At 62.6% G+C, this 56,785-nt stretch carries 49 protein-coding genes and 2 pseudogenes (2 of these 51 cut by a window edge); 23 read left to right on the forward strand and 28 right to left on the reverse strand.

What is annotated here, in order from left to right:
- From ubiD to trxA, 3 genes are all read right to left on the reverse strand, one after another.
- Positions 1–618: the beginning of a 4-hydroxy-3-polyprenylbenzoate decarboxylase gene (ubiD, locus tag AC2T3R_RS25280; RefSeq protein ID WP_013974733.1), read on the reverse strand. Its footprint begins 849 nt before the window's first position; 618 of the gene's 1,467 nt are visible here — the first part of the coding sequence; its start codon is at positions 616–618; its stop codon lies off the left edge, out of view.
- Between the two features lie 219 nt (positions 619–837).
- Entirely contained in the window at positions 838–2,097 is a 1,260-nt protein-coding gene (gene rho / locus AC2T3R_RS25285; RefSeq protein ID WP_003253661.1) for a transcription termination factor Rho, read from the reverse strand.
- 374 nt (positions 2,098–2,471) lie between these two features.
- The gene (gene trxA / locus AC2T3R_RS25290) at positions 2,472–2,798 is read right to left on the reverse strand and encodes a thioredoxin TrxA (protein ID WP_063424113.1); all 327 of its coding nucleotides are present in this window, start codon (positions 2,796–2,798) and stop codon (positions 2,472–2,474) included.
- Positions 2,799–3,053: 255 nt separating this feature from the next.
- Here trxA and ppx point away from each other — a divergent pair, with 255 nt between their 5' ends.
- Positions 3,054–4,556, forward strand: a complete 1,503-nt coding sequence (ppx, locus tag AC2T3R_RS25295; protein ID WP_004375529.1) for an exopolyphosphatase — start codon at positions 3,054–3,056, stop codon at positions 4,554–4,556.
- Here the strand turns inward: ppx and ppk1 are convergent.
- A complete protein-coding gene (gene ppk1 / locus AC2T3R_RS25300) occupies positions 4,543–6,783 on the reverse strand; it encodes a polyphosphate kinase 1 (protein WP_013974735.1) in 2,241 nt (746 codons plus the stop codon). The two genes, ppx and ppk1, sit on opposite strands and share 14 nt — an antisense overlap.
- A gap of 213 nt (positions 6,784–6,996) precedes the next feature.
- Here ppk1 and AC2T3R_RS25305 point away from each other — a divergent pair, with 213 nt between their 5' ends.
- Positions 6,997–7,641: a DedA family protein gene (locus AC2T3R_RS25305; protein WP_015272245.1), complete on the forward strand. Its 645-nt coding sequence runs from the start codon at positions 6,997–6,999 to the stop codon at positions 7,639–7,641.
- Positions 7,642–8,142: 501 nt separating this feature from the next.
- On the opposite strand, the pseudogene AC2T3R_RS25310 reads toward AC2T3R_RS25305, so the two are convergent.
- Positions 8,143–8,769, reverse strand: a pseudogene (locus AC2T3R_RS25310) (sterol desaturase family protein); the annotation flags it as partial.
- A gap of 112 nt (positions 8,770–8,881) precedes the next feature.
- Between AC2T3R_RS25310 and elbB the strand changes: the two are divergent.
- Positions 8,882–9,541: an isoprenoid biosynthesis glyoxalase ElbB gene (elbB, locus tag AC2T3R_RS25315; protein ID WP_004375530.1), complete on the forward strand. Its 660-nt coding sequence runs from the start codon at positions 8,882–8,884 to the stop codon at positions 9,539–9,541.
- 153 nt (positions 9,542–9,694) lie between these two features.
- Here elbB and AC2T3R_RS25320 read toward each other — a convergent pair whose 3' ends face one another.
- The gene (locus AC2T3R_RS25320; protein WP_013974739.1) at positions 9,695–10,147 is read right to left on the reverse strand and encodes a YaiI/YqxD family protein; all 453 of its coding nucleotides are present in this window, start codon (positions 10,145–10,147) and stop codon (positions 9,695–9,697) included.
- Positions 10,148–10,319: 172 nt separating this feature from the next.
- On the opposite strand from AC2T3R_RS25320, the gene AC2T3R_RS25325 reads away from it, so the two are divergent.
- Entirely contained in the window at positions 10,320–13,175 is a 2,856-nt protein-coding gene (locus AC2T3R_RS25325; RefSeq protein ID WP_486744413.1) for a class I adenylate cyclase, read from the forward strand.
- A 117-nt stretch (positions 13,176–13,292) separates the two neighbouring features.
- On the opposite strand, the gene rnk is transcribed toward AC2T3R_RS25325, so the two are convergent.
- The 3 genes from rnk to cyaY all read right to left on the reverse strand — a co-directional run bounded on the left by rnk (position 13,293) and on the right by cyaY (position 14,408).
- Positions 13,293–13,703, reverse strand: a complete 411-nt coding sequence (gene rnk, locus AC2T3R_RS25330; RefSeq protein ID WP_015272249.1) for a nucleoside diphosphate kinase regulator — start codon at positions 13,701–13,703, stop codon at positions 13,293–13,295.
- Positions 13,704–13,849: 146 nt separating this feature from the next.
- Positions 13,850–14,074 carry a DUF1289 domain-containing protein gene (locus tag AC2T3R_RS25335; RefSeq protein WP_013974742.1) on the reverse strand — a complete coding sequence of 75 codons (225 nt, stop codon included), beginning with the start codon at positions 14,072–14,074 and terminating at the stop codon, positions 13,850–13,852.
- A gap of 1 nt (position 14,075) precedes the next feature.
- Positions 14,076–14,408, reverse strand: coding sequence for an iron donor protein CyaY (gene cyaY, locus AC2T3R_RS25340; RefSeq protein ID WP_004375540.1), 333 nt, complete (start codon positions 14,406–14,408; stop codon positions 14,076–14,078).
- 333 nt (positions 14,409–14,741) lie between these two features.
- Here cyaY and lptM point away from each other — a divergent pair, with 333 nt between their 5' ends.
- The 6 genes from lptM to AC2T3R_RS25370 are packed head-to-tail and all read left to right on the forward strand — an operon-like array spanning position 14,742 to position 19,364.
- Positions 14,742–14,957: an LPS translocon maturation chaperone LptM gene (gene lptM / locus AC2T3R_RS25345; protein ID WP_004375542.1), complete on the forward strand. Its 216-nt coding sequence runs from the start codon at positions 14,742–14,744 to the stop codon at positions 14,955–14,957.
- A gap of 9 nt (positions 14,958–14,966) precedes the next feature.
- Complete coding sequence (gene lysA / locus AC2T3R_RS25350; RefSeq protein ID WP_015272250.1) at positions 14,967–16,214, forward strand: diaminopimelate decarboxylase; 1,248 nt, start codon at positions 14,967–14,969, stop codon at positions 16,212–16,214.
- 4 nt (positions 16,215–16,218) lie between these two features.
- A complete protein-coding gene (dapF, locus tag AC2T3R_RS25355) occupies positions 16,219–17,049 on the forward strand; it encodes a diaminopimelate epimerase (protein ID WP_013974744.1) in 831 nt (276 codons plus the stop codon).
- 13 nt (positions 17,050–17,062) lie between these two features.
- Entirely contained in the window at positions 17,063–17,773 is a 711-nt protein-coding gene (locus AC2T3R_RS25360) for a DUF484 family protein (protein WP_015272252.1), read from the forward strand.
- The gene (gene xerC / locus AC2T3R_RS25365; protein ID WP_015272253.1) at positions 17,773–18,672 is read left to right on the forward strand and encodes a tyrosine recombinase XerC; all 900 of its coding nucleotides are present in this window, start codon (positions 17,773–17,775) and stop codon (positions 18,670–18,672) included. The genes AC2T3R_RS25360 and xerC overlap by 1 nt, the downstream gene beginning before the upstream one ends.
- Positions 18,669–19,364, forward strand: a complete 696-nt coding sequence (locus AC2T3R_RS25370; RefSeq protein WP_486744414.1) for an HAD family hydrolase — start codon at positions 18,669–18,671, stop codon at positions 19,362–19,364. Before xerC ends, AC2T3R_RS25370 begins: the two co-directional genes overlap by 4 nt.
- A gap of 180 nt (positions 19,365–19,544) precedes the next feature.
- Here AC2T3R_RS25370 and sutA read toward each other — a convergent pair whose 3' ends face one another.
- From sutA to glnK, 3 genes are all read right to left on the reverse strand, one after another.
- On the reverse strand, positions 19,545–19,874 hold the full coding sequence (sutA, locus tag AC2T3R_RS25375; protein ID WP_013974748.1) for a transcriptional regulator SutA: 330 nt from the start codon (positions 19,872–19,874) through the stop codon (positions 19,545–19,547).
- 429 nt (positions 19,875–20,303) lie between these two features.
- Positions 20,304–21,635, reverse strand: a complete 1,332-nt coding sequence (locus AC2T3R_RS25380) for an ammonium transporter (protein ID WP_410951494.1) — start codon at positions 21,633–21,635, stop codon at positions 20,304–20,306.
- A gap of 46 nt (positions 21,636–21,681) precedes the next feature.
- Complete coding sequence (gene glnK / locus AC2T3R_RS25385; protein ID WP_002555808.1) at positions 21,682–22,020, reverse strand: P-II family nitrogen regulator; 339 nt, start codon at positions 22,018–22,020, stop codon at positions 21,682–21,684.
- A 515-nt stretch (positions 22,021–22,535) separates the two neighbouring features.
- On the opposite strand from glnK, the gene AC2T3R_RS25390 reads away from it, so the two are divergent.
- The 4 genes and pseudogenes from AC2T3R_RS25390 to AC2T3R_RS25405 all read left to right on the forward strand — a co-directional run bounded on the left by AC2T3R_RS25390 (position 22,536) and on the right by AC2T3R_RS25405 (position 25,717).
- Positions 22,536–22,802 (forward strand): accessory factor UbiK family protein, encoded by a 267-nt coding sequence (locus AC2T3R_RS25390; RefSeq protein ID WP_015272255.1) that lies wholly within the window; start codon positions 22,536–22,538, stop codon positions 22,800–22,802.
- Positions 22,803–23,156: a gamma-glutamylcyclotransferase family protein gene (locus tag AC2T3R_RS25395; protein ID WP_023662910.1), complete on the forward strand. Its 354-nt coding sequence runs from the start codon at positions 22,803–22,805 to the stop codon at positions 23,154–23,156. It begins immediately after the preceding gene.
- A 162-nt stretch (positions 23,157–23,318) separates the two neighbouring features.
- Positions 23,319–23,960, forward strand: a pseudogene (locus AC2T3R_RS25400) (magnesium chelatase domain-containing protein); the annotation flags it as partial.
- 44 nt (positions 23,961–24,004) lie between these two features.
- Positions 24,005–25,717: a recombinase family protein gene (locus tag AC2T3R_RS25405; protein WP_486744415.1), complete on the forward strand. Its 1,713-nt coding sequence runs from the start codon at positions 24,005–24,007 to the stop codon at positions 25,715–25,717.
- Positions 25,718–25,914: 197 nt separating this feature from the next.
- Here AC2T3R_RS25405 and AC2T3R_RS25410 read toward each other — a convergent pair whose 3' ends face one another.
- The 5 genes from AC2T3R_RS25410 to AC2T3R_RS25430 form a co-directional block, all read right to left on the reverse strand.
- Entirely contained in the window at positions 25,915–26,121 is a 207-nt protein-coding gene (locus AC2T3R_RS25410; RefSeq protein ID WP_486744416.1) for a hypothetical protein, read from the reverse strand.
- Between the two features lie 44 nt (positions 26,122–26,165).
- On the reverse strand, positions 26,166–26,711 hold the full coding sequence (locus AC2T3R_RS25415; RefSeq protein ID WP_486744417.1) for a recombinase family protein: 546 nt from the start codon (positions 26,709–26,711) through the stop codon (positions 26,166–26,168).
- Positions 26,712–27,172: 461 nt separating this feature from the next.
- Positions 27,173–28,702, reverse strand: a complete 1,530-nt coding sequence (locus AC2T3R_RS25420; protein ID WP_486744418.1) for a hypothetical protein — start codon at positions 28,700–28,702, stop codon at positions 27,173–27,175.
- Complete coding sequence (locus tag AC2T3R_RS25425; RefSeq protein WP_486744419.1) at positions 28,668–28,847, reverse strand: hypothetical protein; 180 nt, start codon at positions 28,845–28,847, stop codon at positions 28,668–28,670. The genes AC2T3R_RS25420 and AC2T3R_RS25425 overlap by 35 nt, the downstream gene beginning before the upstream one ends.
- A 327-nt stretch (positions 28,848–29,174) precedes the next feature.
- Positions 29,175–30,560, reverse strand: coding sequence for a hypothetical protein (locus AC2T3R_RS25430; protein WP_486744420.1), 1,386 nt, complete (start codon positions 30,558–30,560; stop codon positions 29,175–29,177).
- Positions 30,561–30,725: 165 nt separating this feature from the next.
- Here AC2T3R_RS25430 and AC2T3R_RS25435 point away from each other — a divergent pair, with 165 nt between their 5' ends.
- A complete protein-coding gene (locus AC2T3R_RS25435) occupies positions 30,726–31,634 on the forward strand; it encodes a YifB family Mg chelatase-like AAA ATPase (protein WP_486745308.1) in 909 nt (302 codons plus the stop codon).
- Between the two features lie 222 nt (positions 31,635–31,856).
- Here AC2T3R_RS25435 and AC2T3R_RS25440 read toward each other — a convergent pair whose 3' ends face one another.
- Positions 31,857–32,225 carry a response regulator transcription factor gene (locus AC2T3R_RS25440; RefSeq protein ID WP_023662911.1) on the reverse strand — a complete coding sequence of 123 codons (369 nt, stop codon included), beginning with the start codon at positions 32,223–32,225 and terminating at the stop codon, positions 31,857–31,859.
- Complete coding sequence (locus AC2T3R_RS25445; RefSeq protein ID WP_486744421.1) at positions 32,222–33,214, reverse strand: response regulator; 993 nt, start codon at positions 33,212–33,214, stop codon at positions 32,222–32,224. The genes AC2T3R_RS25440 and AC2T3R_RS25445 overlap by 4 nt, the downstream gene beginning before the upstream one ends.
- Positions 33,215–33,452: 238 nt before the next feature.
- On the opposite strand from AC2T3R_RS25445, the gene AC2T3R_RS25450 reads away from it, so the two are divergent.
- The gene (locus tag AC2T3R_RS25450) at positions 33,453–38,501 is read left to right on the forward strand and encodes a trifunctional serine/threonine-protein kinase/ATP-binding protein/sensor histidine kinase (RefSeq protein ID WP_486744422.1); all 5,049 of its coding nucleotides are present in this window, start codon (positions 33,453–33,455) and stop codon (positions 38,499–38,501) included.
- Between the two features lie 116 nt (positions 38,502–38,617).
- Here the strand turns inward: AC2T3R_RS25450 and ycaC (AC2T3R_RS25455) are convergent, their stop codons facing one another.
- Positions 38,618–39,244, reverse strand: a complete 627-nt coding sequence (gene ycaC / locus AC2T3R_RS25455; protein ID WP_004375560.1) for an isochorismate family cysteine hydrolase YcaC — start codon at positions 39,242–39,244, stop codon at positions 38,618–38,620.
- Positions 39,245–39,317: 73 nt separating this feature from the next.
- The gene (locus tag AC2T3R_RS25460) at positions 39,318–39,680 is read right to left on the reverse strand and encodes a helix-turn-helix domain-containing protein (protein ID WP_013974756.1); all 363 of its coding nucleotides are present in this window, start codon (positions 39,678–39,680) and stop codon (positions 39,318–39,320) included.
- Between the two features lie 180 nt (positions 39,681–39,860).
- Between AC2T3R_RS25460 and AC2T3R_RS25465 the strand changes: the two genes are divergently transcribed.
- The 3 genes from AC2T3R_RS25465 (at position 39,861) to AC2T3R_RS25475 (ending at position 43,668) form a co-directional block, all read left to right on the forward strand.
- On the forward strand, positions 39,861–40,838 hold the full coding sequence (locus AC2T3R_RS25465; RefSeq protein WP_410951502.1) for a GlxA family transcriptional regulator: 978 nt from the start codon (positions 39,861–39,863) through the stop codon (positions 40,836–40,838).
- A gap of 237 nt (positions 40,839–41,075) precedes the next feature.
- Complete coding sequence (locus AC2T3R_RS25470; protein ID WP_486744423.1) at positions 41,076–42,863, forward strand: monovalent cation:proton antiporter-2 (CPA2) family protein; 1,788 nt, start codon at positions 41,076–41,078, stop codon at positions 42,861–42,863.
- Positions 42,864–43,374: 511 nt separating this feature from the next.
- Complete coding sequence (locus AC2T3R_RS25475; RefSeq protein ID WP_031324361.1) at positions 43,375–43,668, forward strand: hypothetical protein; 294 nt, start codon at positions 43,375–43,377, stop codon at positions 43,666–43,668.
- A gap of 176 nt (positions 43,669–43,844) precedes the next feature.
- Here the strand turns inward: AC2T3R_RS25475 and ycaC (AC2T3R_RS25480) are convergent, their stop codons facing one another.
- Complete coding sequence (ycaC, locus tag AC2T3R_RS25480; protein WP_013974760.1) at positions 43,845–44,474, reverse strand: isochorismate family cysteine hydrolase YcaC; 630 nt, start codon at positions 44,472–44,474, stop codon at positions 43,845–43,847.
- Between the two features lie 280 nt (positions 44,475–44,754).
- Between ycaC (AC2T3R_RS25480) and AC2T3R_RS25485 the strand changes: the two genes are divergently transcribed.
- From AC2T3R_RS25485 to AC2T3R_RS25495, 3 genes are all read left to right on the forward strand, one after another.
- Positions 44,755–45,666 carry a LysR substrate-binding domain-containing protein gene (locus AC2T3R_RS25485; protein ID WP_264209701.1) on the forward strand — a complete coding sequence of 304 codons (912 nt, stop codon included), beginning with the start codon at positions 44,755–44,757 and terminating at the stop codon, positions 45,664–45,666.
- 203 nt (positions 45,667–45,869) lie between these two features.
- Entirely contained in the window at positions 45,870–47,132 is a 1,263-nt protein-coding gene (locus AC2T3R_RS25490; protein WP_486744424.1) for an OprD family porin, read from the forward strand.
- A 1-nt stretch (position 47,133) separates the two neighbouring features.
- Positions 47,134–48,732 (forward strand): MFS transporter, encoded by a 1,599-nt coding sequence (locus AC2T3R_RS25495; protein ID WP_085721332.1) that lies wholly within the window; start codon positions 47,134–47,136, stop codon positions 48,730–48,732.
- 169 nt (positions 48,733–48,901) lie between these two features.
- Here AC2T3R_RS25495 and AC2T3R_RS25500 read toward each other — a convergent pair whose 3' ends face one another.
- From AC2T3R_RS25500 to ycaC (AC2T3R_RS25515), 4 genes are all read right to left on the reverse strand, one after another.
- The gene (locus tag AC2T3R_RS25500; RefSeq protein ID WP_015272310.1) at positions 48,902–50,743 is read right to left on the reverse strand and encodes an amidohydrolase; all 1,842 of its coding nucleotides are present in this window, start codon (positions 50,741–50,743) and stop codon (positions 48,902–48,904) included.
- A 375-nt stretch (positions 50,744–51,118) separates the two neighbouring features.
- Positions 51,119–51,937, reverse strand: a complete 819-nt coding sequence (locus tag AC2T3R_RS25505) for an alpha/beta fold hydrolase (RefSeq protein ID WP_085721331.1) — start codon at positions 51,935–51,937, stop codon at positions 51,119–51,121.
- A 39-nt stretch (positions 51,938–51,976) separates the two neighbouring features.
- Positions 51,977–52,285 (reverse strand): putative antibiotic biosynthesis monooxygenase, encoded by a 309-nt coding sequence (locus tag AC2T3R_RS25510; protein WP_486744425.1) that lies wholly within the window; start codon positions 52,283–52,285, stop codon positions 51,977–51,979.
- Positions 52,286–52,399: 114 nt separating this feature from the next.
- Complete coding sequence (ycaC, locus tag AC2T3R_RS25515; protein WP_015272313.1) at positions 52,400–53,029, reverse strand: isochorismate family cysteine hydrolase YcaC; 630 nt, start codon at positions 53,027–53,029, stop codon at positions 52,400–52,402.
- 320 nt (positions 53,030–53,349) lie between these two features.
- Between ycaC (AC2T3R_RS25515) and AC2T3R_RS25520 the strand changes: the two genes are divergently transcribed.
- Entirely contained in the window at positions 53,350–54,777 is a 1,428-nt protein-coding gene (locus tag AC2T3R_RS25520; RefSeq protein WP_410951471.1) for a mechanosensitive ion channel domain-containing protein, read from the forward strand.
- A 93-nt stretch (positions 54,778–54,870) separates the two neighbouring features.
- Here the strand turns inward: AC2T3R_RS25520 and amaA are convergent, their stop codons facing one another.
- A complete protein-coding gene (gene amaA / locus AC2T3R_RS25525; protein WP_013974769.1) occupies positions 54,871–56,157 on the reverse strand; it encodes an L-pipecolate oxidase in 1,287 nt (428 codons plus the stop codon).
- A 134-nt stretch (positions 56,158–56,291) separates the two neighbouring features.
- Positions 56,292–56,785, reverse strand: partial view of an L-piperidine-6-carboxylate dehydrogenase gene (gene amaB / locus AC2T3R_RS25530; protein ID WP_486744426.1) — the end only. 997 nt of this gene lie beyond the right edge of the window; the window shows 494 of its 1,491 coding nt (coding positions 998–1,491); the start codon falls outside the window, past its right edge; the stop codon is at positions 56,292–56,294.

Here is a 56,785-nt window from a genome sequence, read left to right on the forward strand (position 1 = left end):
CTTCTCACACCATTCGCGGTAGTCCAGGGCGCCGCCACGGTGGCTGAGCCAGCGCATGATGACCTTGTTGCGGCCGATCACCTGCTGGCGGTAGATGCCCAGGTTCTGACGGTCCTTGTTCGGGCCGCGGGTGACGGTAAGGCCCCAGGTGATCAGCGGTGCCACGTCGCCCGGCCAGCAGTGCTGGATTGGCAGAGCGCCGAGGTCGACGTCATCGCCCTCGATGACCACTTCCTGACACACCGCGTCCTTGACCACTTTCGGCGCCATCGACACGACTTTCTTGAAGATCGGAAGCTTGGACCAGGCATCCTTCAGACCCTTCGGCGGCTCGGGCTCCTTGAGGAAGGCCAGCAGCTTGCCGATTTCCCGCAGTTCATCGACCGACTCGGCACCCATGCCCATGGCCACACGTTCCGGGGTGCCGAACAGGTTGCCCAGCACCGGGATGTCGAAGCCAGTGGGCTTTTCGAACAGCAATGCAGGGCCCTTGGCACGCAAGGTGCGGTCGCAGACCTCGGTCATTTCCAGGACGGGGGAGATCGGAACCTGGATGCGCTTGAGCTCGCCGCGCTGTTCCAGGCCACGGATGAAGTCGCGCAAGTCGCGATACTGCATGCAGAAGCCTCATGTTGGCCGTATCGGTCGGGGGTGCAGAGTGTAGCGCCGTTCAGTACCCAATGGCCAAAAATGACTTGGGGCCGCTTCGCGCCCCATCGCCGGCAAGCCAGCTCCCACAGAGTCCGCACAAGCTTCAAGAGCTGTACAGTACCTGTGGGAGCTGGCTTGCCGGCGATGGGCTGCGAAGCAGCCCCAATCAAATCCGGCCTGAAACGCTTACTTGCGCTTCATCGACAGGAAGAACTCGTCGTTGGTCTTGGTCTGCTTGAGCTTGTCGACCAGGAACTCAATGGCGGCGATTTCGTCCATCGGGTGCAGCAACTTGCGCAGGATCCACATGCGCTGCAGCTCGTCGTCGGCAGTCAGCAGCTCTTCGCGGCGGGTACCGGAGCGGTTGATGTTGATGGCCGGGAACACGCGCTTCTCGGCGATGCGGCGGTCCAGAGGCAGCTCCATGTTGCCGGTGCCCTTGAACTCTTCGTAGATCACTTCGTCCATCTTCGAGCCGGTTTCGACCAGCGCCGTAGCGATGATGGTCAGCGAACCGCCTTCCTCGATGTTACGCGCGGCGCCGAAGAAGCGCTTCGGCTTCTCCAGGGCGTGGGCGTCGACACCACCGGTCAGTACCTTGCCGGAGCTCGGGATCACGGTGTTGTAGGCACGCGCCAGACGGGTGATGGAGTCCAGCAGGATGACCACATCCTTCTTGTGCTCGACCAGGCGCTTGGCCTTCTCGATTACCATTTCGGCAACCTGCACGTGGCGGGTTGGCGGCTCGTCGAAGGTGGAGGCAACCACTTCGCCGCGCACGGTGCGCTGCATTTCGGTCACTTCTTCCGGGCGCTCGTCGATCAGCAGAACGATCAGGTGGCACTCGGGGTTGTTACGGGTGATGTTGGCCGCGATGTTCTGCAACATGATCGTTTTGCCCGCTTTCGGCGGAGCAACGATCAGGCCACGCTGGCCTTTGCCGATCGGGGCGCACAGGTCGATGACGCGGCCGGTCAGGTCTTCGGTGGAGCCGTTACCGGCTTCCATCTTCAGGCGCTTGTTCGGGAACAGCGGCGTCAGGTTTTCGAACAGGATCTTGTTCTTCGCGTTTTCCGGGCGGTCGAAGTTGATGGTGTCGACCTTCAGCAGGGCGAAGTAACGCTCCCCTTCCTTCGGCGGGCGGATCTTGCCGACGATGGTGTCGCCGGTACGCAGGTTGAAGCGGCGGATCTGGCTGGGCGAGACGTAGATATCGTCAGGGCCGGCCAGGTAGGACGCATCAGCCGAACGCAGGAAACCGAAACCATCCTGGAGAATCTCCAGCACGCCGTCACCCGAGATCTCTTCGCCGCTTTTCGCGTGCTTCTTCAGCAGGGCGAAAATCACGTCCTGTTTGCGCGAACGGGCCATGTTTTCGATGCCCATCTGTTCGGCCATTTCCAAAAGATCGGTAATCGGCTTTTGCTTGAGTTCAGTCAGGTTCATAAGGGGAATGACGTAATCATGTAAGAAGGGAGAATTAAGCTTCTGGCTTAATGAGGCCGCGCCGCTAGATGGCGACAAGATCGCGTACTGATTCGAATTAGGGATGCTTCGGCGACGGCGTGTAGAGGGCACTGGAGAAGCAGTGCGAGGCCGAATGTAACACTTGCTTTTTTCTGCGTCTAGTGGTTTTGCCCTGCCATTTTCAGCTGCAACACACCTGTCTGTAGGAGCGGCCTTGTGCTGCGAAGAGGCCATCAGCCGCAGCGACAACGTCAGCCTTACCGGCCCTTTCGCAGCACAAGGCTGCTCCTACATGGGCAAGACTGCCTTTGCAGAGGCAAAAAAAACCCCGCATCTGCGGGGCTTTTTTTACATCACAGGTGGGCGTCGAGGAACGCGGCCAGCTGCGATTTGGACAGGGCGCCGACCTTGGTGGCTTCGACGTTGCCGTTCTTGAACAGCATAAGCGTCGGGATACCACGCACGCCGTGCTTGGCCGGGGTTTCCTGGTTCTCGTCGATGTTCAGCTTGGCGACGGTCAGCTTGCCCTCGTAGGTGGTAGCGATGTCGTCCAGAACCGGAGCGATCATCTTGCATGGGCCGCACCATTCAGCCCAGTAGTCGACCAGCACCGGGCCTTGAGCCTGCAGTACGTCGGCTTCGAAGCTGGCGTCGGTGACGTGTTTGATTTTGTCGCTCATGGAAATCTCCAAGGTCGTAAGCAATAAAAACGTTGCCCATCATAGCCGCACCCGTCTCCTACAGGAAGCCGCGGACGATTGAGTGTAACTATAGTTGTGCAAGACGCCACGAATCGAAACTGTCATACAAACGTCATAGCATCGAATGGCACATTGCCTTGCATCAAGGCCAGCTCAACGGCTGTGTACCACGCGTTGGCGACAGCCTGCTATCGTGGCACGATTGCCGGGTTAACGACCGAGAAAAACCAGATCATGCCGCATACCATCGCGAAGAACCTGTCCCTGATCGCCGCCATCGACCTTGGCTCCAACAGCTTCCACATGGTCGTGGCCAAGGCCCACCATACCGAAATCCGCATTCTCGAGCGGCTCGGCGAGAAGGTTCAGCTGGCCGCTGGCATCGACGAAGAACGCATGCTCAGTGAAGAGGCAATGGAACGAGGCCTGGATTGCCTCAAGCGCTTTTCCCAACTGATCAACGGCATGCCGGCAGGCTCCGTGCGCATCGTCGGTACCAACGCCTTGCGCGAAGCGCGCAACCGCAACGAATTCATCCAGCGCGCCGAAGCCATCCTTGGCCACCCGGTCGAGGTGATCTCCGGCCGTGAAGAAGCGCGCCTGATCTACCTGGGCGTGTCGCACACCCTGGCCGATACCCCCGGCAAGCGCCTGGTGGCCGATATCGGTGGCGGCAGTACCGAGTTCATCATCGGCCAGCGCTTCGAGCCGCTGCTGCGCGAAAGCCTTCAGATGGGCTGTGTAAGCTTCACCCAGCGCTACTTCCGCGACGGCAAAATAACCCCGGCCCGCTACGCCCAGGCCTACACCGCCGCGCGCCTGGAGCTGATGAGCATCGAGAATGCCCTGCACCGCCTGACCTGGGACGAGGCCATCGGCTCGTCCGGTACCATTCGTGCCATCGGCGCCGCCATCAAGGCAGGCGGCCTGGGCAATGGCGAGGTCAACGCCGAAGGGCTGGCCTGGGTCAAGCGCAAGCTGTTCAAGCTGGGAGAGGTCGACAAGATCGACTTCGAAGGCGTCAAGCCGGACCGCCGCACCATCTTCCCGGCGGGCCTGGCGATTCTCGAAGCGATCTTCGATGCCCTGGAACTGCAGCGCATGGACCACTGCGACGGCGCCCTGCGCGAAGGCGTACTGTTCGACCTGCTGGGCCGCCACCACCACGAAGATGTGCGCGAACGCACCCTGAACTCGCTGATGGAGCGCTACCACGTGGATCAGGGCCAGGCTGCACGCGTCGAGCGCAAGGCATTGCACGCCTTCGACCAGGTGGCCGACGCGTGGGACCTCAAAGACGGGAACTGGCGCGATCTACTGGGCTGGGCGGCGAAAGTGCACGAAATCGGCCTGGATATCGCCCACTACCATTACCACAAGCACGGCGCCTACCTGATCGAGCACTCCGACCTGTCGGGCTTCTCCCGCGAGGACCAGCAGATGATGGCCTTGCTGGTACGCGGCCATCGCCGCAACATCCCAAAGGACAAGATCGCCGAACTGGGCGAGGAAGGAGTCAAGCTGCTGCGCCTGTGCGTGCTGCTGCGCTTCGCCATCCTGTTCCACCACATCCGTGGCAATCAGCAGATGCCGAAGGTCGAGCTCAAGGCTGCCGACAGCAGCCTCGATGTCGCCTTCCCGGAGGGCTGGCTGGAACAGAACCAGCTGACCCAGGCCGACTTCGCCAACGAGGCGGAGTGGCTGGCCCGGGTCGGCTTCGTCCTCAGCGTACGTTGAGGACCGGGTTGCTCAGGCGCTCCAGCAGGGTCGCCTGGGCACTGCGCGGGTTCTGGTTGCCGGTCGGCGTGCTGCGCACATAGCGCCCGTCCGGCTGCAGGGTCCAGGCGTGGGTGTTATCGGTCAGGTAGCCTTCCAGCTCCTTCTTCACCCGCAGCAACAGCTTCTTGCCTTCCACCGGGAAGCAGGTTTCGACGCGCTTGTCGAGGTTGCGCTCCATCCAGTCGGCACTGGACAGGTAGATCTGCTCTTCGCCGCCATTGAGGAAGTAGAACACCCGCGTGTGCTCGAGGAAGCGGCCGATGATCGAGCGCACCTGAATGTTGTGCGAAACCCCCGGAATGCCTGGGCGCAGGCAGCACATGCCACGCACCACCAGGTCGATCTTCACGCCCGACTGGCTGGCCTTGTACAGCGCCTTGATGACCTTCGCATCGGTCAGCGAGTTGAACTTGGCGATGATATGCGCCGGCTTGCCTTCGAGGGCGAACTGGGTTTCCCGCGCGATCATGTCGAGCATGCCCTTCTTCAGGGTGAACGGCGCGTGCAGCAGCTTCTTCATGCGCAGGGTCTTGCCCATGCCGATCAACTGGCTGAACAGCTTGCCGACGTCCTCGGTGAGGGCGTCGTCGGAGGTCAGCAGGCTGTAGTCGGTGTACAGACGGGCGTTGCCGGCGTGGTAGTTACCGGTGCCCAGGTGCGCATAACGCACAATCTCGCCGTGCTCTCGGCGCAGAATCAGCATCATCTTGGCGTGGGTCTTGAAGCCGACCACGCCGTAGATCACCACCGCACCGGCCGCTTGCAGGCGGCTGGCCATCTGCAGGTTGGACTCTTCGTCGAAGCGCGCCCGCAACTCGATCACCGCAGTGACCTCCTTGCCGTTACGCGCCGCGTCCACCAGCGCATCGACGATTTCCGAGTTGGCCCCGGAACGGTACAGGGTCTGGCGCACGGCAAGCACGTGCGGGTCCTTGGCGGCCTGGCGCAGCAGGTCGATCACCGGGGTGAAGGACTCGAACGGGTGCATCAGCAGGATGTCCTGCTTGCCGATCACGCTGAATATGTTGTCGGCGTTCTGCAGCAGCTTGGGGATCGCCGGGGTGAACGGCGTGTACTGCAACTCGGGGTGGCTGTCCAGGCCAGTGATGCTGAACAGGCGGGTAAGGTTGACCGGGCCGTTGACCTGGTAAAGCTCGCTTTCGCTGAGGCTGAACTGTTTGAGCAGGTAGTCCGACAGGTGTTTCGGGCAGGTGTCGGCCACCTCCAGGCGAACGGCGTCACCGTAGCGGCGCGAGAACAGCTCGCCGCGCAGGGCGCGGGCCAAGTCATCGACCTCTTCGGAGTCCAGCGCCAGGTCGGCGTTACGGGTCAGGCGGAACTGGTAGCAGCCCTTCACCTTCATGCCCTGGAACAAGTCGTCGGCGTGCGCGTGGATCATCGACGACAGGAACACGTAGTTGGCGCCCGGGCCACCCACCTCTTCCGGCACGCGGATGACCCGCGGCAGCAGGCGCGGGGCCGGGATGATCGCCAGGCCCGAATCGCGGCCGAAGGCGTCGACACCCTCGAGCTCGACGATGAAGTTGAGACTCTTGTTCACCAGCAGCGGGAACGGGTGGGTCGGGTCGAGGCCGATCGGGGTGATGATCGGGGCGATCTCGTCGCGGAAGTAGCGGCGCACCCAGGTCTTGAGCTTGGGCGTCCAGTAACGCCGGCGGATGAAGCGGATATGGTGCTTTTCCAGCTCGGGCAGCAGCACGTCGTTGAGGATCGCGTACTGGCGCTCCACTTCGCTGTGCACCAGGTCGCTGATACGCGCCAGCGCCTGGTGCGGCTGCAGGCCGTCGGCACCGGCCTGTTCACGGGCAAAGTTGATCTGCTTCTTCAGGCCGGCGACGCGGATCTCGAAGAATTCGTCGAGGTTGCTAGAGAAGATCAACAGGAACTTGAGGCGTTCGAGCAGCGGGTAGTTCTCGTCCAGCGCCTGCTCCAGCACACGGATATTGAACTGCAGCTGCGAGAGTTCGCGATGAATGTACAGGCTGCTGTCGTCCAGGCCTGGGATGACGATCGCCGGGGCCGGCGCAGGGGCCGGGGCCGCAGTCTCTGCCACCGGTTCGGCAGGCAGGGGCGCTGGCGGCAGGTCTGGCGGGGTCTGCACCATCTCTTCGGGGAGTTCCTGAGCATCCTTGATCGCGACAGGGGTTAGCACTTCATTATTCATCTGGCGTTCCTGAGGACGTTAACGCCCTATCATCTATTGAGCGGCAAGATAAGCGCCCATTATGACGCCTGTGTTACACGCCAGGGCAAGCCGTGGCGCGTGGCTTCTGGCATTCTCCAAGCAGGAATTGTTCATGTCGAGACACATCTGGACACTTTCACGAACGCGCGCGAAGGGGTAGGCTTCGCGTTCATTTCGCCAGCACCTCAGAAAATGCTTCAACAATTCCTGCAGGATTTCGGCTACTTCGCCCTTTTTCTAGGCACCTTCTTCGAAGGCGAGACCATCCTGGTGCTTGCAGGATTCCTTGCGTTCCGCGGTTACATGGACATCAACCTGGTGTGTCTGGTGGCATTTTTCGGCAGCTATGCCGGCGACCAGCTGTGGTACTTCATGGGCCGCCGCCACGGGCGCAGGATCCTGGCGCGCAAGCCACGCTGGCAGGCGATGGGTGACCGGGCGCTGGACCACATCCGTCGCCACCCCGACATCTGGGTACTGAGTTTCCGCTTCGTCTATGGCTTGCGCACGGTCATGCCGGTGGCCATTGGCCTGTCCGGCTACCCGCCACGCCGCTACCTGCTGCTGAATGGTATCGGCGCGGCCATCTGGGCAGTGGCCCTGGGCGCGGCCGCGTATCACTTCGGCGCCATCCTCGAAGGCCTGCTGGGCAACGTGAAGCGCTACGAGCTATGGGTGCTCGGTGGCCTGTTGGCGCTGGGCGGCCTGTTGTGGCTGCGCCGGCGCTTCCGCACGTTGCGCGCGGAGCGCAAGGCGGCGGGCAAAGCCCAGGCCCCAGAGGCTGAGCAGGCTGTAAGCCACGAGGAACAACCAGGTCGGCGGCACGACCACCGCTAGGCCCAGTGCGCCCGCCAGGTAAAGCGCCGGCGCATTTGCCAGCAACCGTACCAACTCCAGGCGTATGGCCCATGGTCGGTTCTCCAGCAGCGCGCCAAGTACGAACAAGCCAAACGCCATCTGCGCCCAGCCAAGTACCAGGGCGGCGGTTGGCACGCGCTCGGCCACCTCCATCAGATAGCTGCCTAGCGCCACGTAACCCACGAATTGCGCCGCCACATAGGCCTGCTGCGCACGGCCCAAGGCAACCTCGAACTTGCGAAACAACGCCAGGTCCTGCTTGGCCTGCGGGTAGCGTGCGGCCACATCGGCCGGGCGCCAGCCGGTGGGCATGAACCAGATGCGCAGCTTGTCCCACAGGCTGTCGGCGCGCCGGGCGTCGTGCCAGAGCTGGGCATAGAACTGCAGGTTGGCCCACAGCGGGTTCCAGCTGGCCAGCGGCGTGGTCACCCCGAACACCACCGGCTCGGCTGGGTCCTCCTCTTTGAAGGTGCCGAACAGACGATCCCAGAGAATGAACACGCCGCCGTAATTGCGATCCAAGTAAGCAGGATTTTGCGCATGGTGGACGCGATGGTTGGATGGCGTGATCAACACCCACTCAAGCCAGCCCAGCTTGGGAATGTGCCGGGTATGCACCCAGAACTGGTACAGCAGGTTGAGCGATGCCACCGTGATGAACACCAGCGGCGGCACACCGAGCAACGCCAGCGGCAGGTAGAACAGCCACGAGAAGATGAACCCACTGCTGGTCTGGCGCAGCGCCGTGGTGAGGTTGTACTCCTCGCTCTGATGATGCACCGAATGCGCAGCCCACAGCACGTTGCGCTCGTGGCCAAGACGATGCAGCCAGTAGTAGCAGAAGTCGTACAGGACAAAGGCCAGCAACCACACCCACCAGGCCTGCGGCGGCAGGCGCAGCAACGCCATGTGTTCGAACGCCAGGGCATAGGTCACCAGCCCCACCCCTTTGGTCAGCAACCCGGTACTGGTCGACAGCGCACCGGTGCTGAGGCTGTTGATCGAGTCGGCGAGGGTGAAGTTGCGCTGGCCACGCACACGGTCGGCCAGCAGTTCGACGGCGATCAGCACGAAGAAGAACGGCACGGCCAGCAGGATCAGGTCCATGGGTACGACCTCAGACGTTATCCGCCAAGATTAGGCCGCGCTTGCAGGAATCCCTATGGCTACATCTGCCAAACTAGAGGACATTTAGCGCCTCGACACTGGAGTAAAAAGCATGACAAAAAAAGTAGCGGTGATTCTTTCCGGCTGTGGCGTTTATGACGGCGCCGAAATCCACGAAAGCGTGATCACCCTGCTGCGCCTCGACCAGCGTGGTGCGCAGGTGCAGTGCTTCGCGCCGAACATTGCGCAGATGCATGTGATCAACCACCTGACCGGCGAGGAAATGCCCGAATCGCGCAATGTGCTGGTGGAGTCGGCGCGCATTGCCCGCGGCGAGGTCAAGGACATCCGCGAGGCCAAGGCCGAAGACTTCGATGCGCTGATCGTGCCGGGCGGTTTCGGGGCGGCGAAGAACCTGTCCAACTTTGCCGTGGAAGGCGCCAACTGCACCGTTAACCCGGATGTGCTGGCCCTGGCCGAAGCCTTTGCCGACGCCTGCAAGCCGGTCGGCCTGATCTGCATCTCGCCGGCGCTGGCGGCGAAGATCTACGGGCCAGGCGTGGTCTGCACCATCGGTACCGACGCTGGCACTGCGGCGGCCGTGCAGAAGATGGGTGGCACTCATGAAGAATGCGATGTGCACGATATTGTCGAGGACACCCAGCGCAAGCTGGTGACCACTCCGGCGTACATGGAGGCCAAGTCGATCAGTGAAGCGGCTGGCGGGATCTACAAGCTGGTGGATCGGGTGCTGGAGCTGACGCACGAATAGGTTCTTGCTGGCACGCGCGGTGTAGGAGCGGCCTTGTGTCGCGATCGGGCCGCGAAGCGGCCCCGGCAATTTATGCGGCGAAGCTGAAAACCTGGGGCCGCGCTGCGGCCCGATCGCGACACAAGGCCGCTCCTACAGGGACCGCGCCTGCCCTCAGGGTTTGGACAACCGGGCAATGATCCGGTCCAGCGCATTGGCAAACGCCTGTTTCTCGCGCTCGCCATAAGGCGCCTGCCCTCCCCCCACCTGGCCCTGCTCGCGCAGCTCGGTGAACAGGTTGCGCGCCGCCAGCCGATCACCCATGTTGCGCTCGTCGAACTCGCGCCCGCGCGGGTCCAGTGCCGCCACGCCCTTTTTCACCAGGCGGTCGGCCAACGGCACGTCACTGCAGATCACCAGCTCGCCAGGCACGGCGTGCTCCACCAGGTAATCATCGGCCGCGTCCATGCCGCTGGGCACCACGATCAGGCGCACGATCGCGAACGCCGGCTTGGCCACAGCCTGGCCCGCCACCATCACTACCTCGAACTTGCGCTTGAGGGCGAACTTGACGATCAGATCCTTGGCCGCCTTGGGGCAGGCGTCGGCATCGATCCACACACGCATCGGAAAACCTCGCAATCAGCTGGAGGCCCCCATCATGCCTCAAGCGCAACGAAAGCTGCAGCCGCCGCCCACGCGCGCTGGGAAAATGGCGCCAATATTTCAATTGCCGCTTATCCGACCCCGCCACTCAGGCTACACTCGCCACAGCTCCGCTGGCCTGCCCGAGTGCGCAATGAACCACCCCCACGAAATCCGCCCCGACCTGGACGAAGGCATCGACCGCAAGGTCCTGGCGACATTGCGTGCGCGCTTCCTGCGGCTCAACCAGGGCCGGCTGCAGCGGGCCCTGGAGGGCCTGTCGACGCGCCAGCAACAGGTGCTGACACTGCTGCCGCTGCTGTTTCATGTGAACCACCCGCTGCTGCCAGGCTATGTTTCCGGGAGCACTCCTGCCGGCGTATCGGGCTACGAGCCAGGCGCCGATCTTGTAGTCGAGGCACAGCGTCTTGCCCGCTCGTTCACCTACAAGGCCCGTCATGGCAATCCGCCGCGGCCGATCCACGGCCTGTTCCTGATGGGCAGCCTGGGCTCACTGGCCCAAGCCGAGCAAAGCGACATGGACCTGTGGGTTTGCCACGCCCCGGGCCTGGCCGATGAGCTGCTGGACGAACTGCGCCGCAAATGCCAGCTGCTTGAGGCATGGGCGGAAAGCCTGGGTGCCGAGGCGCACTTCTTCCTGATCGACACACAAGGTTTCGCCCAAGGCCAGCGCGAAGGCCAGCTCGGCTCCGACGATTGCGGCACCACCCAGCACTATCTGCTGCTGGACGAGTTCTACCGCACCACTATCTGGCTGGCCGGGCGCACGCCACTGTGGTGGCTGGTGCCGGTCTACCAGGAACACGATTACCACACCTATACCCAGACCCTGCTGTCCAAGCGTTTCATCCGCAGCCAGGACGCCCTCGATCTCGGCAACCTGGCGCACATCCCGCCCGGCGAGTTCGTCGGCGCCGGCTTGTGGCAGCTGTTCAAAGGCATCGACTCGCCCTACAAGTCGCTGCTCAAGCTGCTGCTGACCGAGGCCTATGCCAGCGAGCACCCCACCGTTCGCTGCCTGAGCCTGGACTACAAGCAGGCAGTGTTCGCCAACCAGCTAGACCTCGACGAGCTGGACCCCTACGTGATGGTGTACCGGCGCATCGAGCGCTACCTGCTGCAGCGTGGCGAACACGCGCGCCTGGAGCTGGTGCGGCGCAGCCTGTACCTGAAGGTGAACAAGAAGCTCAGCGACCCGACCCGGGCCAATGGCTGGCAACGCCGGCTGTTGCAGCGCCTGGCCGACGAGTGGGGCTGGGACGAGCGCCAGTTGGCCCTGCTGGACAGTCGCAACCAATGGAAAGTGCAGCAGGTTGCCGTCGAGCGCCGCGAGCTGGTGGCCGAACTGAACCACAGCTACCGCTTTCTCAGCCAGTTCGCCCGCACTCAGAACGCCAGCAGCCGCGCCGACCAGCGCGATCTCAATGTGCTGGGCCGGCGCCTTTACGCGGCCTTCGAGCGCCGCGCCGGCAAGGTCGAAGTGATCAACCCCGGTATCGCCCCGGACCTGGCCGAAGGCACCCTGACCCTGGTCCAGGCGCCTAACCGCAAAGAGCCCGGCAGCCACCACTGGGAGCTGTACACCGGCAACCTGAGCCCCCATGAGGTGGACCACTTCAGCCCGCTCAAGCGTTGCCGCGAACTACTCGAACTGCTGACCTGGGCCCATCGCAACGGGGTGATCGACAGCAGCACGCGTCTGGCGTTGCACCCGGGTGTCAGCGACCTCAGCGAATTCGAGCTGTTCAACCTGGTCGGCTGCCTGCAGCAGAGCATCCCCCTGCCCTTGCCGACCGTCAGCGAAGTGCGCCTGCTGCAACCCAGCGTTGCCGACGAGGTGCTGCTGCTGGTCAACGTCGCCATCGACCCACTGCGCCACCACCGCGACCTGAACATCCTGATGACCACCGAGCGTACCGACTCGTTGAGCTATGCAGGCGTGCGCGAAAACCTGGTCCTGACCCTGGACCAGGTCACCCTCAACAGCTGGAACGAGGTACTGGTCCAGCGCTATGACGGCGAGCACGCGCTGGTGCGCTGCCTGCGCGACTTCCTCAACAGCCCCGTGCTGCGCGGCCACCGGCCGAGGGTGCGGGTGCGCTGCTTCTGCCACAGCCGCGCCCAGGCCATAGGCCAACGCGTGGAGGAAATATTCGACACCGTACAACTGCTGCTGGACCAGGGACTGAACCACCGCTACCTGCTGCAGGTGGCCCAGCACACCCATGTGCTGGAGCTGATGGCCGGGCATGTCGGCCTCACTACCTTGGCCGAGCATGAGGCACTGCTGAACCACCTGGGCGAAGAACGCAGCGCCTACAGCCCACTGTACCTGGATGCCAACGCCCTGCAGGACCACGACCTGCACCTGGTGCTGGAGCAAGGCCGGCCGTCCTGCATCCAGGTGTTCTACCGCCTGCAGGGTGGCTGGGCCGAGTTGTACGTGCTGGATGAATACAATGCCCTGTGGCAGCAACGCCTGCCGCTGCACGACGAAGCTCACTTGCTGTTGCCGCTGCAGCGTTTTCTGCGCTCGGTGGTGATGCGCCGTGATGCCCGGCTGCCGCTGGACACCCAGCGCGCGGCCTCACTGGACATCCACTACGCGCAACTGTTGCCTTCCGGGCCAGGCAAGGCGCGCAGCATCGAGCCGCGCCAGGCCCCGCTCGAGGGTAGCGACCAGCCTTACTATGAGGTGCAGGCGATCATCCAGGCCGGAGTGGCGGGTGCGGCGCACGTGACGCTGTATTGCGACCAGCAGGAGTTTTCCGAACTGGAGCATGGTGAACAGCTGTATGCGGTAGCCGCCCGGCAGATCATCGGGCAGCGACATGGTGCAGGGCAGTACCGCTGCTACATCACTGACCTGGATTTGTCCGAGTTGCTGGATGACCAGCTGGGGTCGACGCAGCTGTACCTGCGCTACAAGCGGGAGCTGGAGCAGGCTTTGAACGAGGGGTTGGAGCAGGTTTTGGCGCAAGAAGCTTGAATTGCCGGGGGCGCGTTGCGCCCCTTTCGCGACACAAGGCCGCTCCTACAGGGGAATGCGTAATCCTGTAGGAGCGGCCTTGTGTCGCGATGGGCCGCAAAGCGGCCCCCCTGGCCCTTACAGGTCGAAATCGCCCGCCGCTTCTGGCTGGTATTCCACTTCCAGCAGCTTCAGCTTGAGGGTCTTGCCCCCAGGGGCCGGCCAGTCGATCTGCGCGCCCACCGACAACCCCAGCAAGGCGCAACCGATCGGCGCCAGGATCGAGACCTTGCCTTCCGGCCCGGCATCCTTCGGGTATACCAGGGTCAGGTGGTAGTCCTTGCCGCTGGCTTCCTCACGGCAGTGCACACGCGAGTTCATGGTCACCACGCCAGCCGGTACTTCCTCGTGACCGACCACCTGCTCGGCGCGGTCCAGCTCGCCCTGCAGGGCGAGCACACCCGGCGTACTCTCGTCGAGGCTGTCGATCAGACGCTCCAGACGTTGTACGTCCAATCGGGTGAGGATGAGGGAAGGCTTGGTGCTCATGATCCAGTCAGACTCCTTTGAACAGGCGGTTTTCATCGTGCAGATAAAGCAAAACCCCGCCCAAGGGCGGGGTTTGTGAAGGCTTTGGCGTCACCGACGCAGAACCCGACGTTACCACAGCCGGGTAAATACTCAAGCCCCTGCGATCAGTGTGCCTTAGCCTGGTCGCGCAGGGCCTGGGCCTCGCGGCAAATCTGCCGGCGCCGTTCGTCATCGGCCGAACGCCATTCACGGATATGCTCGACATGCCGGTGGCAACCTGTGCACACCCGCTGTTCGTCCAGCCGGCAAACGCTGATGCACGGCGACGGCACGGCGGGGCTGACGTTGCTGTAGAGCGGTTTGGGCGGCCGGGCCTGGGTACTGCTCATGTCAGATCTCGTCGAAGTCCAGCTTCTCGCCGGCCCGCTCCCAGACGATGCGCTCGAGCATTTCGCCCAGCAGCTCCTCGCTCTTCTCGCACACCCACTTGCCGCTTTCTTCGTCGTAGTCGAAGTGGAAACCGCCGGAACGGTCGGCCAGCCACAGCTGGCGCAGCGGCTCCTGGCGGCTGAAGATCAGCGTGCTGCCATTGTCGAACTTGATGGTCAGGACACCAGCGGAGTTCTCCATGTCCAGGTCCAGGCCGCTCTCGTCGAACAGGTCTTCCAGGGCCTGTTGGGTCGCGTCGACCAGATCATGGAAACGCGCTTCACTCAAACTCATTGCAGGAACCTCGAAATTGGCTGCGTTACAGGCAAGCCCGGCAAGATACGGGCGCTTGCCGCCGAATGCAAAGGTTTAGCCGCTACCTTCACTGGCATGAACTCAAAGCCAGCGCAGTACCTGTGGGAGCGGGCATGACCGCGAATCAGGTGCCGCGGTGTGTGGCACCGGCTCTGCCGGTGTTCGCGGGCACGCCCGCTCCCACAGGTACTGCGAAAGGGCCCTTGCAGGCGGTAAGAATAGCCCGCCCGGCGGGCCGGCCCTTGCATAGGCAAGCCGTCGGTCGCTCGGTATACTCGGGCGCAATACTGCATATTTCTAAGGATTTCACCCATGAAGCGCCTGATTTCCTCCCTCGCGGCGCTGGTCGCTGTTGCCTGCCTCGTTTCGGCCTGCGGCCAGAAAGGCCCGCTGTACCTGCCTGAAGATGGCAAGGACGGCAAAGCCAGCCACAAGTCGCACCAGTACCAGCCAAAAGCCAAGCCGGCCCCGACGCAGGAGCAGCAACCCGAGCTGCAGTCCGAGCCCGAGCAGTCGCCAGCGCAGTAAGGAAACCAGATGAACGCTTTCAACTACCGCGACGGCGAGCTGTTCGCGGAAGGCGTGGGCCTGTCGGCCATCGCCGAACGCTACGGCACCCCTACCTACGTGTATTCGCGCGCCCACATCGAGGCCCAGTACCGTAGCTACGCCGATGCACTGCAAGGCACCGAGCACCTGGTATGTTTCGCGGTCAAGGCCAACTCCAACCTTGGCGTGCTGAACGTGCTGGCACGCCTGGGCGCAGGCTTTGACATCGTCTCTGGCGGTGAGCTGGAGCGCGTGCTGGCCGCTGGCGGCCGTGCCGACCGCGTGGTGTTCTCCGGTGTCGGCAAGACCCGCGAGGACATGCGCCGTGCCCTGGAAGTCGGCGTGCACTGCTTCAACGTCGAATCCACCGACGAACTGGAGCGCCTGCAGGTAGTGGCCGCCGAGATGGGCAAGGTTGCCCCGGTCTCGCTGCGGGTCAACCCGGACGTCGACGCCGGTACCCACCCGTACATCTCCACCGGCCTGAAAGAGAACAAGTTCGGCATCGCCATCGCCGACGCCGAGGCCATCTACGTGCGGGCCGCGCAGTTGCCGAACCTGGAAGTGGTCGGCGTCGACTGCCACATCGGTTCGCAGCTGACCACCGTCGAGCCTTTCCTCGATGCCCTTGACCGCCTGCTGGTGCTGGTCGACCGCCTGGCCGAGTGCGGCATCCATCTGCGCCACCTGGACCTGGGTGGCGGCGTCGGCGTGCGTTACCGCGATGAGGAGCCGCCGCTGGTGGCCGACTACATCAAGGCGATCCGCGAGCGCGTCGGCGACCGCGACCTGGCCCTGGTGTTCGAGCCGGGCCGCTACATCGTGGCCAACGCCGGCGTCCTGCTGACCCGCGTGGAATACCTCAAGCACACCGAACACAAGGACTTCGCCATCATCGATGCGGCGATGAACGACCTGATCCGCCCGGCCCTGTACCAGGCCTGGATGGGTGTCAGCGCGGTCAAGCCACGCGCAGGCGAAGGCCGTGCCTACGACCTGGTCGGTCCTATCTGCGAGACTGGCGACTTCCTCGGCAAGGACCGCGTGCTGAACCTGGCCGAAGGTGACCTGCTGGCCGTACAGTCCGCAGGCGCCTATGGTTTTGTCATGAGCTCCAACTACAACACCCGTGGCCGTTGCGCTGAAATCCTGGTCGACGGCGACCAGGCCTTCGAAGTACGCCGCCGCGAGACCATCGCCGAATTGTACGCTGGCGAAAGCCTGCTGCCGGAGTAAGCCCATGCTGCTGCGTTTTACCAAGATGCATGGGCTGGGCAACGACTTCATGGTCCTCGACCTGGTCAGCCAGCACGCGCACATCCAGCCCAAGCACGCCAAGCAATGGGGTGACCGCCACACCGGCATCGGCTTCGACCAGTTGCTGATCGTCGAAGCGCCGAACAACCCGGAAGTGGACTTCCGCTACCGCATTTTCAATGCCGACGGCTCCGAGGTCGAGCAGTGCGGCAACGGTGCGCGCTGCTTCGCCCGCTTCGTGCTGGACAAGCGCCTGACCGCGAAAAAGCGCATCCGCGTGGAAACCAAGAGCGGCATCATCGAGCTGGACGTGCAGAACGACGGCCAGATCAGTGTCGACATGGGCCCACCGCGCTTCATCCCTGCCGAAATCCCCTTCGTCGCCGACGAGCAGGCGCTGAACTACCCACTGGAAGTCGACGGCCAGGTGCATTCGATTGCCGCCGTGTCCATGGGTAACCCGCATGCCGTGCTGCGTGTCGACGACGTGCGTACCGCCCCTGTGCATGAGCTGGGCCCGAAGATCGAAAACCACCCACGCTTCCCGCAGCGGGTAAATGCCGGCTTCCTCCAGGTCATCGACCGCCACCGCGCCAACCTGCGGGTGTGGGAACGTGGTGCGGGCGAAACCCAGGCCTGCGGCACCGGCGCCTGCGCCGCCGCCGTGGCGGCGATCAGCCAGGGCTGGATGGACTCCCCGGTATCCCTCGACCTGCCCGGTGGCCGCCTGCACATCGAGTGGGCCGGCCCCGGCAAGCCCGTGCTGATGACTGGCCCAGCCGTACGCGTCTACGAAGGACAGGTTCGTCTCTAAGCGAGTAACCGCCATGACCGATCAGCCCCAGGTTGTACCCCAGCAGTCCGCCGAGCTCGATGCCGAAGCGGTGGTCGCCTACCTGCGCGCCCACCCCACCTTCTTCGCCGAGCACGACGAGTTGCTGATCGAACAACGCATCCCTCACCAGCGTGGCGACAGCGTGTCGCTGGTGGAGCGCCAGCTCAAGTTGCTGCGCGACCGCAACATCGAGATGCGCCACCGCCTGTCGCAACTGATGGACGTGGCCCGCGACAACGATCGGCTTTTCGACAAGACCCGCCGGCTGATCCTCGACCTGCTCGACGCCGGCAGCCTGGAGGAAGTGGTGATGGCAGTCGAAGACAGCCTGCGCCAGGAATTCCAGGTGCCCTTCGTCAGCCTGATCCTGTTCGGCGAAAACGTCGCGCCGGTCGGGCGCTGGGTGAGCAACGCCGAAGCGCAGCAGGCCATCGGTGCCCTGCTGGGTGGCGGCAAGACGGTCAGCGGCAACCTGCGCGAGCACGAGCTGGCCTTCCTGTTCGGTGAAGAACAGCGCCGGGAAGTGGGCTCCAGCGCCGTGGCTGCCCTGGAATACCAGGGCCTGCACGGGGTGCTGGCGATCGGCAGCCGCGACCCGCAACACTACAAGAGCAGCGTCGGCACCTTGTTCCTTGGCTACATTGCCGAGGTGCTTGGCCGCGTTGTGCCACGCGTTACCCAGACCCTGCGCCCGGTACGCTGATGGAACGCCAGCTGGAGGCTTATTGCGCACACCTGCGCAACGAGCGCCAGGTGTCCGAGCACACCTTGCTGGGCTACCGTCGCGACCTGGACAAGGTGGTCGCCTACTGCAAAGAACATGGCATTACCGGTTGGGAGGCGCTGCAGATCCAGCAGCTGCGCCAGCTGATCGCCCGCCAGCACCACCACGGCCAGTCCTCGCGCAGCCTGGCCCGGCTGCTGTCGGCGGTGCGTGGCCTGTACCGCTATCTCAACCGCGAAGGCCTGTGCCAGCACGACCCGGCCAGCGGCCTGAGCCCGCCCAAGGGCGAACGCCGGCTGCCCAAGGTGCTGGACACCGACCGCGCCCTGCAACTGCTGGATGGCGGTGTCGACGATGACTTCATCGCCCGTCGTGACCAGGCCATCCTCGAACTGTTCTATTCGTCGGGCCTGCGCCTGTCCGAGCTGACCAACCTCGACCTCGATCACCTGGACCTCGCCGCCGGCCTGGTGCAGGTGCTGGGCAAGGGCGGCAAGGCCCGCGTGCTGCCGGTCGGCCGCAAGGCCCGCGAGGCATTGCAGGCCTGGTACCGCCTGCGCGGCATCGGCAACCCGCGCGACCGCGCGGTTTTCATCACCCGCCAAGGCAACCGCATCAGCCCACGGGCCGTTCAGCAACGGGTGAAGGCGGCCGGTGAGCGCGAGCTGGGCCAGCACCTGCACCCACACATGCTTCGCCATTCCTTCGCCAGCCACGTGCTGGAATCGTCCCAGGACCTGCGCGCGGTGCAGGAGATGCTCGGCCACGCCGACATCGGCACCACGCAGATCTACACCCACCTGGACTTCCAGCACCTGGCCGCGGTGTACGACAGCGCCCACCCTCGGGCCAAACGCAGCAAAGGCACAGACTCATGAGCATCAAGCTGATCACCTTCGACCTCGACGACACCCTGTGGGATACCGCGCCGGTGATTGCCAGCGCGGAAGTCGTGCTGCGCGACTGGCTCGAAGCCAACGCCCCGATCCTTGGCGGCGTACCGGTGGAGCACCTGTTCGCCATTCGCGAGCGCCTGGTACAAGCCGAACCCGGCCTGAAGCACCGTATCAGCGCCCTGCGTCGACGGGTGCTGTTTCATGCCCTGGAAGAAGTCGGCTACAGCGAAAAACATGCGCAGGAGCTGGCCAACGAAGGTTTCGAAGTATTCCTGCATGCCCGCCACCAGGTGGAGATTTTCCCGGAGGTGCAGCCGGTGCTGGAGATCCTGCGCCATCACTACACCTTGGGCGTGGTCACCAACGGCAATGCCGACGTAAGCCGGCTGGGGCTGGCGGACTATTTCCGCTTTGCCCTGTGTGCCGAAGACCTCGGCATCGGCAAGCCGGACCCGGCGCCGTTCCACGAAGCCCTGCGCCGCGGTGACGTGGAGGCCAGCGCAGCGGTGCACATCGGTGACCACCCGGGCGATGACATTGCCGGCGCCCAGCGCGCCGGGCTGCGGGCGGTGTGGTTCAACCCCCAGGGCAAGGCGTGGGTAGGCGAACAGGCGCCTGATGCCGAGATCCAGCGCCTGTCGCAGTTACCCGACATCCTCGCGCGCTGGCGCTGACAGGCGCCGCTTCGCGGCCCATTCGCGGGCACGCCCGCTCCCACAGGTTTACTGCCCTCTCAGCTTCTGCGCGATCCCAGTGGGAGCGGGCGAGCCCGCGAAGAGGCCGGCACAGGCAACACAAAACAGACAGGCACAAAAAAGCCCGCAGCGACGGCGGGCTTTTTTTCGATCAGCCACTCAGATAGGGCGGCTGCCGTACTTGTTGTCCGGCTTCTTGGGCGGATCGGCGACCACGTTGGCCTCGACTTCCTGAACCTTGCCGCCGCGAGCGAGGAACTCTTCCATGGCCTTGGCCAGGGCGTCACGCTCCTTCTGCTTGGCTTCCATGCTCGGCATCTCGTCTACCGAGACCGCGGCCTTGGATTTGCCCTTGGCAGCGGGTGCCGGGCTGCTGTCGTCATCGCCAGCGTCTTCGGCACCATCATCAGCTGCCGCTTCGAGGCCTTCATCGCCCTCGTCTTCGTCGCCTACTTCGAGGTCATCATTTTCCAGATCGTCGTCGCTCATGTTCTACCTCATGACTTGCGAAAAGCAGGTTAGTTATAGACCAGTGCAGCCGTAGACCGGCAGCCACCAGTGAAAATTCAACTGGCCGTGGGTTAGGCCACTGCCCTAGGGTCGGCGCTCCTGATGGGAGGCGGCACCCAGCAGACCCTGCTCCTGGCAGGACCTGACAAATCCTTTAGCCCCTGCTGGCCACACGCTATTGGCAAGCCTAGCAAAGGCTGGCGAAGCGTGTGGACTACTCGTCAAACACCCTTCGGCGCGCATTCTAGCGCGCCAGCAGAAAAAGCAAAGCACCATGAATGCTCTGCGTTTTGTAAGATTTCCGCCTACGTCGCGAACGTGTCGGATAAACCGTTTGCCGTGCGGGAAATGCTAAAAATCTGGCAAAAAAATGCCCGGCAAGCCGGGCAAGTTTTTACCGCGTCGCAGTTACAGGTTGTAGCCGCGCTCGTTGTGCTGAGCCAGGTCGAGGCCGACCGACTCTTCTTCTTCGCTTGCCCGCAGGCCCATCACCACATCAAGCACCTTGAGAATCACGTAGGTGACGATGGCGGTGTAGACCACGGTGAAGATCACGCCCTTGGCCTGGATCCAGACCTGCATGCCGATGTCGGTGACGGTACCGAAGCCGCCCAGCGCCGGAGCTGCGAACACACCGGTGAGGATGGCGCCGACGATACCGCCGATGCCGTGCACGCCGAAGGCGTCCAGCGAGTCGTCATAGCCCAGCTTGCGCTTGAGGCTGGTGGCGCAGAAGTAGCAGACCACACCCGAGACCAGGCCGATCACCAGGGCACCCATGGGGCCTACGGTACCGGCAGCCGGGGTGATGGCGACCAGGCCGGCGACCACACCCGAAGCAATGCCCAGGGCACTCGGTTTTCCGTGACCGATCCACTCGGCGAACATCCAGCCCAGGGCCGCGGCGGCGGTGGCGATCTGGGTCACCAGCATGGCCATGCCGGCGGTGCCGTTGGCAGCCGCGGCAGAGCCTGCGTTGAAGCCGAACCAGCCGACCCACAGCATGGCCGCGCCCATCAGGGTATAGCCCAGGTTGTGCGGAGCCATCGGGGTGGTCGGGTAGCCCTTGCGCTTGCCCAGCACCAGGCAGCAGACCAGGCCAGCGATACCGGCGTTGATGTGCACCACGGTGCCGCCAGCGAAGTCAAGCACGCCCCAGTCCCACATCAGTGCACCGTCACCGCTCCAGACCATGTGCGCGATCGGCGCGTAGACCAGGGTGAACCAGATGCCCATGAACACCAGCATCGCGGAGAACTTCATGCGCTCGGCGAACGCACCGACGATCAGCGCCGGGGTGATGATGGCGAAGGTCATCTGGAAGGTGATGAATACCGCTTCAGGGAACAGCGCGGCAGCCGAGGTCAGGTTCGAGGGCGTGACGCCGCTGAGGAACGCCTTGGAGAAGCCACCGACGAAGGAATTGAAGTTGAGCACGCCCTTTTCCATACCGGTGGTATCGAAGGCCATGCTGTAGCCATAGACGACCCAGAGAATGCTCATAAGGCCAGTAATTGCAAAGCACTGCATCATTACCGACAGCACGTTCTTGGAACGCACCATGCCGCCATAGAACAGGGCCAGGCCCGGAATGGTCATGAACAGCACCAGCGCCGTTGCGGTGAGCATCCAGGCGGTGTCGCCGGAATTCAGCGCTGGGGCAGCTTCCTCTGCCAGGGCAAGCCCGGGCATTACGAGGGACAATAGGGCTCCTAGCCCTGCGATCTTACGCAGAGTCATGTTGTTTTCTCCTGGGGCGTTGGGTTTGGTGAGGCTTTGTTGCTGCTTAGATCGCGTCGGTATCGGTTTCGCCGGTACGGATACGGATCGCCTGCTCCAGATTCACCACGAAAATCTTGCCGTCACCGATCTTGCCGGTGTTGGCTGCCTTGGTGATGGCTTCGATTACCCGATCAAGGTCCTTGTCATCGATGGCGACATCGATCTTCACCTTGGGCAGGAAATCGACCACATATTCAGCACCGCGATACAGCTCGGTGTGGCCCTTCTGCCGACCGAAACCTTTGACTTCGGTGACGGTGATGCCCTGCACGCCGATTTCCGACAGCGACTCGCGCACGTCGTCCAGCTTGAACGGCTTGATGATGGCTGTGACTAGCTTCATGAAACTCTCTCCCGATTTGGTGGACTTGCCCCAGGAAAACAAACCCGTCTCAAGTCTAAGCGCAGCGGTTGGCTTTGTAACGCGTCGTCGGCATCCGGCTCCGCGTGCGCACTGCCTGGTCACAAGGAACTGCATCAGTGCATGGCTCGCACTGGTCTTTGCAGAAACCTTGCCAGTTCCGTCAAAGCTCGGGAAAACAGGGAGTTATGTGAATCAGTCGGGATTGGCCAGTCGCCAGCATGGGAAACATGCACAATTTCGGTGCGCTTCGACCTGCCGCATCGCTCGAAAAATGTGCAGTTTCAGATGAGCGCTGCTTTCTGTAGGAGCGGCCTTGTGTCGCGATAGGGGAGCGAAGCGCCCCCACGATTTGTGCCTGGATACTGATATCGCTGGGGCCGCTGTGCGGCCCTTTCGCGACACAAGGCCGCTCCTACACGAGCCAGCGACGAGGCCGGATGCTCATGCATGCGTGCTACACTGCCGGCCATTTCCCAGTATCAGTGGACAGCCCCATGCTCGCGCCCAAAGCCCTTCTCGATGCCCTGAGCGACCAGGCATCGCGCCTGTTCAGCAGCGATACCGCCCAGCCCCGCGCCGAACTGGAAAGTCAGTTCAAGGTGCTGATGCAAGGTGCCTTCAGCAAGCTGGACCTGGTCAGCCGCGAAGAATTCGACAGCCAGATGGTCGTACTGGCGCGCACCCGCGCACGCCTGGAGGCTTTGGAAAAACAAGTGGCCGAGCTGGAAGCCCGGCTGAACCCGACCCCACAGGATGAGTAAATGCAACCCTCCAGCGCATACCCGGTACTGTTGTTTTCCTACGGCACCTTGCAGGACAAGGCCGTGCAGCTCGCCAACTTCGGCCGCGAACTGAGCGGCCAGGCCGACCGCATGCTGGGCTACCGCCAGGACTGGGTCGAGATCACCGATCCGGCCGTGCTGGCAGCCAGCGGCAAGTCCCATCACCCTATCGTCGCTCCCAGCAGCCAGGCAGACGACAGCGTGGCCGGCATGGTCTTCCAGATCAGCGAAGAAGAGCTGGCAGCGGCGGATCGCTATGAAGTCGCTGACTACAAGCGCGTGGCCGTAACGCTCGCATCGGGCCTGACCGCCTGGGTTTATGTACGCGCCTGAGCCCTTCCGGCGCACAGCAGGCACGAACCCGACGGGTTGACAATGCAGGGGAAACCCCTGCCTGAAAAACCAGGACGCACACTTCTTTCGCCGGCCCGGGCCGTGCTCGCTATTCTTGCAAAGCCGCAGGAAGCGGCCCTCTTCAGCGACAACGGAGCGTCCATGTCCCTAGCCCTCGTCCACAGCCGCGCCCAGGTGGGCGTGCAGGCACCGGCGGTCAGCGTCGAAACCCACCTGGCCAACGGCTTGCCCCATCTCACGCTGGTCGGTCTGCCGGAAACCACGGTCAAAGAGAGCAAGGACCGGGTACGCAGCGCCATCGTCAACTCCGGTTTGAACTACCCGCAGCGGCGCATCACCCAGAACCTCGCCCCCGCCGACCTGCCCAAGGATGGCGGGCGCTATGACCTGGCAATTGCCCTGGGTATCCTCGCCGCCGATGGCCAGGTACCAACGGCCACCCTTGCCGAGGTCGAATGCCTGGGCGAACTGGCGCTGTCTGGCAAGTTGCGCCCGGTGCAGGGCGTGTTGCCCGCAGCACTGGCGGCACGCGAAGCAGGCCGGGCGCTGGTGGTGCCGCGGGAGAATGCCGAGGAAGCCAGCCTGGCAGGCGGGCTGGTGGTGTATGCGGTGGGGCACCTGCTGGAACTGGTCGCCCACCTGAACGGCCAGGTGCCATTGCCACCGTATGCCGCCAACGGCCTGATCCTGCAGCAACGTCCGTACCCGGACCTGAGCGAAGTGCAGGGCCAACTGGCGGCCAAGCGTGCGCTGCTGCTAGCGGCGGCCGGGGCGCACAACCTTTTTAAGTTGTGGGATAATACACCAACGCCACCAGGACCAGACCGATGAAGCCGAAAGCCTACAGTTACATCCGTTTCAGTACCCCCGAACAGGCGAAGGGAGATAGCTACAGGAGGCAACGGGCGGCAGCAGAGGCGTACTGCGTCGAAAACGGCTTGGAACTGGCCGACACGAAGGAATACTTGTTCTTCGACCACGGACGATGCGCGTACAAGGCGAAACACCTGGACGACACCGCTGATTTCGGGCGATTCCTGAGTTACGTTGATAACGGGGACATTCCAGCTGGAAGTTACTTGATCGTCGAAAGCCTGGATCGACTTGGCCGCGATGCAGTGAGAACTGCCCTACCCCGCTTTCTCCAATTGCTAGGCAAGGGTATCCGCATCTACACAAGCATCGACAAACACCTGTACACGGAGAACTACGAGCTGTCGGACATAGTTATCTCGATAGTTTCAATGTCTCGGGCGCATGAAGAATCCAGCACCAAAGGCAAACGGGTAGCCGCCGCCTGGAAGAATAAGCGGTCGCTTGCACGGGAAAGTAAGACTCCGCTCGGGGCCGCCTGCCCGTACTGGTTGAAGCTTGTGGACGGCGTTTACCAGCCGGTGCAAGAGCGCGTGGAGGTAGTCCGCCGCATATTCGACATGACGATCCAGGGATACGGCCAAGCGGTGATTTCTCGCCACCTGAACCAAGACAATGTGCCCGTGTTCGGCAGCACGCGGTCAACGACAGAGAAGCCCCGGAACAAAAGTGGCCTATGGGGCACTAGCTCCGTAGAGAAAATCCTGAACAACCGGGCCCTGCTGGGCGAATACCAACCGACGCACCTTGTAGGCCAAGTGCGGGAGAACGACGGCGATCCAGTGGAAGGCTTTTACCCGGAAATCATCACCCCGGATTTGTTCCTGCAAGCCAAGGCCGCACGCGAGCAGCGAAAGACGGCAGGGGCGACAAAGCAGTCGAAGAACTTCAACGTATGGCAGGGCCTGGCCAAGTGCTACCTATGCGGCGATGCGATGCACCTGATTAACAAGGGGCGCCAGCCCAAGGGGTACACGTACCTACAGTGCTACTCAGCGAAGAAAGGCATTTGCCGTAGCGGCAGTATTCGGATCGAGCAGACGGAGTCCATATTCAAGGAAATCCTGGCCAACGTGGACAGCATGTCGCTGGTTCACGGGAGAAGCGCTGAAATCCGCAGGAGCCTGGAAGTTGCAGACGGCAAGCTGGCGGAAATAGCCAGCAAACTGGAGGCGGCAATTGAAGGTCAATCAGCTTTTCCATCGGTCGCCGGTGCGAAACTACTGCATGAACGTGAGCAGGAGCATACTCACTCACTGACTCTACGGGACGAACTTAGACAGCAGCTTGCATCACACCGCGTCATCAGCCGAGAAGACTTTTTTCGGCAGATCGATCTTGTGACCTACGAAGGCAGGGCCGCTGCTAACAGCCTTCTGAAACGCCTGGGTTTGCAAGTTCTGTTCAGGCGTCACAACCCGAGTCGCTGCCAATGCTGGGTACTGGACAAGTCTGACGAAGCGGTTACAGACGAGGTACAGCAGATGCTGTTCAGCGTGATGTACGAGGACGGCCATGCCACTACCCAACCACTTGACCCCGATATCTACGGCAGGCAGGTCGAGCAGGGGCTAACCACAACAGAAGCCGCGATGCGTGAGCAGGAAGAAGAAGGAATCAGCTGGCACTTCTTTGGCGGCAAACTTTCCCAAGGCCGGAATACCTGAAAATTTTTTCCGGCACCTTGCCCCTGGCGAAAGTGGGCACCCGAAAAGCTGGCCAAACTATCACGGCGGGGATTGGGGGAATCGGTGAAAACTGGCCAACTGCCGGTCGGTGCTAAGAGCCATTCCTGTACCAAGTGCGTGGCCTGGCCGGAAAAAATGAAATATGACAGGCATAGAAAAGCCCCGCCGTGGCGAGGCTAGTTGCGAAGGCGTTCTATCGTTGAGGCGATGGCATCGGCGTTAGTGTCGAGGGCCTGGAGCGCCACCATCGCGTTCTGAAACGTGTTCTCTGACCCCCTGGCTCGTAGCCATAGGGCGATTTCTTCAACGCTGGCCCGTATGGCCTGCTGGTTCATATGCAGCGCTTCTAGGGCGTCCGCTACTGCCGCGTTCTGGTCGTCCATGTTCCGTCCTCAAGGTGGGTAGGCAACGCATCCTATGGCGCCTGTTAGGCGCTGGCTTTCATTGCACGTTGTACGGTGCTCAGGCTTACGCCAAGGCTTTCTGCGGCCTTGCGGAACGATAGCCCACCACTGACAGCGGCACGTATTGCTTCGTCATCCACGGTCTTCGTGCGGCCCTTATATACGCCTTTCTCCTTGGCCTTGGCGATGCCTTCTCGCTGGCGTTCCTTAATCATCGCACGCTCGAACTGGGCCACCGCTCCCATCATCGACAGCATAAGTTGCTGGGTCGGATTGTCCTCGCCGGTGAACTCCAACTGTTCCTTGTGGAAGCGGATGTGGATACCACGCTTGGTTAGGTCTTCCACCAGCTTGAGCAGGTCGGCCAGGGAGCGGGCTAGGCGGTCGATGGAGTGAACAACGACGGTATCCCCCTCCCGCACGTACTCAAGCATCGCCTGGAGTTGGGGGCGGTCAGTCGTAGCACCGCTCACCTTCTCAGTGAAAACCTTGTCCAGGGCGATACCGTCAAGCTGCCGCTCCGTGTTCTGGTCAACCGAGCTAACGCGAATGTACCCGACCTTTGCCATTTCCCTGCCCTCTGTATTCATTTGCTTCTAGATGCTGTGAGTGTGCATGTATTCAAATTCTAAATCAAGGCAAATGAATACGGAAAATGGCGGGGTGGTGTATTCAGCCAGCTGTATTCCCACGGGTAAACCTGAATGAATACGGGTTGGCTTTCCTACGGGCGTAAAAATGCCCCGCTTGGTGGCGGGGCAATGGCACGGGGAGTCGGCGGAACGGCTGGGGCAGGAAAACCCCTGCCAGGGGCTGGGGCAAGTTGGGATGCAACAGGCAGCAGGGGCTTGCAATGTAAAATCCTACCAATTCAGTCGGATATTACGTGAAAGGAACGACTTGCTTAACCCCGCCGCCAGCAATCCCTTGGAAATAGGGGCTTGTAGGCGTGTAAGGGCTTGCAAGGGGCAGTACCTCCCCTCACGGGGGCTAGTTATCGCCTAGTTATGCGGTAGTTATTTCGGGGTTTTTATGCAGCCTGTTGCAGCGCCACTGGCGAGAACTCTAACCATTGCGGGAACCGCTTAAACGCAATGTTCGACCACCGGCTCGGCCGATTTCGAAAATCCTGGCGAGCGCTCTCGACTGCCTTATCAAGGTCTACCAACATTGCGTCTTGAGCATCGAGAATTTGTGTCTCGGTGCACATACCGGCGTCCAGCAACGCCCGCCAGGTTGGTTCAAACGTGGCGTACAAGTTGTCGATGTAGCCTAGCCAAGTTGAGCCACTGGCTTCCCAGCTCCACTGATCCGGGGCTGCGACTACCGGCGCCAGGTTTTGCACAACAAGCCGTTTCATCAACCGATTCCGGATATGGTCAAGGTCGATATCCAGCCCTTGTAGCGCCATCTGAGCCGTTGCGATGATTCCGGGTTTCAACTCCTTGCCCTTCGGGTCGTATACACCGTTAAGCAGCGTTCCCAGATCATCAGTCAGAACCTGAGCGGGAGCCCGCCAAGGACGATCATGGTGCAGGTGCAACAGGGGCGACCATGTAGCGTTACCCGTCTTGTGAAAGCGAGTTCGGGCCGTGCCCTGGTTATCGTTGATCTGGACGAGGTAGATGCCCAACAAACGCACCAGCTTTAACATTTCCTTGCAGTTGGCCCGGTGTTGCCCGTCCGGCAGCAGGTCGGAGAAACGGGCAAGTTCGTCGTGCAGCACGCCCAAGTCTGAATCTGCTGGGCAATTGCCAACGGCAAAGGCTTTACTACCAAGCCTGCCATTCTGGATCGCATCGAGGGATTGCAGCTCATCCAGCTTGAGGGCTTCAAGTTCCGCTTTGGTGTACAGGCGGTCTAGTGGTTCGTATAGCTCGTCGCCCTGGTGCTTAAATACTGCCCCGGCGAGGCGAAGGCGCTGTGTGCGTTGCGGGATGTTTTCCAGTTCATCCAGAAATGTGTCCAGCTCAGAGCCAAGGAAACTAGCAAGTTTTTGTAGCACCTGGTCCTGCGTCATATCGTCAGTGATGTTCCACTTCCGCTTGCGAGCAGTTGCAGGGATTGAGGCACCGGCCCAGGTGTTTACCGGCTTGTTGCCCTGCTGTTGATTGAGTTTTGCAAGGCCGGTGAACAGGTTTTCTGGAATGGTTAGGCCGGTGCTGCCATCACGACCGTTCAAGGGTTGAACGTGGCTCAGGTGGAACCGGTCTTTACCGTGCCCGCCTTCTACCCAGCCATACCGTTTCTTGCGGTAAATGTGCAGTTCGTAAAGCAGGTGCAGTCCAGCGGCATTGATGCCCTGGTAAGTCTGAACCGTTCCCGCCCGCTTGGCCTGGTCAAGTAGCCAGTAGCCGAAGGCACATTCAAGTAATCGCTGTTTGCGGTTCGCGACCTTCTTTTCCCTGGCCTTTAACTTGGGAGCCTTCTGCTGCCGTTCTGCTGCCTTTGCACAGCCGCTGCTGCATGTAGCCCGACCACCGGGTCTTCGTTTGAACATCACACCGCAATGGGTGCAAGGGTAATCAAGTTGGTTGTTGCTGTTCTGGGCTGCTGCCATTGGCGTCCACGCTTGCTGGGATCGAGTTGTTAAGGGTGGCCAGACTGATAAGCACGTTCAGGCCGTGGGTTGGGTTGGAAATGCCACGCGAGGCCATGAAGGCGAGCAGGCGTGCACTGGCGGTTTCGTTGAGTGAAATTCGCATGTGAAATCTTCCGAGAAGTTGAGTTTTAAAATCGTAAAGGCCGCGTGGCACTAGGCCTACAGCCAGAAATCGCGACAAATCCATACCCACCTGACCGACCGCGGAGCAGCAAAGTACGGCTACACCAGCGACCTTGTGGCGTGGTGGATGGGTGGCTTATAGGTTTGAGGTAGTGCGAGGAGGGAGGTGTCTAAGTTAGACCCTACGATGTATATCACGACTTTCGAATCTGTCAAGCCTTTCAGCAACAAAACTGAAAGACATTGTATTGAGTTGGTACCGCACGCATCGGAGGCAATTTCCACCGACGCGCGTGTCGATATGTAACTACAAGCCAATCTTACTTTCAATATAGCTTTGCAGTACTCCAGCAGCAACATCACCTATCTTTCCAGCCACGGAATAAACAAAGCCCTTCAAACGTTGCTTCGCCGCAATACGATCATCAGGCCTAGCGCTTTCATCATTTAACTCATGAACCGCAGATGCTAACACAGCCTTTTTTTCACCAGCTAAGGCTTCAATGACTTCTAACAACTCTTTCGCATCAGCACCCAAGTGCTGATCACCCAGAATTTGCTGTGCCACAACACCTTGAACCTTGTCGATTATTTGCGGATTGATATTAACAGTTAAATTATTTACCGCGTGCTGAATAGGCCTGCGATCAATTGCAAGGGTGGAAAGCACACTGTTCGGTAACGGAACGCTATCTTCTATCAACTGGTCAATTGCTTTCCAATCTCGCTCTGACCTAACATACTCAACAAGATCGGACTCAAGATTATGCTTTATCGAAAGCAATCGCCTTTCTCTTTCCTGCTTGATGTCGATATGAAGCCGTCTCGCTTCCCTACTATATCGCTCAACAATATTGAAAACCTCAACCTTGTTGAGATGCGATGACTCTAACAGCGCCTGTGCGCTTTGAGGGTTCGAAGCACATGTATCCATGAAGCTAGAGAACTCATTGAATTTCGCTGCAAGGGAGCTAGTTTCAATACCTCCCCCACCGAAAAATTCGTAGACAACTCCCTGATTTGTACGATATTGATCATGCCGGACATCCAACCCTGAAACTTTTTGAAGGTAGTCCCTGAATAGCTGGAACAATTTTTCAGCTTCGTTTGCCCACATCCTTTCAGACGGGACATAAATCCGAAAAATTAAATTGCTTTCCTGTCGTTCCACAAACGAAGAAGCTATAACCACTAACTCCACATTTTTTTGATATGGAACAACCTCTACACCATATGACGTCAATAACGACATGACCTCCTGCCTAACTTCTGCTGGTGGCGGAATAAAATCAGGCGCCACTTCATACTCAAACTCATACTCCTCGAACAGTTCTGGATCATAATACTTAGGCACTACAACTTCTTTGTGCCGACCTGCGAGAATGGATTCATGAGCCAAAAACAAATTGGGCTTTGCAGTTATTTCTTTCAACAACCTATCTTTAACCCCATCATACTCCCGATGGCAAAGCACATGAAAGCTTGCAATGGTCAACTTGACCACAACACAAGAAACTTCGTACTCTTTAAAGATATCAATTATTTTTTCCCAGTTTTCCGGCCTCGACTCCAGCATTTTCCTTTTATAGTAAGTGCCTACCGTTCTTAGCTGAGCGGTAACACCCTCGGAGTCCGCGTTGCCTATGAACAAAACAATTTTCTTTTTAAATGCGTTTTTCTTAGTAGTGCTCATTATTTCCTCTCGAGACCAGTCCCTATATAACCACTTCCGTCCAGCCGATGGATACGGAGACAAATTGCAATGTATCAGGCGGCAACACTGCGAGCATAATTGGAGATTAGCGCGTCAGTTGATACGAGAAAAGCTGTACCACATACGCTGATGCGGCTTACCTGAATAGGCACCCAGGCTGTCCCCAGTCAAACCCATATTGTTGGTGTAAAAGGTTACAACCTGTTGTTCACCGGGCCTCCCGGTACCGGCAAGACCTTGCTTGCCAGCCGCTTGCCGGGGCTGCTGCCACCACTGGACGAGCACGAAGCACTGGAAGTGGCGGCGATACAGTCGGTCAGCGGCCATACGCCACTGAGCAGCTGGCCGCAGCGGCCCTTCCGACATCCGCATCACTCCGCCTCCGGCCCGGCACTGGTCGGCGGCAGCAGCCGGCCGCAACCGGGCGAAATCACCCTCGCCCACCATGGCGTGCTGTTTCTGGATGAACTACCTGAGTTCGAGCGTCGCGTGCTGGAAGTGTTGCGCGAACCGCTGGAGTCGGGCGAGATCGTGATTGCCCGGGCCCGCGACAAGGTGCGCTTCCCCGCACGTTTCCAGCTGGTGGCGGCAATGAACCCCTGCCCTTGCGGCTACCTGGGCGACCCCACCGGCCGCTGCCGCTGTAGCACCGAGCAAATCGCGCGGTATCGCAACAAGCTGTCCGGGCCATTGCTGGACCGTATCGACCTGCACCTGACCGTGGCCCGGGAGAGCACCACGCTGAACAACCAGCCCTGCGGCGAGACCAGTGCCGATGTGGCGGCCAAGGTAGCCGAGGCACGTGAACTGCAACAGCGGCGGCAAGGGTGTGCGAATGCATTTCTCGACCTTGAGGGGTTGCGCTGCCATTGTGGGTTGGCGGCGGCGGACCAGGCCTGGTTGGAGGGGGCCTGTGAGCGGCTGACCCTGTCGTTACGTGCGGCTCACCGGTTACTGAAGGTGGCGCGGACGCTGGCGGATCTGGAAGGTAGCCAGGCAATTGGCCGGGCGCATCTGGCCGAGGCCCTCCAGTACCGGCCGGGGAGCAGTTAGATTGCCGGGGCTGCTTTGCAACCCATCGCAGGCAAGCCAGCTCCCACCCCGACCGCATCGGCCTCAAACCATGCGCAGTCCCTGTAGGAGCCTGGCTTGCCAGCGATGAGGCCAGTACAGCCAGTGCAAGACAGTTGCTCCCACACCGAACACATCGGCCCAAAGCCTGTGCAGTCCCTGTAGGAGCGGGCAAGCCCGCGAAGGGGCCGGGGCAGGAATACCTCACTGGCTACCCAGCAAAGCATCTTCAACCACCTTCAGCAGCACCTCTTCAGAAAATGGCTTGCCCAGGCAGACCAGCGCCCCAAGCGCCATCGCAGCCCGCACCGCCCCTTCATCCCAGTGCGCCGACATGCAGATCACCGGCAACCGCCACCCCAGCCTGGCCAGCTCGCGCTGCACCGCCAGCCCGCTCATTCCGGGCATCCTCAGGTCGAGCAGCACACACCCCGCTTGCCGCGCCAGTGCCGAGGCCAGGAACAGGTCCCCGGCAGCAAAAGACAAGGTCTCGAAACCTGCCGAACGTAGCAGGTTGGCCAGGCTTTTGCGCACCGAAGCATCGTCGTCAACGATGCACACCGTGCTGCTCATGCGCCGCCCAGGCCCTCAGGCTGCGCCCCGATAACGTTGTGCATGGCCACCAGTTCAAGCAGCGAGCGGGACTGCATCTTGTTCATGATGTTTTTCTTGTGCACCTTGGTCGTCACCTCGCTGGTGCCGATCTGCCTGGCGATCTGCTTGTGCGACAGGCCACCGACCACCAGCGAGAACACCTGGCGCTCGCGCTGGGTCAGGCGCTGGTACTTTTCCTCGACCTGCCGCGCATGGTGCCACTTGCGCCCTTCGGCCACGGCACGCGTGCGCACCGCCTGCAGCAGTGTCAGCATCTGGTCTTCGTCGAACGGTTTGGTCAGGAACTCCACGGCCCCGGCACGCATGGCCTGGACGGTCATCGGGATGGTGCCGAAGCCGGTCATGAACACGATCGGCCAGGGCAGCGCAAGTCGGCGCAGCGCATCTTGGACTTCCAGGCCGCTGGTATCGGGCAGGTGCATGTCCAGCAACAGGCAGGCATAGGGGGTTTCCAGGCGGGCCTCGAACAACGCCTCGGCACTGGCGAACAAATGATGCGGAATGTCCTGCGAGCGCAGCAGGCGGCCCAACGCCGTGCGCACCGACGGGTCGTCATCCACCACCAGCACCGGCACGTTCAAGTGCTCATCGAACAACTCGACAGTTTCGGCCGCGGCGCACAGCGGCGATTTGCCCGCCGCCTTGCCAGGCAACTCGAGGCTGATCTCGGCGGCCAGGCGGTAGCCCCGGCGTGGCACGGTCTGGATCAGGCCACGGTCGCCAAAGGCCTTGCGCAGCAAGGACACCTGCACCTGCAGGTTGTTGTCCTCGACTACCGTGCCGGCCCACACCTGGCTGAACAGCTCGTCCTTGTCGACCACCCGCCCCTTGGCCTTGATCAGCGTCGCCAGCACTTCGAATGCCCGCCCCCCCAACAGGACAGGCTTACCGTCAATAAAGGCTTCGCGCCGCTCCAGCGACACCTGGGCATTACCTATTCGGATCATGGCTTCCTCGCGCGGGCACGGGCGTTTCCCAGCCCAGGGCAGCCTAGGCCAGGGTACGCCTTCAGACAATTATCCCGAGGGATAGGTTGGCCTGAGGACTATACAAAAGCCCGCCAGCCCCCAGGGGACGATAACGGACAACAGCGTACCCTTTCCTGCCAAGCAGCCTGCAGCCCGCATCCCTGCTGGGTCCGCTGCGTATACTCGTGCGTCAGGATGTCGCTAGCAGGGGTGCCTTATGCTCGATGAACGCCTTGCCCACAGGCCCATCGATTACGACCAGTCCGTCGACGAGGGTTGGCTGAACCGGTGCGACATCAACGCGCTGGGCCAGGAAGGTGAACTCAGTTACTTCCGCCTTCGCGATCCAGCCACCGACCAGGCATGGATCGCCGTGCGCGCCCCGCGCGAGGTCCCCGCCGCCTGCCAGCGCCTGGAACGCGACTACCGCCTGCAACTCGACCCGCAATGGGCGGTGATCCCCTCGGCGTTCGTGCGCTCGGCCGAAGGCCCCCTGCTGGTGTACCCGGCCGGCCGCTCCATCGCCGACCTTATCGCAGAGGGCCCTGCCGCCCTGGCGCCGTTTCTCGAGATTGCAGTGAATGCAGCCACTGCCTTGGCCCAGGCACACGAACGCAATGTGCTGCACGGCGCGCTGCAGCCCGAACATGTGTGCCTGCGCGCGGACCAGCGAGTGCGACTGGGCTGCTTTCGCGCCGACCCGGCGGAACTGATCAGCGAACAGGGCACCCCGCTCGGCAACTGGGCTTACCTGGCGCCTGAACAGGTCTGCCCGCACGGCAGCAGCAGCGACCGACGCACCGACATCTATGCCCTGGGCGCGATCCTTTACCAGCTACTGCTGGGCGAATTGCCGCTGGCCGGGCGCGACACCCAGCACTGGCGCCAGCTGCATGCCGGCGTGCAGCCACGAGCGGCCTGCGAAGTGGACAGCAATGTGCCGCAACCTCTCAGCCGGATCCTGGCCAAGGCCTTGGCCAAAGAGCCGGACGCCCGCTACCAGAGTGCTCGCGCCCTGGCGGTGGACTTGGCCTATTGCCAGCGACAGTGGGCCGCCAGCAAGTCCATGGAGGCCTTCGAACCAGGCTGTGCCGACCCGATGACGCCCGACCGCGCACGCCTATATGGCCGCAGTGCCGAACAGAAGGCCATCGCCCTGCTGCTCAAGGCACAGCGCCGTGACAGCAAGCCACAAGCCCTGTTCATCAATGGGGCTACGGGCATGGGCAAGTCGAGCCTGGTCGAGGCTGCGCTCAGGGCCAACGCCCAGGGTTACTGGGCCATCGGCAAGTGCAACGGCGTTGCCCAGGCCGTGCCCTACGCGCCCTGGGTCGAAATTCTCGGCGCGCTGACCACCCAGTTGCTGGCCAAGAACAGCCGGGACCTCGACGCCTTGCGCTGCGAGATTCTGCGCCGTATCAAAGGCCACGGCCGGCTGCTCGGCAAGCTGGCACCAGACCTGCAACTGATCCTCGGCCCCTTGCCCGAGTTGCCGGCCAAGCCCACGCGTCTGGCGCTGCAGAAGGAGCTGCGGGCGATCGTCGAATTCCTGCAGGTATTCAGCCGCCCCGACCAGCCGCTGGTGCTGTTCTTCGATGACATGCATTGGGTCGACGACTCCAGCCAGCAACTGCTGGCGCAACTTCTGGCTCACTCGCCCGGCAACCTGTTGCTGATCTTCGCCCGGCGCAGTGATGCGCCAGCCAGCAGTACACCCCTTGCCCTGCCCGCAGCGGTGCGTAGCACCACGCTGAACCTGCGGCCCCTGGCGGTGAGCGCGGTGACCGAGTTGATCGGCGAGCGCTACCACGTCGGCCCCGAGGACGCATTGCAGGTGGCCGAACTGGTACACGACAAGACTGCGGGCAATCCGTTCTTCATCAATCAGATCCTCCGGGCCATGGTCGAGGACCAGCTGTTCACCTTCGATACCCAGGCCATGCGCTGGTCATGGTGCCTGCAGGCCGTGGCCCGCCACTGCTATTCCGACAATGTCGCCGACCTGATGATCCACCGCCTGGTGCGCCTGCCCGAGCCGCAGCGCGACCTGCTGCGGGTGGTCAGTGCGGCTGGCAGCCGCTGTGATGAACGCCTGCTTCACCAGGTACTCTCTCAAGCGCCCGGCGAGCCGTTGAAAGCCTTGATTGGCGCGGGTTTCCTGCAACCGGGCCAGAACGGCCTGGGCTTCGCCCATGAACGGGTGATGGAAGCTGCGTACGCTCTCACGCCAGCGCGCGCACGTGCCCAACTGCATGCACGTATTGCCCAGGCCATGCGCCAGGCCTGGCCGGGGCGCCTGCACGAGGTACTGTTCGAGCTTGCCAACCAGCTGCAACGCGCCAGCCCATGCGGGTTTGCAGCGGATGACTGCGAAGCTTTTCTGCAGCTTTTACGCGAGGCAGCAGCACGCGCACGCGATGGCGGCGCGTTCGAACAATCGGCTGGCTACCTGCACACGGCCGAGCAGTTGCTGCAACGCGGCGCAACGCTGGAAAGCCGCGCCACGCATGGCTTTGCCATCGCCTGCATGGCCACCGAGTGCGACATGCAACTGTCGCGAATGGTCGCGGCCGAGGCCCGCATCACTGAATGCCGCCTGCGCGCGCGCTCGGCGTTGGACCAGGCGCGGGTATGCCGCCTGCAGGCGCTGCTGTACACCTTGCGCGGCGACTATCAGGCGGCCATCGACAGCGCCATTTCCGGCCTGGACTTGCTGGGTATGAGCCCGGTGCGAGGTGTCGACTGGCAACAGGTCGAAGCCAGTCATGCCCATGTACAGACCTTGGTCGAACAGAAAGGCCGACACTGCCTGGAATCGCTGCAGCGCACCGATTCGGAGGAAGTGACAGTTGCCATCAGCCTGCTGGCCACCCTGTCGTCATCGTTTTTCGTGAAGGACGACATCTGCTTCCTGCACCTGGCCAAGCTCATGGAGCTGTCACTGCTGCACGGCGTCGCCCCGGGCAGCACCTACGGCATGGCCTGGTACGGGGTGATGATTGCCGAGCGCTTCGGCGCCTACCATGATGGCCACGCTTGCTGCCTGGCTGCGCTCAAGCTGATAGAGCGGCACGGTTTCGACGCTGACTTGACCAGCGCGCTGCTGGCCCTGGACCAGGTCAGCGCCTGGACCTCGCCCATGGAGTTCGCCCGCCGTACCGCACTGGATGCGGTCGACTCGGGGCGCCTGAGCGGCGACCTGGCGATGAGCTGCTATGCCTGCAACCACCTGGTTTCCGATTCGCTGTTCATGGGCCGCTACCTGCCGGACGTGGTGGAGGAACTGGCGCAAGGCCTGGCCACCGTGCGTCGCTACGGTTACCGCGACATCGAGCAGATCCTGCAGGCCCAGCAAGCGTTCGTCGCCAAATTGAGCGGCACGCCCTGCCCGGCCTCGGCCACAGCCTCGAAATCGCCTACCACGCGGTTCTTCCAGTACCTGATGGCCGGCATGTGCGACTTCTACCTGGGCAATATCCCGCAGGCCATGCGTAACCTGGCACTGGCCGGCGACAACACCTGGGCGGTACCGGCGCACATCAACCTGGCCGACTATCACCTGTTCCACGGCCTGGCCCTGGGCAGCCCCGAGGCCATTGGCAGCCTTGCCGACAAGCTGCGCGAGCTGCAGGCCCTGCGGGAGCGCTTCGGCCGCTGGGCCGGCTTCAACCCGGCCACCTTCCGCAACAAGCTGTTGCTGATCGAAGGCGTGATCGCCAAGCTCGAAGGCGACGGCCTGGCCGCCATCCGCTGCTTCGACCAGGCACAGATCGCCGCCACCGCAGCCGGTTTCATCCACGAGCAGGCGCTGGCCCACGAGCAGTTGGCCGAAGTATGTATCCCCAGCGGCCTGATCTCTGGCGCCAACCTGCACCTGCGCATCGCCCGCGACTGTTTCCATATCTGGGGCGCGACCGGCAAGGTGCACCAGCTGGAGGCGTTGCACCCGTTCCTGCGCACCCAGCCAATCCAGGAAAGCCAACGCGCAACCAACCAGGCCAAGCTCGACCTGGAAGCCGGCATCGAGGCAGCACGGGCGCTGTCCGAGGAAGTACTGCTCGAAGGCCTTATCGAAACCCTGATGGGCCACCTGACCCAGCATTCCGGGGCCGACCACGGTGCGCTGCTGATCGTCAGCGGTGCCGAATTCCAGATGGCTGCCCTCGCCTACATCGACGACGCCGGGCTGCACGTGAGCATGGACGACTGCCAGAAGTTCTTGACCCAGGCACCGCTGTCGATCATCAACGCCACCATGCGCACCAAGAAGCCCCTGGTGCTCAACGATGCCCAGAGCGATTGCCCCGAGGCCTTCCGCCAGCAGTTGCAGGCGCGCAAGGCCCGTTCGGTACTGTGCCTGCCGCTGGTGATCCAGGGCGTGCTGATCGGCCTGGTGTACCTGGAAAACCGCCTGGTACCGAACCTGTTCGGCAGCCAGCGCCTGGCCATGCTGGAAATCCTCGCCTCGCAGGCAGCGGTGTCGCTGCAAACCGCCAAGTTCTACACACGCCTGGCCGAAGACAACCAGACCCGCGCCCAGATGGAGGCCGAGTTGCGCCGCTCCCGCGCGGAGTTGGCGCGCACGGCGCACCTGCAGGTGATGAACGAGCTGTCCGCGTCCATCGCCCACGAGATCAGCCAGCCGCTGCTGGGCATAGCCTCCAACGCCGCTGCCAGCCTGCGCTGGTTGAAACGCGCCAAGCCCGACCTGGAAGAGGCGATTGCCGGCCTGGAAGATATACGCAACGACAGCGAACGGGCCGCCAACATCGTGCGTGCGCTACGCTCGCTGGCCAAACAGTCGCCGATGCAACTCAAGGTGGTGAAGCTGGACGAGTTGATCCGCGAAGTGGTGCGCCTTACATCGGCCGATGCCGCCAAGGGCCCGGTGGACGTGCAGATGCGCTTGCAGGCGGGAGTGAGCGTGATGGCCGACCCGGTGCAGTTGCAGCAGTTGGTGTTCAACCTGATTACCAATGGCCTGGAGGCGCTGGCGGGGTATCGCAGCGATGGGGTGCTGCGGATTGCGTCGGCGGTGGTCGGGGATGGGGTGGAAATCTGCGTGGACGACAACGGGCCGGGGATTGCAGCGGATGAGCGCGAGCGAGTGTTCGATGCGTTTCATACCACCAAGATCGGTGGCATGGGGATGGGCTTGGCGATCTGCAACTCGGTGGTGCAGGCCCATGGTGGGCAGTTGCAGGCGCTGGTGTCAGAGCTGGGGGGGTGCCGGATTCGCCTCACTCTGCCTGTGAATCATTCTTAGCCTGTTCCGGCCTCTTCGCGGGCACGCCCGCTCCCACAGGAACCGTGCAGCTCTCAAGCTGTGCGCTATCCCTGTGGGAGCGGGCGTGCCCGCGAAGGGGCCGGTACAGGTTTACATCAACGGGCGCTCAGGGCCGCATAGCTGTTCATCAGGTTGCGGTAGTTGGGAATGCGCTGCGACAGCAGGTTACCCAGCCCTTCGATGTCATTGCGCCAGTCGCGGTGCAGCTCACAGGCCACCGAGAACCAGTTCATCATCTGTGCACCCGCCTGGGTCATGCGCACCCAGGCCGCCTGCTGCACGGTTTCGTTGAAGGTGCCCGAAGCATCGGTCACCACGAACACTTCAAAACCTTCCGCCAGCGCCGACAGGGTCGGGAACGCCACGCACACATCGGTCACCACGCCTGCGATGATCAGCTGCTTGCGGCCAGTGGCCTTGATCGCCTTGACGAAATCTTCGTTGTCCCAGGCGTTGATCTGGCCAGGGCGGGCAATGTACGGCGCATCCGGGAACATCTCTTTCAGCTCGGGCACCAGCGGGCCGTTCGGGCCTTGCTCGAAGCTGGTGGTGAGGATGGTCGGCAGGCCGAAGAACTTGGCCAGGTCGCCCAGGGCCAGCACGTTGTTCTTGAACTCGTTGGGCGAGAAGTCCTGCACCAGCGAAATCAGGCCGGTCTGGTGGTCGACCAGCAGCACCACGGCGTCGTCTTTGTTCAGGCGCTTGTAATCGGGTTGGCTCATCGGGGTGACTCCTTGGGTTGGGAAAACAGGCCGGCACTGTCCACAAGGGGCTATACCGGCGGATAGGTTCGGCTTAAGGATGGGCCTGCGCCTGGCGCCAGGCCTTGGGTGGCTGGCCGACCAGGCGGCTGAAGGCGCGGGTGAAATGGGCCTGGTCGCAGAAGCCGCATTCCAGGCTCACGTGGGTGATCGGCGCCTCGGTGGCGAGCAGACGCTTGGCCTTTTCCATGCGTGCCAGCAGGCGCCACGCCTGGGGCGAGAGGCCGGTGTTGACCTTGAACGCACGCGAGAAGTGGCTGCGGGTGAGGTTGCATAACCCGGCGATTTCGATGATCGACAACGGGCTGTGCAACATCAGTTCCTTGGCCCGGCGCAAGCGCGCCGGCGTCAGTGCGCCGGGGGTTTGCAGCGGCGCTTGGGGCGTCCCGGGGTGCATGGCGGCTCTCCTGTTCAATGCAGAAAGTCTCGCCTCCGGCACATGACAAAGTCCTGAGCCAAACCTGAATTGTTGTTAATTGCGCGCTGCTGGCCCTGACGGTTTTGCCGATACCTTAAGATGCGTTTCGTATTCAGCTTCGGGCCGCTGGTGGCGGCCGGCATTCAAGGCAAAAGAGCGATGCAGGAAAAACCCGCCCACCGCACCGTGGCCATGGTGTTGTTCAATGATGTGTTGTTGCTGGACGTGACCGGGCCCATGGACGCGTTTGCCATTGCTAACCGCTTCCTTCCTGCCGAGCGGAAGTACCGGCTGCTGACCCTGGCCGAAGGGCAGGCAGCGGTGCGCGGCTCCTGCGGGTTGAAAGTGGTAGCCGACCTGCGTCTGGAGGACTTGCCGGAAGCCGTCGACCTGTTGCTGGTGCCAGGCGGCCCGGGGGCCTATGACATCGCCCTGCCAGGCATCGAGCGCTGGCTGCCCCAGGCCGTGCGCCAGGCCAAACGCTTTGGTGCCATTTGCACCGGGGTATTCCTGCTGGGCCGGGCCGGGCTGCTGGACGGCTATCGCTGCACCACCCACTGGAACTACGTGGAGCGCCTGGCACAGGCGTTCCCCGAGGCGAAGGTCGAGACCGAACAGATCTACGTGATCGACCGCTGCCTGATTACCTCGGGCGGCATCACCGCTGGCATCGACCTGGCACTGGCGGTGGTGGCCGAAGACCACGGCAAGGCGCTGGCCCTGGAAGTGGCCAAGGTGCTGCTGGTCGCCCGCCATCGCCAGGGCGGGCAGATACCCTACGGGCCACTGCTGGCGGCTGTACCGCGGGATGATTCGCCGATTGCCCGGGTGCAGGCGTATATCGTCGACCATATCGAGCAAGCCTTCACCGTGCAGAAGATGGCCGACCTGGTGGCCATGAGCGGGCGCAACTTCGCCCGCACCTTTCAACGCGAGGTGGGCATCACGCCGCTGCAATACTTGCAGAACGCACGCATCGACCGCGCGCGCAAGCTGCTGGAAAGCAGCGACCTGCCATTGAAAATGGTGGCGACGCAGTGCGGTTTTGGCAGTGACCGGCATTTGCGCAAGGTTTTCTGCGAGCGGATTGGCATGACGCCGGCGCAGTATCGGGCGCAGTTTGGTGGCGGTGAATAGTCAGATCTGCGCTGCCTTCTTCGCGGGCACGCCCGCTCCCACAGAGATAACACCGGCCTCAGGGGCAGTGTTGTACCTGTGGGAGCGGGCGTGCCCGCGAAGAGGCCATCACAGGTTGTCACCTGTAGCGGGACAATGTTTCTCCCCGATAGCAGATTGTCTGACTCCATCTCAACCCCCAGAATTGTCCGCCAAACTGATCTAACGCTGCCCCGGCAGCTCATGGAGTACGAGCCAATGCCACACGAAGGCAGCCTTCTGCAAACCGCGGTGATCTTTCTGCTTGCCGCTGTTCTCGCCGTCCCGCTGGCCAAGCGACTGAAACTGGGGGCCGTGCTCGGCTACCTGCTTGCCGGCGTGATCATCGGCCCGCAGGCGCTGGGCCTGATCCGCGATACCGAAAGCGTGGCGCACATTTCCGAGCTGGGCGTGGTCCTGCTGCTGTTCATCATCGGCCTCGAGCTTTCGCCCAAGCGCCTGTGGCTGATGCGCAAGTCCGTATTCGGCGTCGGTACCGCCCAGGTGCTGCTGACCGGTGCGCTGATCGGCGCCATCGCCCTGTTCGGCTTCAGCCAGACGCTACCGGCGGCCATCGTGCTCGGTCTGGGCCTGGCGCTGTCGTCCACCGCCCTTGGCCTGCAGAGCCTGGCCGAAAGCAAGCAGCTCAACGCCCCGCACGGCCGCCTGGCGTTCGCCATCCTGCTGTTCCAGGACATCGCCGCCATCCCACTGATCGCATTGGTTCCACTGCTGGCCGCCAGTGGCCCGGACACCAGCCACGGCGACAGCCTGGAGCATGGCCTGAAGGTATTCGCCAGCATCGCCGTGGTCATCGTCGGTGGCCGCTACCTGCTGCGCCCGGTGTTCCGCACCGTGGCCCGCACCGGCCTGCCGGAAGTATCCACCGCCACCGCGCTGCTGGTTGTGATCGGCACGGCCTGGCTGATGGAAGAAGCCGGCATTTCCATGGCCCTGGGTGCCTTCCTCGCCGGCCTGCTGCTGGCCGACTCGGAATACCGCCACGAGCTGGAATCGCAGATCGAACCGTTCAAAGGCCTGCTGCTGGGGCTGTTCTTCATCAGCGTCGGCATGGGCGCCAACCTGCGCCTGCTGATTGAAATGCCTTTGGTGGTGCTGGGCCTGACCCTGCTGCTGGTGGCGGTGAAGCTGGTACTGCTGATCGGCGTCGGGCGCCTGGCCGGTGGCCTGAACAGCGCCAGCGCCCTGCGCCTGGGCATGGTGCTGGCTGCCGGTGGCGAATTTGCCTTCGTGGTGTTCAAGCAGGGCAAGGACCAAGGCCTGTTCGACACCCAGACCTACGACCTGCTGCTGATGACCATCACCCTGTCGATGGCCATTACCCCGCTGCTGATGATTGGCTGCGCCCAAGCGCTCAAGCGCCCGCAACCGGCGCGTGAGGTGCCGGAGCATTACAAGCAGATCCAGGCTGACACGCCACGGGTGGTGATCGTCGGCATGGGCCGCATGGGCCAGATCGTCGCGCGCATCCTGCGGGCACAGAAGATTCCGTTCATTGCCCTGGAAACCTCGGTGGACACCATCGAGATGACCCGTATGTTCGAACAGGTTCCCGTGTTCTACGGCGACCCGCTGCGCCCCGAGGTGCTGCATGCCGCCAAGGTGGGCGAGGCGGAATACTTCATCATCACCATCGATGACCCGGAAGCTGCCATTCACACGGCGGAACGGGTGAAACGCCTTTACCCGCACCTGAAAGTGCTGGCCCGAGCGCGTAACCGCCAGCATGTGCACAAGTTGGCGGATGTCGGCGCCGAGCCGATTCGCGAGACGTTCTACTCCAGCCTGGAGATGACCCGCCGGGCATTGGTGGGGTTGGGGTTGAGCGAGGCGCAGGCGGCGGACCGGATTGCGCGGTTTACCCAGCATGACGAAGAAGTGCTGGTGGCCCAGGGGCAGGTGCGTGATGACCGGGCCAAGGTGATGCAGACGGCCAAGGAGGCCCGGGCGGAGTTGGAGCGGTTGTTTGATTCGGATGCGGATTGAGGGTTGGCGCATCGATTCAGGAAGAGGGCTCAGGCCCTCTTTTGTATTTTTGGCTTGAGATTGTCTGGGTCCGCTGCGCGGCCCTTCGCGGGCACGCCCGCTCCCACAGGAATAGCGCAAGCCTGGCAAGCGGTGCAGTACCTGTGGGAGCGGGCGTGCCCGCGAAGGGCCGCGCAGCGGACCCAGTGCACAAAAATATCAGCAGCATCCTACTTCGTTGCGAGCCATTTCCTACTCAGCCATACCATCTGACGAATTATCCTACGCACCGTGTCGAAGCCCGTCTGATTGTCCGGGGAAAGCCTGCTCTCTAGGCTTGCCGGGTCGCTGTCGGTTCAGCGATCGGGTGTGGAAACCCGGATGTGATGAAGGGCTGCCGTTATGGCAGTTGTGCGCGTGAGGCCTTTTGGCCTACCGGCTTGCCTTCTCACCGGTTTTCCACCCCGCGCACAACTGCCGCCTTCTGCGTGGAAACGGGTGGTTGCAGTTCAACCCGAGAGAAGGAATTGCCATGAAAAGAATCGTCCCCAATCCACCCCTCCCCAGCACCACACAACGCGCTTTCAGCCGCTGCGATGCCGGCCATCCACCTTTGTTCACAGTAAACCCAGGCGTCTCTGCCCACGACGCCCTGGTGCATGTCGCCCAGTACCTGCGCGGCGCCTACGACTGTGGCTACAAAGCCCTGGAACACCTGGATGAAACCGGCAAGAGCCTGTTCTGGAGCAACCTGAATGCGCTCGAAATGGCAGAAGGATTGGTTGAGGCATTGCTGGATGGGATTGAGTCGCAGCCCATGAATTGATGTTGTCTGTTCTGGCCCCTTCGCGGGCTTGCCCGCTCCCACAGGTACTGCATAGTGTCAGAGCCTGTGGTACTCCTGTGGGAGCGGGCAAGCCCGCGGAGAGGCAGGCACAGCAAACACAAAAGGCCGGCTCCCTATAGAGAGAGCCGGCCTTTTTGCATTCAACTAACGGGCTGTTACTTACCCGCAGTCAGCGCGTTGTAGCTGGTAATCAGGTTGCGATAATCCGGAATGTGGTTGGAGCAGAGCGCCGCCAGCCCTTCGATGTCGTTGCGCCAGTCGCGGTGCAGCTCACAGGCCACGCCGAACCAGGTCATCATTTGCGCGCCTGCGCGGCTCATGCGGTCATGGGCAGCATCGCGGGTCATTTCGTTGAAGGTGCCGGAAGCATCGGTCACCACGAACACTTCGAACTCCTCTTCCAGGGCCGACAGCGCCGGGAACGCTACACAGACCTCAGTCACCACGCCGGCGATGATCAGCTGTTTCTTGCCAGTGGCCTTCACCGCCTTGACGAAGTCTTCGTTGTCCCAGGCGTTGATCTGGCCTGGGCGGGCGATGTAGGGGGCGTCCGGGAACAGGGCTTTCAGCTCTGGTACCAGCGGGCCGTTGGGGCCTTGTTCGAAGCTGGTGGTGAGAATGGTCGGCAGGTTGAAGAACTTGGCCAGGTCGGCCAAGGCCAGCACGTTGTTCTTGAACTTGTCCGGCTCGATGTCACGGACCAGGGACAGCAGGCCAGCCTGGTGGTCGACCAGCAGGACAGCGGCGTCGTCTTTGTTCAGGCGGTTGTAGGTGAATTTGCTCATGGTCTGTGCTCCTAAGGGTTATGAATTTTTCAGCATTCGGGGGTGTTTCGCGTTGATGGGCACAGATTAAAATCATCACCTTTGTGGCGGTAGATAGCAGAATTTGGCTTTAGCGTTCCGTTTTATGAACGATAGATTGGCGCTGGATTTACTGGCCTCTTCGCGGGCATGCCCGCTCCCACAGCTACTGCACTGGCTTTGAATCTTGTGCGATCCCTGTGGGAGCGGGTTTACCCGCGAAAGGGCCGGCACAGGCAACCAAGTACCCGGAGACCGATCATTGGAAGACCTCAACTCCCTCTACTACTTCACCCAAGTAGTCGAACACGGCGGCTTCGCCCCGGCTGGCCGGGCGCTGGACATGCCCAAGTCGAAGCTAAGCCGGCGCATCGCCGATCTCGAAGACCGCCTGGGCGTGCGCCTGCTGCACCGCACCAGCCGCCATTGTTCGCTCACCGAGATCGGCCAGGCCTACTACAACCGCTGCCTGGCCATGCGCGTGGAGGCCGAGGGCGCGGCGGAGATCATCGAGCGCAACCGCAGCGAACCGCGCGGCCTGGTGCGTATCAGTTGCCCGACCACCCTGCTCAATTCCTGGGTCGGGCCGATGCTGACCCGCTATATGCTCAAGTACCCGCAGGTGGAGCTGTTCATCGAGAGCACCAACCGCCGCGTCGACCTGCTGCACGAGGGTTTCGACATCGCCCTGCGGGTGCGCTTTCCACCGCTGGAGAACACCGACATGGTGATGAAGGTGCTGAGCAACAGTACCCAGTGCCTGGTCGGCCAGCCGCAGTACCTGGAGCAGTTGCCCAAGCGCTTCGACCCGCAGTTGCTCGGCACGCTGCCGAGCCTGCATTGGGGCAGCGCCCAGCGTGAGTACCAGTGGGAGCTGTTCCAGGGCGAAGACAGCAGCCGCAGCATCGTCATCCCGCACACACCGCGTATGGTGACGGACGACCTGTTCGCCCTGCGCCATTTCGTGGTGGCCGGGGTGGGTATTGCGCACCTGCCGCGGGTGGCGGTGCGCGAAGACCTGGCGGCGGGTCGGCTGGTGGAGTTGTTGCCGGACTGGCACCCGCGTTGCGGCATCGTGCATGCGATCTTCCCGTCACGGCGGGGGTTGCTGCCATCGGTGCGGGCGCTGATCGATCATCTGGCCGAAGAATTCGCCATCAGCGACATGGCTTGAGTTCTGGGTTGGCTGTACCGGCCTCTTCGCGGGCTCGCCCGCTCCCACAGGTTCACCACAGGCTCTGAACCCTGTGCAAAACATGTAGGAGCGGGCAAGCCCGCGAAGAGGCCGGCACAGGCAAAACCAGCCAGAGCACACACATACAAGACCCCTGGCCTATCCTTCATCCACATTCCCGGATCATCCCTCCCGGAGCCCTCATGATCCGCGCCACTCACGGACCAGGCCGCGCCCTGCTCGCCACCCTCGCCCTGTGCCCGGCGCTCAGCCAGGCCGAAGAGCCCGGCTGGTCGCTGCTCAGCCGCAACTACTTCCTGCACAGCGACTTCCGCTCGCCCTCCGGCAGTGGCCAGAACTACCGCCAGGAATGGGCCCAGGGTTTCATTGGCGAAATCCGCTCCGGCTTCACCGAGGGCACACTCGGCGTCGGCATCGATGCCCATGGTTTTCTCGGCCTCAAGCTGGACGGCGGCCGCGGCCATGCCGGCACCGGCCTGCTGCCGCGCGACAGCGATGGCCGCGCCGAGTCCAACTACTCCAGCGCCGGCGCCGCACTCAAGCTGCGCCTGGGCAACACCCAACTGCGCTACGGCGAAATGACCGTGGAAACCCCGGTGTTCGACACCAGCGACAAACGCCTGCACCCGGAGTACGCCACCGGCTGGTTCCTGGACAACACCGACCTGCCCGACTGGCGCCTGCAGGCCGGGCACTTCACCGCCTTCAACAACCAGGACAACAGCTCCAGCCATGATGACTTCAGCGGCTACGGCGCTACCACCGACAACCGTGCCATCAGCCTGGCCGGCGCCGCGTTCGCACCCAACGGGCCATTCGGCGGCGCACTGTACGCAGGCCAGCTGGAGGACACCTGGCGCCAGGCCTACCTCAACCTGAACCTGGCCGAGGGCAACTGGCGCCTGGACGGCAACCTGTACAAGACCCGCGACACCGGCAATGCCAGTGCCGGGGCAATCGACACCCTCGCCTACAGCCTGCTGGCCAGGTACAGCTTCGGCGCCCAGGCGCTGAGCCTGGCCTACCAGAAGGTCGAGGGCGATACCCCGTTCGACTTCGTCGGCGGCGACTCCATCTACCTGGCCAACTCGATCAAGTACGCCGATTTCAACGGCCCCGGCGAGCGCTCGTGGCAACTGCGCTACGACCTCGACTTCGCCACCCTCGGCGCCCCCGGCCTGAGCTTGATGGGCCGCTACGTCAGCGGCCGTGGCATCGACGGCAGCCATGCCCCGGCCGGCGGCGCCTATGTGGGCCAGTACGGCGACGGCGGCAAGCACTGGGAGCGCGACATCGACCTGAAATACGTGGTGCAGTCGGGCGCCGCCAAGGACCTGAGCCTGTCGTTTTCCCACGTCAGCCACCGCGCCAACCAGGCCCAGGCCGGCGATGACATCGACCGGATCTACCTGATCATCGAATACCCACTCAAAGGCAGCTTCTGACATGAGCACGACCCCTTCAGGCGCCTGGAGCCCATTGCGCAACGCCACCTTCCGCATGCTGTGGATCGCCACCATCGCTTCCAACATCGGCACCTGGATGCACGAGGTGGGCGCCGGCTGGCTGATGACCACGCTGTCGGCCAGCCCGTTGCACGTGGCCCTGATCCAGGTAGCCGGCTCGCTACCAATGTTCTTCCTCGCCCTGCCGGCCGGCGCGGCGGCGGATATCGTCGACAAGCGCCGCTACCTGTTGCTGGTGCAACTATGGATGTCTTCGGTGGCCGTGGTGCTGGCGGCCCTGACACTGCTCGGGCTGATGAACGTCACCCTGCTGCTGGTGCTTACCCTGGCGCTGGGCATCGGCACGGCACTGATGATGCCGGCCTGGAGTGCGCTGACACCGGAGCTGGTGGGCAAGGACGACCTGGCCAACGCGGTGGCGCTTTCCAGTGTCGGTATCAACGTGTCGCGCGCCATCGGCCCGGCTTTGGCGGGCGTGGTGGTGAGCATGGTCGGCCCGTGGCTGACCTTCGCCCTGAATGCCATCTCGTTCGCCGGGGTGATTTTGGTGCTGTTCCTGTGGAAGCGCGAGGTGAAGGAGCCGCTGCTGCCGGCCGAGCGCTTCGTCGGCGCCATGCGCACCGGGCTGCGTTTCGCGCGCAGTGCCAAGCCCTTGCAGGCGGTGATATTGCGCGCCTTGGCATTCTTTTTCTGCGCCAGCGCCGGTACCTCGCTGCTGCCGTTGATCGTGCGTGGCGAGATGCATGGCACCGCCGCCGATTTCGGCCTGCTGCTGGCGGCCATCGGCATTGGCGCGGTGGCCGGCGCCACCTTGCTGCCACGCCTGCGCGAACGCATCAGCCGCGACCGCCTGGTGCTGCTCGCCAGCCTGCTGTATGCCCTGTTCCTGCTGGCCCTGGCGCTGGTGCGCAACTTCTATGTGCTGCTGCCGGCAATGCTGCTCAGCGGCGCGGCGTGGATTGCCGTGCTGTCCAACCTGCAGGTGGCGGCGCAGACCTCGGTGCCGGCCTGGGTACGGGCGCGGGCGCTGTCGGTGTACATCCTGATCTTCTTTGGTGCCATGGCCAGTGGTGGGTTGCTGTGGGGCACGCTGGCCAGCCATGCAACCATCACCTTGAGCCTGCTGCTGGCCGCAGGAGGCCTGGCACTGGGCACGCTGCTGACCTGCAAGGTGACGCTGCCGGAAACCGCAGCCGAGGAGCTGACGCCGTCACTGCATTGGCCGGTGCCGCTGCTGAGCGACGACATGGACAAGGAAAGCGGGCCGGTGATGGTCACCGTGGAATACCACATCGACCCGGCCAAGGCCGAGGCGTTCCAGCAGGCAGCGCGGGAGCTGGAGGCGATGCGCAAGCGCAATGGCGCGTTGTCGTGGGGGTTGATGCGCGACAGCGCGGACCCGGCGTTGTGGCTGGAGTTCTTCTTCGAGGAATCGTGGCTGGAGCATTTGAGGCATCACCACCGGGTAACCCGGGGTGAGCTGAAGATCGAGGCCAGGGTGCGGATGCTGCAGACCGATGGGGTGGAAGTGAAGATTCGGCATCTGTTGGCTGGAGCTGAGTACAAGGCTCACCATTGATGTTGGCCTTTCCGGCCTCTTCGCGGGCACGCCCGCTCCCACAGGTGCACCACAGCCCTCAGACTTTGTGCGATCCCTGTGGGAGCGGGCGAGCCCGCGAAGGGGCCAGCACTGAAGGAACAAAAAAGGGGGCCAATAACTGGCCCCCCTTTTTTCACATCAGCTCAGCTTAGAAAGCAAAGCACGAACAACCCAACGCCCCCCAGAAGCCCTGGAAATCATTCACCGGCACACTCGAATGCCGTGCCTTCTCATGGCTGTGCGCATGCACCCCGCAAGGCCCGACACACTGGTGCGCCACCGCTGCCAGCGACGGCGTGCCCACGCGCCAGTGGCCCGGCACCTTGGTCACCGGAGACCACTCCGGCAGCACCGGCACCTGGGGCGGGCCGAGCTTGTCGAATTCCGCCGCGCCATACACCACCTTGCCATCGACCACGGTCAGCACCGACTCGATGCCTTTGATCGCCTCTTCATCGACACTGAAGAAGTCCAGCGACAGCGCCGCCAGGTCAGCCAGCTGGCCCACCTTGATCTGGCCTTTCTTGCCCTGCTCGCTGGAGAACCAGGCGCTGCCCTGGGTGAACAGCTGCAGCGCGGTGTCACGGCTGAGGCCTTCCGGGTACAGCTCCATGCCACCGACGGTCTTGCCGCTGACCAGCCAGTACAGCGAGGTCCACGGGTTGTAGCTGGACACGCGGGTGGCGTCGGTACCGGCGCCAACCGGCACGCCCATGTCGAGCATGCGCTTGATTGGCGGGGTCTGCTCGGCAGCCTTGGCACCGTAGCGGTCGACGAAATACTCACCCTGGAAGGCCATGCGATCCTGGATGGCGATACCGCCGCCCAGCGCACGCACACGCTCGATGTTCTGCGGGGTGATGGTTTCGGCGTGGTCGAAGAACCACGGCAGGCCATTGAACGGGATGTCCCGGTTGACCTTCTCGAACACGTCGAGCATGCGCGTGATCGATTCGTTGTAGGTGGCATGCAGGCGGAACGGCCAGCGCTGCTCGACCAGGTGGCGCACCACCGGCTCCAGCTCTTGTTCCATGGTTTGCGGCAGGTCCGGGCGCGGTTCGAGGAAGTCCTCGAAGTCGGCGGCGGAGAACACCAGCATTTCGCCGGCGCCATTGTGGCGCAGGAAGTCGGTACCGCTGTGCAGCTTCACGCTGGAGGTCCACTTGCGGAAGTCGTCCAGCTCTTCCTTGGGCTTCTGGGTGAACAGGTTGTAGGCAATGCGCACGGTCAGCTGGTTGTTGTCGGCCAGCTCCTGGATCACCTGATAGTCGTCCGGGTAGTTCTGGTAGCCACCACCGGCATCGATGGCACTGGTCAGGCCCAGGCGGTTGAGCTCGCGCATGAACTGGCGGGTGGAGTTGACCTGGTATTCCAGCGGCAGCTTCGGCCCCTTGGCCAGGGTGGCGTAGAGGATCATCGCGTTGGGGCGGGCGATGAGCATGCCGGTCGGGTTGCCGAACTTGTCACGCTGGATCTCGCCGCCCGGCGGGTTGGGCGTGTCCTTGGTGTAGCCGACTGCCTTGAGCGCAGCGCGGTTGAGCAGTGCGCGGTCATACAGGTGCAGCAGGAATACCGGGGTGTCAGGTGCGGCCTGGTTGATTTCCTCCAGGGTGGGCATGCGTTTTTCGGCGAACTGGAACTCGTTCCAGCCGCCGACCACACGCACCCACTGCGGGGTCGGCGTGCGCGCGGCCTGGTCCTTGAGCATGCGCAGGGCATCGGCCACCGAAGGCACGCCTTCCCAGCGCAGCTCCAGGTTGTAGTTCAGGCCACCACGGATCAGGTGCAGGTGCGAGTCGTTCAGGCCAGGGATGACCGTACGCTGCTTGAGGTCGATGATCTGCGTAGTGGCGCCCTTGTGGGCCATGGCTTCGGCGTCGTTGCCCACGGCGATGAAACGGCCATCCTTGATGGCGACGGCGGTCGCGGTGGGCTTTTCACGATCAACGGTGTGCAGTTTGCCGTTGAACAGAATCAGATCGGCGGTCATGGAACCTCCTTGGGTGGATGCGTGAGCGGAACCGGCGGAACCGGTAAAGGGCAATGCGGACCAGAGCGCGCCGGCGGCACCGAGCACGGTACTGGTGGCGAGGAACTGGCGACGGGTCTTGTCGTTGCGGTCCTGGGACATGGGGTTCTCCGTCTGGTGCGGCAGCGGGCAGGCGCAACTGCGGAGCATGCCGGTTGGTGTAGGGGCAAGGCTTGGATGGATGTGCGGTGGGTGGTTGAAGGTTAGCCCTGTTCAGCATTTGTGCTGCCTGGGCTGGCCTCTTCGCGGGCACGCCCGCTCCCACAGGTACTGCACAGCATTTAAAACCTGTGATTTCCCTGTGGGAGCGGGCGTGCCCGCGAATGCCTCCCACAATTACTGCTGAAGGAACGCCAGCAGGTCCTCGTTCAGTTGCTGTGCATGAGTCACCGCAAACCCGTGCGGCGCCCCCGCATACACCTTCAGCTCAGCCCCACGAATCAGCTCCGCCGCCCGCTTGCCGGTGCTCTCGAACGGCACGATCTGGTCGTCGTCACCGTGGATCACCAGGGTCGGCACATCGATCTTGGCCATATCCGGGCGGAAGTCGGTTTCGGAGAACGCGGTCACGCAATCCAGGGTGCCCTTGATCGATGCCATCAGCGCAATGTTCAAGGTCTGGGTCTGCACACCCTGGGACACCTGCTGCCCATGGTTGATGCCATAGAACGGCGTGGCGAAATCGGCGATGAACTGCGCCCGGTCGGCACGCAGGCCGGCGCAGATACCCTCGAACACCGATAGGTCGACACCTTCAGGGTTGTCGTCACGCTTGCCGAACACCGGCGTCACCGCGCCCAGCAGCACCAGCCCGGCCACACGCTCGCTGCCGTGGCGGGCGATGTAGCGGCTAACGTCGCCGCCACCCATCGAGAAGCCCACCAAAGTCACGTCGCGCAGGTCGAGGTGTTCGATCAGCTGGGCGATGTCATCGGCGAAGGTGTCGTAGTCGTAGCCGTTCCATGGCTGGCTCGAACGGCCGAAACCACGGCGGTCGAAGGCGATGGCGCGGTAGCCGCGGCTGGCCAGGAATTCCATCTGCGAATCCCACATGTCGGCATCCAGTGGCCAGCCGTGGCTGAACAGCACAGGTTTGCCGCTGCCCCAGTCCTTGAAGTAGATCGAAGTGCCATCGCGGGTAACGAACGTGCTCATGTCGGTATCTCCTTGAAAATGTCGAGGTAAAGGCCTGGCTCAGCCACGTAGCCAGTTGGCGCAGCGGCGGGTTACCCAAGGCATGATGTAGAACACCACGGGCAGGATGACGAACAGGTTGACGATCAGGTTGCTGGTGATCGCGCCACCCAGCTGCGGGAAGCGTGCGAACAGCGGCGCCAGCAGTTGTGGAATGATCATGGTCATCGGGCAGATCACCAGGTAGGTCAACAGCGCCTGCTTCCAGCGCGGCGGTTGCGCCGGCGTGGTGCTCGTCGAACTGGCGATTACCTTGTGTTGCAGGCATACGGTCACTACGTCGCGGTTGTCTTGGAGTGCGGTGTTCATCGGCGTTCCTTGGGATGAGCTTGCCCGCATCCACTGTGCAACGGCGGACGGGCGCTGGATTGGACAGGTGTGCTGCCTTGGCGGGCACCGGATGGCGGTGCCCGCGCATCTGGCTTACTTGCTGGCGTTGAAAGCGTTGTAGCTGGTGATCAGGTTGCGGTAGTCCGGGATGTGGTTGGAGCACAGCGCGGCCAGGCCTTCGATGTCGTTGCGCCAGTCGCGGTGCAGCTCACAGGCCACACCGAACCAGGTCATCAGTTGTGCGCCGGCCTGGCTCATGCGGTCGTGGGCGGCGTCGCGGGTCATGGCGTTGAAGGTGCCGGAGGCATCGGTGACCACGAACACTTCGAACTCTTCTTCCAGGGCCGACAGCGCCGGGAAGGCTACGCACACTTCGGTCACCACGCCGGCGATGATCAGCTGCTTCTTGCCGGTGGCCTTCACCGCCTTGACGAAGTCCTCGTTGTCCCAGGCGTTGATCTGGCCTGGGCGGGCGATGTAGGGGGCGTCCGGGAACAGGGCTTTCAGCTCTGGTACCAGCGGGCCATTGGGGCCTTGTTCGAAGCTAGTGGTGAGGATGGTCGGCAGGTTGAAGAACTTGGCCAGGTCGGCCAGGGCCAATACGTTGTTCTTGAACGCGTCCGGCTCGATGTCGCGGACCAGGGACAGCAGGCCAGCCTGGTGGTCGACCAGCAGGACAGCGGCGTCGTCTTTGTTCAGGCGGTTGTATTTGAAGTTGGTCATGGTCGTTGCTCCTGAGGTTTTGATCTTTTCAGTAAGTTGGGTGTTTCGCGTTGATGGGAGAAGATTAAAACCATGACCTTTTGGGCGGTAGATAGCAGTTTTTGGCTCTAGCGTTCTGTTATGTGAACGATGGATTGATGCTGGATTTGCCGGCCTCTTCGCGGGCTTGCCCGCTCCCACAGGGATCGCGCATCCATCAACTCATGCACAACTTCTGTGGGAGCGGGCAAGCCCGCGAAGAGGTCGGCACAGGCTGTCATTGCCTGCCCGGCCAACCTGCTCTATTACTACCCACAGCCCTCCCCTCACCCGAGACCACCATGCTGGCGTTCATCCAGTCATACCCGTTGTTGCTCGGCACCGCCCTGATCCTGCTCGACCTCGTGCTTTGGCAACTGATTCCTCTCCAGCAACGCGCCTGGCGTATCGGCACGCGGTTGGTGCTGTTCCTGCTGTTCAGCTCGGTACTGGTGGCTGCCGGCATGAGCCCGATGCAACCACCCCCCTGGCCCGATGATGTCTCGCGCAACCTGATCGCCACGGTACTGGCGATCGGCTGGTGGCTGTTCGGCGCACGCACGGTGACAGTGGTGTTCGGCCTGTTGCTGGGTGCCCGTGGCAGCCATGGCGGGCGTTTGCTGCAGGATGTGCTGGGGGCGCTGATCTTCCTGGCTGCGGTGGTCGCCGCCGCAGGTTATGTGTTGCAGTTGCCGGTGAAGGGCCTGCTGGCTACATCGGGGGTAATGGCCATCGTCATCGGCCTGGCGCTGCAGAGCACATTGGCCGACGTGTTCAGTGGCATCATCCTGAACACCACGCGGCCGTATCAGATTGGCGACTCGATCTCCATCGATAGCACCGAAGGCAAGGTGCTGGAAATCGACTGGCGTGCCACCCGCCTGCTCACCAGCACCGGCAGCCTGGCGGTGATCCCCAACTCGGTGGCGGCCAAGGCCCGGCTGCTCAACCACAGCCGCCCGGCCGATGTGCACGGGGTGTCGGTCAGCGTGGTGGTACCGGCCAAGGTGCGGCCCAAACGGGTGTTCGATGCTCTGGAAAAAGCCTTGCAAGGCGTCAGTGCCATCCTGGCTACACCAAGACCAAAGGTGACGGTGAAAGCCTCGACGCTGGAATCAGTGGAGTACGAAGCCAGCGGCTTCGTGGCCGACGCGGGCGCCAAGGGCGACGCGCGCAATCAGCTGTTCGACCTGGCCCACCGGCACCTGGAGGCCAGCGGGGTAATGTGGAACACCGACCTGGCCATGCCACCACGCAGCCGCCAGCGCGAGGTGCTAGATGAGGTGCGGGTGTTCCGCTCGCTGAGCGCTGAAGAGCGCGATACGTTGAGCCAGCGCATGACGGCGGTGGAATACCTGGCCGACCAGGTAATCCTGGGCGTGGGCGAGCATTCCGATCATTTGCTGGTTATTGGCAGCGGGGTGGTTTCGGCGTCGATCCGCGATGGCGACAAGCTGGTCGAAGCAGGGCGCATGGGGCCGGGCGAGGTGCTGGGAATCGAAGGAATCATCGACGAAGAGGACTCGCTGGCCGAGTTCCGCACGCTGACCGGTTGCGTGCTGTATCGGATCGACAAGGAACAGGTGAAGAGCTGCCTGGTGCAACGCGGCGATGTGCAAACGGCGTTGAGCAAGTTGCAGCGGTTTCGGCGGCAGAGCCGGGAGTCGTTGTTGCTGCAGAAGCCGGTTTCGATCAAGAAGGGCGGCTTCCTTAGCTGGTTGCACAAGTAAGCCTGTGCCGGCCTCTTCGCGGGCGCGCCCGCTCCCACATGTCCACCACAGCACTCACTGTGGGAGCGGGCATGCCCGCGAAGAGGCCGGTACTTACAACACAACCCTTAGGCATTGCCCCGCGTGGTACAGCGAGAACCCGGACTCATAGAACGCAGTCCGCAGCGAGGGCGCACTCACGCCCTTCATCGGCGAGAACGGAATCGGCAGGCTGCCCGCCTCCCCCTTCAGCAGGAACTCGGCAAACGCCCGGCCAATCACGGTCCCGGTGGTATTGCCCCGCCCGTTGTACCCGGTTACCGCCACCAGCCCCGGCGCCGGTTCGAACAGGCGCATCAGGTGGTCTGGGGTGAAGTCGATGCAGCCGGTCCAGTGCATTTCCCACTCGACCTTGCCCAGCTCCGGGTAATAGTGGCTCTGGATGCGGTCGGCCCAGCTGCGCACGAACCACGCCGGCTTGTTGTCGACCCGGCCCAGGCTGCCTAGCAGCAGGCGGCCCTGGTCGTCGCGACGGATGCTGCTGAGCACGGTGCGGGTGTCCCACGAGCCTTGGCCATGTGGCAGCACCTTGTCGGCTGCAGCGCCCTGCAACGGCTTGGATGCCACCTGGTAGTAGTAGCCACGGAAAAACTGCTTCTGCAGGTTGCTCCAGTCGCCTTCGGTGTAGGCGCCGGTGGAAATCACCACCTTGTCGGCGCGCACCGAACCACGTGCGGTCTTCACCCGCCAGGCATCGCCGTCACGCTCCAGGCCTTCGACCGAAGACTGCTGGAACAGCTTGCCACCCAGGCGTGCCACCGCTGCGGCCAGGCCCTGGGTGTAGCCCATGGGGTTGATGGTGCCGGCGCGGCGGTCGAGCAGCGCGGCGGAAATCTTGTCGGTGCCGCAGTATTCCTGGCATTGGGCGCCGGTCAGCAGCTCCACATCGGCACCACGGCGGCGCCATTGTTCGTGGCGGGCCTCGAGGTCGGCGATACCGGTGGCGTTGTGCGCCATGTGCAGCGTGCCTTTGTGCTGGGCCTGGCAGTCGATGCCAAGGCGTTCGATCATGGCGAACACTTCGGCCGGGGCTTCGCCGAGCACCTTGTTCAGGCGGCTGCCCTGCTGCAGGCCAAGGGTGGCCTCGACATCGTCGGGGCGGATCCAGGTGCCGGCGTTGACCAGGCCGACGTTGCGCCCGGAGCCGCCGTGACCGATCTTCCAGGCCTCCAGCAGGATCACCGACTTGCCCTGTTCGAGCAGGTGGATGGCCGCCGACAGGCCGGTAATGCCGCCACCGATCACACAGACATCGGCCTTGTGCTCACCGGCCAGGGCCTGGGCGGCGACGGTCGGTTTGCTGACGAATTCCCACAAGCATTCTTGACGCAGTTCGGACATGGCCCGGCTCCAGCAATTTGTTCTTGTTGGGGCTGCATTGCAGCCCATCGCCGGCAAGCCAGCTCCCACAGATTACGATCCCTGTGGGAGCTGGCTTGCCGGCGAAACGGGAGCAAAGCCCCCGCCTGCGGACATCAGTCGAACACGATACCCTGCGCCAGCGGCAGTTCGCGCGAGTAGTTCACGGTGTTGGTCTGGCGACGCATGTAGCCTTTCCAGGCGTCCGAACCGGACTCACGGCCACCGCCAGTCTCCTTCTCGCCACCGAACGCACCGCCGATCTCGGCGCCGCTGGTGCCGATGTTGACGTTGGCGATGCCGCAGTCGCTGCCCGAGGCGCTCTGGAAGCGTTCGGCCTCACGGATGTCGGTGGTGAAGATGCACGACGACAGGCCTTGTGGCACTTCGTTGTTCAGGCGCAGGGCCTCTTCGAAGTCGTCGTAGGCCAGCACGTACAGGATCGGGGCGAAGGTTTCGTGGCGCACCACGTCGCTCTGCGCCGGCATTTCGGCGATGGCAGGCGATACGTAGTAGGCGTTAGGGTACTGGTCGGCCAGCTGACGCCCGCCACCAAATACCTGGCCACCTTCATCGCGGGCCTTGGCTAGCGCGCCCTGCATGGCATCGA

The organism is Pseudomonas sp. PVC-5-1, from assembly GCF_057444345.1.

Excerpts from the sequence above, each read along its gene's own strand:
- AC2T3R_RS25445 (WP_486744421.1), bottom strand. The coding sequence starts at position 33,214 with ATGATCCGAATAGGTAATGCCCAGGTGTCGCTGGAGCGGCGCGAAGCC.
- AC2T3R_RS25450 (WP_486744422.1), top strand. The coding sequence starts at position 33,453 with ATGCTCGATGAACGCCTTGCCCACAGGCCCATCGATTACGACCAGTCC.
- glnK (WP_002555808.1), bottom strand. The coding sequence starts at position 22,020 with ATGAAGCTAGTCACAGCCATCATCAAGCCGTTCAAGCTGGACGACGTG.
- AC2T3R_RS25425 (WP_486744419.1), bottom strand. The coding sequence starts at position 28,847 with ATGCGAATTTCACTCAACGAAACCGCCAGTGCACGCCTGCTCGCCTTC.
- ppk1 (WP_013974735.1), bottom strand. The coding sequence starts at position 6,783 with ATGAATAATGAAGTGCTAACCCCTGTCGCGATCAAGGATGCTCAGGAA.
- AC2T3R_RS25440 (WP_023662911.1), bottom strand. The coding sequence starts at position 32,225 with ATGAGCAGCACGGTGTGCATCGTTGACGACGATGCTTCGGTGCGCAAA.
- AC2T3R_RS25305 (WP_015272245.1), top strand. The coding sequence starts at position 6,997 with ATGCTTCAACAATTCCTGCAGGATTTCGGCTACTTCGCCCTTTTTCTA.
- AC2T3R_RS25465 (WP_410951502.1), top strand. The coding sequence starts at position 39,861 with ATGCAGGAAAAACCCGCCCACCGCACCGTGGCCATGGTGTTGTTCAAT.
- AC2T3R_RS25360 (WP_015272252.1), top strand. The coding sequence starts at position 17,063 with ATGACCGATCAGCCCCAGGTTGTACCCCAGCAGTCCGCCGAGCTCGAT.
- AC2T3R_RS25510 (WP_486744425.1), bottom strand. The coding sequence starts at position 52,285 with ATGAACACCGCACTCCAAGACAACCGCGACGTAGTGACCGTATGCCTG.
- AC2T3R_RS25415 (WP_486744417.1), bottom strand. The coding sequence starts at position 26,711 with ATGGCAAAGGTCGGGTACATTCGCGTTAGCTCGGTTGACCAGAACACG.
- AC2T3R_RS25395 (WP_023662910.1), top strand. The coding sequence starts at position 22,803 with ATGCAACCCTCCAGCGCATACCCGGTACTGTTGTTTTCCTACGGCACC.
- ppx (WP_004375529.1), top strand. The coding sequence starts at position 3,054 with ATGCCGCATACCATCGCGAAGAACCTGTCCCTGATCGCCGCCATCGAC.
- rho (WP_003253661.1), bottom strand. The coding sequence starts at position 2,097 with ATGAACCTGACTGAACTCAAGCAAAAGCCGATTACCGATCTTTTGGAA.
- AC2T3R_RS25475 (WP_031324361.1), top strand. The coding sequence starts at position 43,375 with ATGAAAAGAATCGTCCCCAATCCACCCCTCCCCAGCACCACACAACGC.
- ycaC (WP_015272313.1), bottom strand. The coding sequence starts at position 53,029 with ATGACCAACTTCAAATACAACCGCCTGAACAAAGACGACGCCGCTGTC.
- AC2T3R_RS25490 (WP_486744424.1), top strand. The coding sequence starts at position 45,870 with ATGATCCGCGCCACTCACGGACCAGGCCGCGCCCTGCTCGCCACCCTC.
- trxA (WP_063424113.1), bottom strand. The coding sequence starts at position 2,798 with ATGAGCGACAAAATCAAACACGTCACCGACGCCAGCTTCGAAGCCGAC.
- amaA (WP_013974769.1), bottom strand. The coding sequence starts at position 56,157 with ATGTCCGAACTGCGTCAAGAATGCTTGTGGGAATTCGTCAGCAAACCG.
- AC2T3R_RS25320 (WP_013974739.1), bottom strand. The coding sequence starts at position 10,147 with ATGCGTGTGTGGATCGATGCCGACGCCTGCCCCAAGGCGGCCAAGGAT.
- AC2T3R_RS25405 (WP_486744415.1), top strand. The coding sequence starts at position 24,005 with ATGAAGCCGAAAGCCTACAGTTACATCCGTTTCAGTACCCCCGAACAG.
- AC2T3R_RS25390 (WP_015272255.1), top strand. The coding sequence starts at position 22,536 with ATGCTCGCGCCCAAAGCCCTTCTCGATGCCCTGAGCGACCAGGCATCG.
- elbB (WP_004375530.1), top strand. The coding sequence starts at position 8,882 with ATGACAAAAAAAGTAGCGGTGATTCTTTCCGGCTGTGGCGTTTATGAC.
- ycaC (WP_013974760.1), bottom strand. The coding sequence starts at position 44,474 with ATGAGCAAATTCACCTACAACCGCCTGAACAAAGACGACGCCGCTGTC.
- AC2T3R_RS25505 (WP_085721331.1), bottom strand. The coding sequence starts at position 51,937 with ATGAGCACGTTCGTTACCCGCGATGGCACTTCGATCTACTTCAAGGAC.
- dapF (WP_013974744.1), top strand. The coding sequence starts at position 16,219 with ATGCTGCTGCGTTTTACCAAGATGCATGGGCTGGGCAACGACTTCATG.
- AC2T3R_RS25325 (WP_486744413.1), top strand. The coding sequence starts at position 10,320 with ATGAACCACCCCCACGAAATCCGCCCCGACCTGGACGAAGGCATCGAC.
- AC2T3R_RS25460 (WP_013974756.1), bottom strand. The coding sequence starts at position 39,680 with ATGCACCCCGGGACGCCCCAAGCGCCGCTGCAAACCCCCGGCGCACTG.
- AC2T3R_RS25335 (WP_013974742.1), bottom strand. The coding sequence starts at position 14,074 with ATGAGCAGTACCCAGGCCCGGCCGCCCAAACCGCTCTACAGCAACGTC.
- rnk (WP_015272249.1), bottom strand. The coding sequence starts at position 13,703 with ATGAGCACCAAGCCTTCCCTCATCCTCACCCGATTGGACGTACAACGT.
- AC2T3R_RS25420 (WP_486744418.1), bottom strand. The coding sequence starts at position 28,702 with ATGGCAGCAGCCCAGAACAGCAACAACCAACTTGATTACCCTTGCACC.
- AC2T3R_RS25470 (WP_486744423.1), top strand. The coding sequence starts at position 41,076 with ATGCCACACGAAGGCAGCCTTCTGCAAACCGCGGTGATCTTTCTGCTT.
- lysA (WP_015272250.1), top strand. The coding sequence starts at position 14,967 with ATGAACGCTTTCAACTACCGCGACGGCGAGCTGTTCGCGGAAGGCGTG.
- sutA (WP_013974748.1), bottom strand. The coding sequence starts at position 19,874 with ATGAGCGACGACGATCTGGAAAATGATGACCTCGAAGTAGGCGACGAA.
- AC2T3R_RS25500 (WP_015272310.1), bottom strand. The coding sequence starts at position 50,743 with ATGACCGCCGATCTGATTCTGTTCAACGGCAAACTGCACACCGTTGAT.
- AC2T3R_RS25495 (WP_085721332.1), top strand. The coding sequence starts at position 47,134 with ATGAGCACGACCCCTTCAGGCGCCTGGAGCCCATTGCGCAACGCCACC.
- cyaY (WP_004375540.1), bottom strand. The coding sequence starts at position 14,408 with ATGAGTTTGAGTGAAGCGCGTTTCCATGATCTGGTCGACGCGACCCAA.
- xerC (WP_015272253.1), top strand. The coding sequence starts at position 17,773 with ATGGAACGCCAGCTGGAGGCTTATTGCGCACACCTGCGCAACGAGCGC.
- ycaC (WP_004375560.1), bottom strand. The coding sequence starts at position 39,244 with ATGAGCCAACCCGATTACAAGCGCCTGAACAAAGACGACGCCGTGGTG.
- AC2T3R_RS25370 (WP_486744414.1), top strand. The coding sequence starts at position 18,669 with ATGAGCATCAAGCTGATCACCTTCGACCTCGACGACACCCTGTGGGAT.
- AC2T3R_RS25520 (WP_410951471.1), top strand. The coding sequence starts at position 53,350 with ATGCTGGCGTTCATCCAGTCATACCCGTTGTTGCTCGGCACCGCCCTG.
- AC2T3R_RS25380 (WP_410951494.1), bottom strand. The coding sequence starts at position 21,635 with ATGACTCTGCGTAAGATCGCAGGGCTAGGAGCCCTATTGTCCCTCGTA.
- AC2T3R_RS25410 (WP_486744416.1), bottom strand. The coding sequence starts at position 26,121 with ATGGACGACCAGAACGCGGCAGTAGCGGACGCCCTAGAAGCGCTGCAT.
- AC2T3R_RS25430 (WP_486744420.1), bottom strand. The coding sequence starts at position 30,560 with ATGAGCACTACTAAGAAAAACGCATTTAAAAAGAAAATTGTTTTGTTC.
- lptM (WP_004375542.1), top strand. The coding sequence starts at position 14,742 with ATGAAGCGCCTGATTTCCTCCCTCGCGGCGCTGGTCGCTGTTGCCTGC.